Here is a 57671-nt window from a genome sequence, read left to right on the forward strand (position 1 = left end):
GTGCCGCGCTCCTTGCGGCGGTTGATCTGGACCAGCGCGAGGATGCCGAACACCATCCCCACCCCCCCCCCCCCCCCCCCCCCCCCCCCCACCCACCCCCCCCCCCCCCCCCCCCCCCCCCCCGGCCCCCCCCCCCCCCCCCCCCTCCCCCGTACCGGGTCAGGCCCGGACGGTCACGTTCCAGGCGGCCTCGGCGGCGGCCAGGGCGGGCGCCGGGTCGGCGTCCGTCGCGTCCGCGAGGGCCGACAGGCAGGCCCGGACGGTGTCCAGGGCGGCCGCCTGCCCGTAGTGGTTGACCCGCAGCATCGAGCCGGCCAGCGCGCCGCCGCCCGGCTGGACGGGCAGGGCCGGGTCGAGGCGGGCGGCGATGGCCGTCGCGTCGACGCCGTCCTGGGTGCGCAGGGTGGTGGCGACCGGGGCCGCGTGGGCGTCCTCGACGACGTACGGGGCCAGGGTGCCGAGCGCGCGGACGCCGGCCCGGGTGGCGGCGGAGGCGGCGCGGTGGCGGGCGATCACGGCGGGCAGGCCGTCGGCGGCGATCCGGTCCAGGCAGGCGCCGAGCGCGAGCATCTCCAGCTGGGCCGGGGCGTGCGGCAGGACGGCGCGGCCGGCGTCCGTCCAGCGCTCCTTCCAGTCGAGCAGTGACAGGTAGGAGCGGCGCGGGGCGGCCGGGTTGGCGGCGATCCGCTCCCAGGCGCGCTCGGAGACGGACACGGCGGAGACCCCGGCCGGGCCGCCCATCGCCTTCTGGCCGCCGATGACGCACAGGTCGACGCCCCACTCGTCGGTGAGCAGCGGCTCGGCGGCGACGGAGGCCACCGCGTCGAGCATCAGCAGCGCGCCGTGCTCGCGGACCACGGCGCCGATCCCGGCGACCGGGTTGGTGTTGCCGGTGGCGGCCTCGGCGTGCACCAGGGAGACGAAGTCGATCTCCGGGTGGGCCTCCAGGGCCGCGGCCACCTGCTCGGCGCTCACCGCGCTGTCGAAGGGCACGGCCAGGTCGACGACCTTCGCGCCGCAGGAGCGCAGCCAGTTGCCGAAGGTCTGCCCGTACGGGCCGGTGACGATGTTGAGGGCGGTCGAGCCGGGGTGCGCGGCGCCGCGGATCGCGGCCTCCAGGGGGAGGAGCGCCTCGCCCTGGGTGACGATCACGTCGGCCTCGGTGTGCAGCAGCGCGGCCACCTGGTCCTCGATCGCCGCGAACTCGGCGGCGCTGAGCGGGGGCAGGTCGAGGAAGGGGCTCACGTCTTTTTCGCCTTTCGCGGGGGTGGGGTGCGGAAACGAGTCTGCCGCATCATGACTGCTTACACGGAACCCGCCCGTCGGTAGAGTGCGGCCATGAGCGAGCGGAGCGAGGCGGGCGCATGAGTGATGGTGCGGTGCTGCACGTGCGGGGTCGGGTGCTGGTCGGTCCCGAGGACGTCCGGGACGAACTCTGGGTGGTGGACGGCCGGGTGAGCTTCACCCGCCCGCCGACCGCCGAGGACGTGCGGACGGTGACCGGCTGGGCGCTGCCCGGCCTGGTGGACGCGCACTGCCACGTCGGACTGGACGCGCACGGCGCGGTGGACGCCGAGACCAGCGAGAAGCAGGCGCTCACCGACCGGGACGCCGGCACCCTGCTGATCCGCGACGCCGGCTCGGCCGCCGACACCCGGTGGATCGACGAGCGCGAGGACCTGCCCCGGATCATCCGGGCCGGCCGGCACATCGCCCGCACCCGCCGCTACATCCGCAACTACGCGCACGAGATCGAGCCCGGCGACCTGGCCGCCTACGTCCGGGCCGAGGCCCGGCGCGGGGACGGCTGGGTGAAGCTGGTCGGCGACTGGATCGACCGCGAACGCGGCGACCTCGCCGCCTGCTGGCCCGGCGACGCGCTGGCCGAGGCGATCGCGGCGGCGCACCAGGAGGGTGCCCGGGTCACCGCGCACTGCTTCTCCGCCGAGTCGCTGCCGGACCTGCTGGCGGCCGGGATCGACTGCGTCGAGCACGCCACCGGGCTGACCGAGGAGCTGATCCCGGTCTTCGCCGAGCGCGGGGTGGCGATCGTGCCGACCCTGGTCAACATCGCCACCTTCCCGGACCTCGCGGCCGGCGGCGAGGCCAAGTTCCCGGCCTGGGCGGCGCACATGCGGCGGCTGCACGAGCGCCGGTACGACACCGTCGGCGCCGCGCACGACGCGGGCATCCCGGTGTTCGTCGGGACGGACGCGGGCGGCTCGCTGGCGCACGGGCTGGTCGCGGACGAGGTGGCGGAGCTGGTGAAGGCGGGACTGAGCCCGGCCGAGGCGCTGTCGGCGGCGAGCTGGGGCGCGCGCGAGTGGCTGGGGCGGCCCGGGCTGGAGGAGGGCGCGCCGGCGGACTTCGTGGTGTACGCGCAGGACCCGCGGGCGGACGTCCGGGTGCTCGCGGACCCGCGGCTGGTGGTGCTGCGGGGGCGGCCGGTCGGGTAGTCGCGCGGGGCCGCCGCGAGGGCCCGGCGGGACGGTCGTGCGGGCCGGTCCGTGCCGTCGTGCGGGCCCGCTCGTACCGTCGCGCGGGCCGGTCCGGGCCGTCGCTCCGGCCTTCCTCGGCGGCCCTTCGATCGCATGATCATCCGCTGAATGCCCTGTCGGTGTAGGCCGATAGGGTGGCGACCATGGCACCGCGTCCACTGAACGAGATCGTCGAGCCCGGCTGGGCCACCGCCCTGGAACCCGTCGCCGGACGGGTCGCCGAGATGGGCGACTTCCTGCGCGCCGAACTGGCCGCAGGCCGCACCTACCTGCCCTCCGGCCCGAACGTGCTGCGGGCCTTCCAGCAGCCCTTCGCCGACGTGCGGGTGCTGATCGTCGGGCAGGACCCGTACCCGACCCCCGGCCACGCCGTCGGGCTGAGCTTCTCGGTGGCGCCGGAGGTGCGGCCGATCCCGGCGAGCCTGATCAACATCTACCGGGAGTACGGCACCGACCTGGGGCTGCCGCAGCCCACCAACGGGGACCTCACCCCGTGGACGCGGCAGGGCGTGCTGCTGCTCAACCGGGTGCTCACCGTCCAGCCGCGCAAGAGCGGCCAGCACCGCGGCAAGGGCTGGGAGGCCGTCACCGAGCAGGCGATCCGGGCGCTGGTGGCGCGCGGCGGCCCGCTGGTGGCGATCCTCTGGGGGAGCGACGCCCGCAACCTGCGCCCGCTGCTGGGCAACGTCCCGTCGGTGGAGTCGGTCCACCCCAGCCCGATGTCGGCCGACCGCGGCTTCTTCGGCTCGCGGCCGTTCAGCCGGGCCAACGAGCTGCTGGTGCGGCAGGGGGCTCAGCCGGTGGACTGGCGGCTGCCGTAGCGGACCAGCCGTAGCGGACCGTCCGTACGGACCGGGCCGTAGCGGGCCGTCCGTAGCAGAGTCGAGTCAGTGCAGAACGCCAATCTCACTCCAACGAGTGAAATGACTTTCTGTGTTACTCATGTGACGGATTGTTCGAGAAGACTGGCGTCTCATCGTTTCATCTGTGTGGGGGTATCGCCATGTCTTCTCGCCGAATCGTTTCCGCCGCCGCGGCCACCGCCGTGGTGGCGAGCACGCTGCTCACCGCCGGGCCCGTCCAGGCGGCCGAGCCCGCCCCGTCGCCCGGCAAGGCGCGCGCCGTCACCGCCGAACTCGACCTGGACGTCAGCCTGTTGAACAAGGCCGTGGACATCCCGGTGAACGTCGCGCTGAACAAGGTGGAGTCGCCGGCCCAGCGCGACGGGTCGGTCCTGACGGCCACCGTGGCCGGGGTCGACCAGACCGGCCCGGTCGAGCTGGTCAAGGCCGACATCGGCAAGTCGGTGACCAGGGTCGACGCCAAGGGCGCCACCGCCTCCGTCAAGTTGGTCAACGCCGACGTGCACGCCCCCGGCCTGCCCGCCACCGCGCTGCTCGGCCTGGAGGCGATGAGCGCCGAGGCGACCTGTCCGGTGGACGGGCAGCCCACCGCCGACGTGGTCGCGCCGGTCAAGCTCAGCGTGCTCGGCAAGCCGGTCACCGTCGGCCTCTACGGGCCGACCAAGGTGGAAGTGCCGCTGGTCGGCAGCGTCTCGGTGGAGTTCTCCAAGAAGACCGTGACGACGACCACCGCCGCCGCCTCCGCGCTGGAGGTGCAGGTGGAGGTGAACCCGCTCAACCTGAACGTCGCCAAGGTCACCGGGAAGGTCACCGTCGCCTCGGTGAGCTGCGAGAAGCCCTCCTCGCCGGGGGCCGGCCAGGCCACTCCGTCCGGCCAGGCCACTCCGGCCGTCCCCTCCGGTCAGGCCACCGGCGGCGGCGCGTCCACCGGTGCGCCCGCCGCCCAGCCGGTCGCCGACACCACCGCCTCCCGCACCGCCGCCCCGCAGGCCGCGGTCGAGAAGACGGAGAAGCCGGAGAAGGCGGAGAGGCTGGCCGCCACCGGCGGCAGCAGCGCCACCGGCCCGCTCGCCGCGGGGGCCGCCGCCCTGGTCGCGGGCGGGGCGGCCGCACTGTGGGCCACCCGGCGCCGCCGCGCCGCGCACGCCCGCCGTCACTGACCACGGCGGTCGCCCGCGACCGCATCCGTCGTCACTGACCACGCAGGTGCCGTCACCGACGGCACCCGGAACGGCGGGAGTGCCGCCCGCGGCACTCCCGCACCGTGACGGTGTCAATGCGGACGGTTGGTTCACATGCGCGTTACACGAGAGGAACAACCGGGAAACGGCGGCTTGCGACGCTACGCGGGCACCCACCACCCAGCAATGCGAGGGACACGACGTGGCAATCAAGGCCGAGTACATCTGGATCGACGGCACCAAGCCGACCGCGAAGCTCCGTTCCAAGACTCGCGTCCTGCCCAACGCCGACAAGATCCCCACCTGGGGCTTCGACGGTTCCTCGACCAGCCAGGCCGAGGGCCACGCCTCGGACCGCGTGCTGGACCCGGTGCGCGTGGTGCCGGACCCGATCCGTGGCGGCGACCACATCCTGGTCCTCTGCGAGGTCCTGGAGACGGACGGCACCCCGCACGTCTCCAACACCCGCGCCCTGCTGCGCGAGGTCGCCGAGAAGTACGCCGCGCAGGAGTCGATCTTCGGCATCGAGCAGGAGTACACCTTCTTCAAGGGCTCCCGCCCGCTCGGCTTCCCGGAGGGCGGCTTCCCGGCCCCGCAGGGCGGTTACTACTGCGGCGTCGGCGCCGAGGAGGTCTTCGGCCGCGAGATCGTCGAGCTGCACCTGGACCGCTGCATCGACGCCGGCCTGGCCATCTGCGGCATCAACGCCGAGGTCATGCCCGGCCAGTGGGAGTTCCAGATCGGCCCGGTCGACGCGCTGACCGTCTCGGACGACATGTGGATCGCCCGCTACCTGCTCTACCGCACCGCCGAGGAGTTCGGCATCGACGCCACCCTGGACGCCAAGCCGGCCCGCGGTGACTGGAACGGCGCGGGTGCCCACACCAACTTCTCCACCAAGGCGATGCGCGAGGGCTACGACGCCATCATCACCGCCTGCGAGTCGCTCGGCGCCTCCCAGGAGAAGGTGCTGGAGCACGTCAACCAGTACGGTGACGACATCCAGTCCCGCCTCACCGGCAAGCACGAGACCGCCCCGTGGAACGTCTACAGCTACGGCGTCTCCGACCGCGGCGCCTCGGTGCGCATCCCGTGGCAGGTCGAGGTGGACAAGAAGGGCTACATCGAGGACCGCCGCCCGAACGCCAACGTCGACCCCTACGTCGTCACCCGCCTCCTGATCAACACCTGCTGCGAGGCTCTGGAGAAGGCCGGCCAGGTCTGATCCACCCGCCCCACCCGGGCACCCGCACCACACCCCGCAGGCCCCCTCCCGGTGCAGGAGGGGGCCTGCGGGCGTTCCGTCGCGTGTGTGGCCCTCGGGGCGGGTGGTGGTGTCCGGGGCGGACGGTGGGTCTTGATCGGGTGGTGGTGTCCGGGGTGGACGGTGGGCCTTGATCGCGTGGTGGTGCCGGGGGCGGACGGGGGGCCTTGATCGGGTGGGGGAGTTCACGGAGAATCGGGCCGTGACTGCTTCGGACCGGCCCCTCCTCGTGCGCAGGCTGCACGTGGACCTGGGGCGGGTGTGGGCGGACGGGTGTCGTGGTCGGTGGGTTCCGTCAACCGACCTCAGGCAGTACCGGCCCCAGGAGTGTGTCCGTCCATGGCTCTCACCTTCCACTGGTTCCTCCCCACCAACGGCGACAGTCGGCTGATCGTCGGCGGCGGGCACGGCTCCACGCCCGGCGCGGCCGGGTCGGACCGGCCGCCGAGCATCGGCTACCTCGGCCAGATCGCCCGCAGCGCCGAGCAGTTGGGCTTCGAGGGGGTGCTGACGCCGACCGGGGCCTGGTGCGAGGACGCCTGGCTGACCACCGCGATGCTGAGCCAGGTGACCGAGCGGCTGAAGTACCTGGTGGCCTTCCGGCCCGGGCAGATCAGCCCGACGCTGGCCGCGCAGATGGCCGCGACCTACCAACGGCACACCGGCGGGCGACTGTTGCTCAACGTGGTGACCGGCGGGGAGTCCGCCGAGCAGCGCGCCTACGGGGACTTCCTGGACAAGGACGCCCGGTACGCCAGGACCGGGGAGTTCCTGGACGTCACCCGGCGGCTCTGGGCGGGGGAGACGGTCGACCACCACGGCCCCCACCTGCGGGTCGAGGGGGCGCGGCTGAACCGGCTGCCGGACCCGGTGCCGGCGGTGTACTTCGGCGGCTCCTCGCCGGCCGCCGGTGAGGTCGCGGCCCGGTCCGCGGACGTCTACCTGACCTGGGGCGAACCGCCCGTCCAGGTCCGCGAGAAGATCCGCTGGATCCGCGAACTGGCCGCCGCCCGCGGCCGGACCGTCCGGTTCGGCATCCGGCTGCACGTGATCACCCGGGACACCGCCGCGCAGGCCTGGGCGGAGACCGAGAGGCTGCTCGCCGCGATGGACCCGCGCCGGGTGCGGGAGACCCAACGGGCGCTCGCCGAGAGCGAGTCGGAGGGGCAGCGGCGGATGCTCGCGCTGCACGGCGGCTCGGCGCAGCGGCTGGAGGTGCACCCCGGCCTGTGGGCCGGCATCGGGCTGCTGCGCGGCGGCGCGGGTACGGCGCTGGTGGGCAGCCACCGCGAGGTCGCGGACCTGATCTGCGAGTACCACGGCCTGGGCATCGACGAGTTCGTGCTGAGCGGGATGCCGCACCTGGAGGAGGCGTACTGGTTCGGTGAGGGCGTGCTCCCGCTGCTCGCCGCCCGCAACCTCTGGAGCCGCCCGTGAGCCCTGGGTCCGCCCGTGGCCTCCGGAGCCGCCCGTGGCCTCTGGAGCCGCCCGTGGCCTCCGGAGCCGCCCGTGACTCCTGGGTCCGCCCGTGACTCCTGGCGTGGGAACCCGATCGTGACTGGCAAATCGCTGGTCAAGCGCCCCTGCCGGATCGAGAATTCATGGCATGACCCAGCAGCCCCTGCTCCTCCTCGACGTGGACGGACCGCTCAACCCCTACGCCGCGCCGAAGCGGAGGCCCGAGGGCTACGCCACCCACCGCCTGCGCCCCTCCTGGTGGGTGGCGAAGCAGGAGCACCTGGCGGCGGTCCAGGCCCGGCAGGCGACGCGCGCCAAGCACGCCAAGCCTCCGGCCGTCCGGGTCAAGCCGCTGCGGGTCTGGCTCAACCCCTCGCACGGCGAGGAGCTGCTGGCGCTGCCGTACGAACTGGTGTGGGCCACCGGGTGGATGGGCGAGGCGAACACCCACATAGGCCCGCACATCGGCCTGCCCGAACTCCCGTACATCCGCTGGTCCGACCTGTTCGGTACGGACCCGGGCGGGCTGCACTGGAAGACCAGGGACGTGGTCGCCTGGGCCGCCGGGCGCCCGTTCGTCTGGGTGGACGACGAGCTCGGCCCGCGGGACGAGGAGTGGATCGCAGCCCACCACCCGGGTCCGGCGCTCGCCCTGCACGTCAACCCCCGGATCGGCCTGCTGGCCGACGACTTCGCCAGGCTACGGGAGTGGGCGGAGGGTCGCGCTGTTCCGGGGGCGTGAACCATGGAGGGTGGGGCGCGCGCGGTGTGAGTGATCCGGTGTAGTGCGCCGTGCGCCCCGTTGTGCACGTCGCGCCGCGCTTTCTAACGTCCCATCATGACCATTCCCACGGAGCCCATCGGCAGCATCCCGCGGCCGCGCACCCTGCTGAACGCCCTGGCCGAGCACGCCGAAGGGCGCCTGTCCGACGCCGACCTGAAGAAGCTGCAGGACGAGGCCACCGCCGACACCCTGGCCAGGCTCGCGGAACTCGGCTGCCCCGTCCTGGTGGACGGCGAGCAGGCGAAACCGAGCTTCGTCACGTACCCCCTCACCGGGCTGACCGCCCTTGACGGGAACGGCGCCGTCATCCCCTTCGCCGACGGGCACACCCGGCAGCTGCCGCGGCTGACCGCCGGGCCCTTCCGGTACCGGGTCCGCGCCGAGACCTACCTGCGCGAGGCCCTCCGCCACACCTCGCAGCCCGTCAAGCAGGCCGTCATCGCGCCCTCGGCGCTCAGCCTGCTCTACCCGGCCGACGGCATCGACGGCTACTCGCGCGAGGACTTCCTGAAGGACCTGGTCGACGAGGCCGAGGCCGACATCAGGGGCTGCCTGGACGCGGGCGCCCACGTCGTCCAACTCGACTTCACCGAGGGGCGGTTGTCGCTCAAGCTGGACCCGTCGGGCGGTCTGCTGGACGACTTCGTGGCCCTCAACAACCGGGTGCTCGACCGGTTCACCGAGGAGGAGCGGGCCCGCCTCGGCGTGCACACCTGCCCGGGCGGGGACCAGGACTCCACCCACAGCCTGGACGTCGACTACGCCGAGCTGCTGCCGAAGCTCTTCCGGCTGAAGGTCGGCAACTTCTACGTGCAGCTGGCGAGCGAGGCCGATCCCGACCGCGTTCTCGCCGTCATCGCGGATCAACTCCACCCCGGGATCCGGGTGTTCGTCGGGGTGACCGACCCGATCGACCCCAGGGTGGAGACCCCGGAGGAGGTGCGCGACCGGGTGCTGGCCGCGGCCCGGTACATCCCGGTCGACCAGCTCGGCACCACCGACGACTGCGGGTTCTCGCCGTTCGCCGACGACACCTCCACCGCGCGTGAGACCGCCTTCGCCAAGATCGCGGCGCGGGTGCGGGGCACCGCCCTGGCGGCGGAGGCGCTCGGGCTCCGGTAGGGGTTCCTGTTCGGCCGTTCGCCGGGCGGCTGGACGGCCGAGCCTCTCTGGTGGTCAGGCCGAACCGAGTACGGCCTCAAGGGCGTTGAGGAAACGGTCGGTGGTCGCCTCGTCCCGGACGGCGATCCGCAGCCACTCCTCGCCCAGCCCCGGGAAGGTGTCCCCGCGCCGGACGGCGAAACCGTGCTCGCGCAGCCGCTGCCGGACGGCGGCCGCCTCCGGCAGTCGCACCAGGACGAAGGAGGCGGCCGGTTCGCCGTACAGCCGCACCGAGCGGAAGGCGGCCAGGCCCTTCACCAAGTGGTCACGCCGGAGCGCCAGTTCGGCCGCCGCCCGGTCCGCCTCGGCGAGCGCCGCCGGGCCGCTGCACACCTCGGCGGCGGCCAGCGCCGGGGTGGACACCGGCCAGAGCGGCTGGGCGGCGGCGAGGTCGGCGATCAGTGGCGCGGGCCCGAGCACGTAGCCGATCCGCAGTCCGGCCAGGCCCCAGGTCTTGGTGAGGCTGCGCAGCACGACGACCCGGCCGGGCAGGTCCCGGACGGAGGCGAGGGACTCCCGCTCGCCCGGGACGGTGTCCATGAACGCCTCGTCCACCACCAGGGTGCGCCCCGGCCGGGCCAGCGCGGCGACGGCCTCGGCGGGGTGCAGCACGGAGGTCGGGTTGGTCGGGTTGCCGAGGACGACCAGGTCCGCCTCCTCGGGGACGGTGCCCAGCCGGAAGCCGTCCTCGGGGGAGAGCAGCACCCGGTGCACCCGGTGTCCGGCGTCCCGCAGCGCCGCCTCCGGCTCGGTGAACTGCGGGTGGATCACAGCGATATGACGTGGCGTCAGAGTTCTGGCCAGCAGGACGAAGGCCTCCGCGGCCCCCGCGGTGAGCAGCACCTCCTCGACCGGGCGGGCGTGCCGGGCGGCCACCGCGGCGCGCGCGCTGCTCTGGTCGGGGTAGGCGGCGAGGTCGCCGAGGGTGGCCGCGAGGTGCTCGCGCAGCCAGGCCGGGGGAGTGCCGGTGCGGACGTTGACGGCGAGGTCGACCAGGCCGAGCCCGTCGGCGCGTACCTCGGCGTCGCCGTGGTGGCGCAGGTCGGGTTCGGGGGTGGTCACGTGGGGTCTCCTTGCGGGGTGGTGCGGGTGGTGCTCAGCGTGCGGGGTGGTGCGGCGTGGGGCTGGTGCGGGCCGGGAGGTGCGGCGGGCGTGACGGGCGGTGCGACCTGCGCGACCGGCGCGGCGGGCCCGTCCGGTGCCGCGGCCCGGGCGATCGCGACCGTGGCCCGCGCCGACTTCCGCTTGGTGACCAGGAGCCGGCCGCCCGGAGCGCTCGCCAGCGCCGCCGCCTCGGCCACGCTCGCGGTCCCGACGGCCGTACCGACCGTGGCGGAGGGGTTCGGCACCGGCACGCCCGCCAGGGCCTCGGGCGGGTGCTCGTCCACCGGCACCCCGCCGAGGCGGTCGGCCGTCCAGCGCACGGCCGGGTGGTCCGCCCTGCCCGTCACGGTCGCCAGCCGGGCCACCGCGGAGCGGTCCAGCCCGGCCTCCCGGAGGGTGTCCGTCAACAGCCGCAGCACCTCGGTCCGATCGGCGCCGCTGCTCGCGCCGATCCCGACCACCAGGGTGCGCGGGACGACGGCGACCAGTCCGCTCACCTACCGCACCCCTTCGTCCCGAACTCCGGTGATCCCACCACGCCCGGCCGGAACGGGTCAATCGTGGCGGGTGTGACATCGGACGCCAGGCCCGGCGCTGTGCCCGATGCCAGGCCCGACGCTGTGCCCGACGCTGTGCCAGGCACCGTGCCCGACGCCGCCGGTCCGCCCCGGGGCCGCCGCGCGCGGCAGGTGTTCGTCTGTTCTTCACCTGTGTTGTGGGGTACACGACACTGCGGCGCTCGTACTGTTCTCGGCGCTCCCGCCCGGGAAGCCCCCGACCTCCGGAGGACCTCATGGCCTTCGCACGACTGCGCACCCCCGGAACCCTCGTCCCCGTCCCCGTCCCCGGCGACCCCGACGACCCCGGCGCCCTCCCGCGCCCCCTCCGCCGCCGCCCGCTCACCGCGCTGGCGGCCGGCCTCGGCCTGGTCGCCGGCTCGCTCGGCCTGTGGGCCGCCGGCGGCAGCGCGGCCGCCGACGCCGCCGCCGGGCTGCCCGCGCCGGACCACGTGGTCGTCGTCGTGCTGGAGAACCACGCCTACAAGCAGGTGATCGGCAGCTCCAAGGCCCCGTACATCAACAACACCCTGGTGGCCGGCGGCGCGACGCTGACCAACTCCTACGCGCTCACCCACCCCAGCCAGCCCAACTACTACATGCTGTTCTCCGGCAGCTCCCAGGGCATCGTGGACGACGGCTGCGTGGACGTCGGCGCCCTTCAGGAGCCCAACCTCGCCTCCGAGCTGATCGGTGCCGGCCAGACCTGGGCCAGCTACAACGAGGGCCTGCCCGCCCCCGGCGCCACCGACTGCAGCAGCGGCGACTACGCCCAGAAGCACAACCCGTGGTTCGGCTTCGGCAACGTGCCCACCTCCAGCGCGTACGGCATGGACGCCTTCCCGAGCGACTACAGCACCCTGCCGAAGGTCTCCTTCGTCGTCCCGGACCTCTGCGACGACATGCACGACTGCTCCGTCGGCACCGGCGACTCCTGGCTCCAGACCAACCTCGACGGGTACGCGCAGTGGGCGAAGAGCCACAACAGCCTGCTGCTGCTCACCTTCGACGAGGACGACAAGCTGTCCGGCAACCGCATCCCGACCCTGGTCTACGGCGCCCACGTCGCACCCGGCAGCAGCACCGCCGCCACCTACAACCACTACGACGTGCTGCACACCCTGGAGGACCTGGCCGGGGTCGACGCCCACGCGGGCAACTCCGCCGGCGCCGCCGACATCACCGGAATCTGGAACTGACGCCCGTGTACGTCGCGGACTCCCGCAGCTCGAAGGCCCCCGGCGGGCCGGCCACGCAGGCCGCGCCGGCCGGCTCCGCCTCCCCGGCCGCCGGCCCGGTGCGGCGGGGCATCGGCCCGCGCACCGTGCCCGGGGCGGTCATCGCCCTCGGCACGGTCAGCCTGGTCACCGACATCTCCTCCGAGATGGTCACCGCCGTCCTCCCCCTCTACCTGCTCACCGGCCTCGGCCTCTCCCCGCTCGGTTTCGGCCTGCTCGACGGCATCCAGAACGGCTTCAGCACCCTCGTCCGGCTGGTCGGCGGCCACCTCTCCGACCGCCGCGGCCGCGACGGCGCCGCCCGCCACAAGGCCGTCGCCGCCGTCGGGTACGGGCTGTCCGCGCTGTGCCGGCCCCTGCTGCTGTTCGTCCACACCGTGCCGCTGATCGGCGCCGTGATCGCCGTCGACCGCACCGGCAAGGGTCTGCGCACCGCGCCGCGGGACGCGATGATCTCGCTCGCCACCGAACCGGCGCACCGTGGCCGGGCGTTCGGCGTGCACCGGGCGATGGACACGGCCGGCGCCCTGCTCGGCCCGCTCACCGCCTTCCTGGTGCTGCGGCTGGCCGGCGGGCCGCTGCTCGCCGACGGCGGGGAGCGGCACGGCTACGACGCGGTGTTCACCGTCAGCTCGTGCGTCGCGGCGCTCGGCGTGCTGATCCTGCTGCTGTTCGTGCCGAACCGGCAGCGGGGTGACGACTTGTCGACTTCCGCACCCTCGCTGCGCGCCGGCCTCGCCCTGCTGCGGCTGCCGGGGCTGCGCAGGCTGACGTTCTGCGCCGTCCTGCTCGGCCTCACCACCGTCAGCGACTCCTTCCTCTACCTGCTCGTCCAGCGCCGCCTCGACCTGTCCGTCTCCCTGTTCCCGCTGCTGCCGCTGGGCACCGCCGCCGCCTTCCTGCTGCTCGCCGTCCCGCTCGGCGCGCTCGCCGACCGGATCGGCCGCCACCGGCTCTTCCTGGCCGGGCACGGGGTACTGCTGCTCGCGTACGGGCTGCTGCTCTCGCCGCTGCGCGGGCTGCCGGCGGTGCTCTGCGTACTGGTGCTGCACGGCACCTTCTACGCGGCCACCGACGGCGTGCTCGCCGCCGCGGCCGCCGACGCGGTACCCGCCGAGCAGCGCGGCGCCGGGCTCGCCCTGGTCGGCACCGGGCAGGCGCTGGCCCGGTTCGCCTGCTCGCTGCTGTTCGGCGCGCTGTGGGGCGCCGTCGGCGGCCCGGCCGCGCTGGGCTGGTCGGCGGGGGCGCTGGCGCTGTGCGTGCTCGGCGCGGCGGCGGTGCTGCGCCCGTCCGGCGCCGTGGCCCCGGGCCCGTCCGGACCGGGGGCCCCGGGCTCGTACGAACCGGGCGGCGGCGTGCCCGAATCCGTCGGCGGGCAGCCCGAGCCCGCCGTCGCCGCGAAGCCGTCGGAGACGACCCAGGAGGAGACCCCATGAACCTGCGGAACCGGACCAGGGTGATCATCCTGCTGGTCGCCGTCGTCCTGCTCGGCGCGGTCGGCACCGGGGCCGTCCTGAACGCCGCCGGCCGCACCGCCCGCCGGGACCAGGCCCAGCCCGGCGGGCCGTCCGTCGAGTCGGGGCCGGTGTCACTACAGGTGCAGAGCGGCGGACGACAGCTGTTGTTCCGCAACATGGCCTGGGGCCCGCACCGGGACGAGATCACCACCGTCGCCGCCGACCACCCGGACGGACCGCGCACCGCCTCCGGCGTCCAGTGCCTGCGCTTCCACGCCGCCGCCGGCACCGGCATCTGCCTCCAGGCACAGCGCGGCGCGCTGGAGGACAGCTACCGCGCCGTCGTCCTGGACGACCACCTGCGAGAGCTCCGCTCGTTCCCGGCGGCCGGCATCCCCACCCGCTCCCGGGTCTCGCCGTCCGGGCACCTCGCCGCGTGGACGGTCTTCGTCAGCGGCGACTCGTACGCGGGCAGCGACTTCTCCACCCGCACCTCGATCGTGGACGTCCGGGACTGGAACCTGCGGGAGAACCTGGAGGACTTCGCCGTCGTGCTGGACGGCCACCCGTACCAGGCGCACGACGTCAACATCTGGGGCGTCACCTTCGCCGACGACAACACCTTCTACGCCACCCTCGCCAGCGCCGGGCGGACCCACCTCGTCCGCGGCGACCTCGCCGCCCGCACCCTCACCGCCCTGCACGACAACGTCGAGTGCCCCTCGCTCTCCCCGGACGGCACCCGCGTCGCGTACAAGAAGCGCGTACCCGGCCTGCCCGCCGACTCCCCGTGGCGGCTGTACGTGCTCGACCTCGCCACGATGACCGAGACCGCCACCGCCGAGCAGCGCAACATCGACGACCAGGCGCTCTGGTCCGGCGACGGCACTCTGGTCTACGCGCTGCCCGGCGACTACGGTGCCGATCTGTGGACCGTCCCGGCGGACGGTTCGGGCAGCGCGCAGCCGGTCACCAAGGCCGCGGTCGCCCCCGCCTACCTGGGCTGAGGAACTCTCGGCTACGGTCCCACGTCGAGCAGAGTGTGACGTCCCTGATCGGGCATATTGAACGAATGCCCTGATCAGACGTCCTGATCGAGCGTTCTGATCGAACGGGGGAGCGAGACAACCGTGGACGGCATCCCACCCGAGCGCATGGTGACCGACTCCTGGCCCGCCCTGCACGGCCGCCCGGTCCTACGGCGCACCGTCGCCGTCGGGCTGGTGCTCTGCGTGTCCGTCGCCGCCGCCCTCGTGGTGCGCGGCGTCAACGCGCTCACCGCCGGTACCGCCGGCCGCGAGACCGACCGCGACCGCGCCGAACGCCTGGCCGGCCTCCACCCGTCCCAGCACCCCGGGGTCGGCCGCTTCTACGTCCCGGTCGGCGCCGTCTACACCCACACCTCCGACGGCGCCCCGGTCGCCTACCTGCACTACCGCCTCGGCGGCGGCAGGGCCCCGGGCCTCGGCGACTTCCTCAGCGCCTACGACCTCCCCTCACCCGGCCCGGCCTCGCGGCTCCCGGCCGACCTGGTCGCCGCCCTCGGCGGCGACGAACCGGCCGAGGCCCCGGAACTCCCCGCCTCCCCGCTGCCGCCCGCCGCCACGCCGTCCGCGTCCACCTTCGCCTCCACTCCCACCGAGGGCCCGTCGCCGGAGGCCGACCCAGACAGCCCGGGCGGCACCGCCGGCACCGCGGGAAACCGGGCGGACCCTCTCACCGCCCCCGCGGACCCCGCCGCCCCGACCCCGGCCGTCGCCCCCGCCGCCGACCCGGCCCCCGACGAGCCCACCGCCGACGACCCGGCCCCGATCCCGACCCCCACCCCGACCTGGACCCCCACCCCCAGCCCCACCGCCGTCCCCACCCGCACCACCACCGCCCGCCGCATCTACGTCGCCACCATCCCCGGCGGCCTGCCCGGCGCCGCCGACATCTACATCCGCGCCACCGGCTGACCCACCGCCAGGGCCCGGGTGTCGCCGTCCGAGCAGCCCGTTCATCCCCACAGCCGACCGACGCGCACACGCACACGCACACGCCTGCGCCCCACCGGGACGGACTCGGCGGGGCGCAGGCGTGTGGCGGCGTGGTCAGCGGGTGGTGGCCGGTGTGGGGTGGGGTGTGGGGGCAAGAGGTGCCGCGGGGGGCGTGGGGGCGGGCGTCGAGGCCGGCGTGCGGCGGGCGGGGGCCTGGCCGACGAGCATGGCGGCGAGGGCGAGGAGGAGGCCGAGGAGCTGCCAGGGGGTGAGGGTCTGGCCGAGGACGAGGAGGCCGCCGAGGGTGGCGACGACCGGGTTGATCAGGCCGAGGAAGGAGGCCGGGCCGGCGCCGAGGTGCTCGATGCCGCGGAACCAGAGGAAGTAGCCGAGCGCGGTGCCGAACAGGCCGAGGTAGGCGAAGCCGGCCAGGTTGGCGGCGCTCAGCGCGGGCGGCGCGCCCTCGACCAGGGCGGCGAGCGGGACGAGGAAGACCGAGCCGGCCAGGAGCTGCCAGGCGGTGAGGTCGAGCAGGGTGGCGCCCTCGGGGCGGCCCCAGCGGCGGGTCAGGACGGTGCCCATGGCCATCAGCGAGATCCCGGCGACCATCGCGGCGATACCGACGCCGTCCAGCCGGGCGCCGCTCTTGAGCACCAGCAGGGCCACTCCGCCGACCCCGACCAGTCCGGCGACCACCGCCCGTCGTCCGGGCCGCACCCGCAGCACGCCGATCGAGAACCCGGCGACGAGCAGCGGCTGGATCGCCCCGATGGTGGCGGCGACGCCGCCGGGCAGGCGGTAGGCCCCGACGAACATCAGCGGGAAGAACAGCCCGATGTTGAGCATCCCGAGTACGGCCGCGCGCCCCCACCAGCGCCCCTTGGGAAGTCGGCGGCCGATCAGCAGCAGGAGCAGCCCGGCCGGGAGCGCGCGGAGCGCGGCGAGCAGCAGCGGGCGGCCCTCGGGCAGCAGCTGGGTGGTGACGAGGTAGGTGGTGCCCCACGCGGCCGGGGCGAGTGCGGCGGTGACGGCGATCCCCGCGCGCTTGCGGTCCATGACGGCCATGGCTTCCCCCTGAACGTTGATTATCTGAACGTTGAGATACTTTCTACGCCCGGGATCGGCGAACGTCAAGTATGTGAATGTTAAGATATCTAGGTTGGACAGGCGGGTCCGGACGGCCTCGGGCGGTCGCGGACAGACGGCTCCGGGAGGGCGGCGGACATGCAGCAGCGCGACACCGTGGACGACATCGTCGAGCAGTGGGCCCGGGCCCGCCCCGACCTGGACGCCGGCCCGATGGCCCTGATCGGCCGGCTGCGGCGGCTCAACGTCCGGGTCGACAACGCCCTGCGCGAGTACTTCAGCGCCTGCGGCCTGGACTCCTCCGAGTTCGACGTGCTGGCCACCCTGCGCCGCTCCGGCGAGCCGTACGAGCTCAACGCCCGCGCGCTGCTCAAGTCCGCGATGGTCACCTCCGGCGCCATCACCAACCGCGTCGACCGGCTGTCCGCCAAGGGCCTGGTCGAACGCAACCCCTGCCCGAGCGACCGCCGCGCCGTCCTGGTCCGCCTCACCCCGGCGGGCAAGGAGCTGATCGACGGCGCCCTGGCCGGCCACGTCGCCAACGAGGAGCGCATCCTCTCCGCCCTCGACGCGGAGGAGCGCACCCGGCTCGACACCCTGCTGCGCAAGCTCCTCGTCGCCCACGGGGACACCGAGCCGCTCCTCTGAATCGGGCCGCCGGCCGGATCGGGCGTCCGGTTCGGGCCGCCGTCCGGATCGGGCCGTCCGAGTCGGCCCGGCCTGGGCCGCCAGGGGCTGCGCTAGCGGGCCGCACCGACGGGGCCGCGCGCCGGGCGGCGTGTCCAGGCGCGTCCCGACCGCGTTATCCCCTGCGGAAGCCCACCGGAGGAGAGGCCCCGATGAAGAAGACCCCCAGGGACATCGCCGTCGACGACCAGCTGCGTGCCGCCGGGGCCGAGGGCGCCCAGTGGCTCACCGCCTCCGGATGGGGGCCGCCGGTCAGGGTGCCGGTGCAGAAGGCCGCGAAGTGGCAGCAGGAGACCCGGGCCCGGATGCTGGCGTCGCAGCAGGACGAGTCCTGCACGTGGTGCGACCACCTGCTGTACGGCGGCCCGCAGCCCGTCGTCGTGCACGCGGAACACCCGACCCACCTGGTCTGCCGCGCCTGCTCGATCGCCGCCCGGCCGCGCCGCGTCTGCCTGGACTGCGGGGAGCCGGCCTCCTCCGCGTCCCCGGCCGACGGGCGCGAGGACGTCTTCATGGGCGCGGTGGCGATCTACACCCGGCTGCGCTGCGCCGCCTGCCACCGGTCCGACCCGCTCAACGGCACCTTCGGCAGGCGGGCCTGACGCGGCCGCCCCGCAGGCCGCTCAACGTCGCGCGACCAGCGCGTACCGCTCGTCGTCCACCGGGCCGCCCCACAGCTCGGCCTCCCCGGCGAGCGGCTCGACCCGTAGCTGGGACACCAACGGCCGGACGGCCGCGGCCAGTTCCTCCGCCCCGACCCCGCCGCCCCACGGCAGCCGCCCCGCACCGGCCGGGTACGGCGGCGGGACGTCGGCGGCCCGCCCGGCCTCGCGCCAGCGACCCTCGACCAGGACCAGCCGGCCGCCGGGCCGCAGCAGTCGCACCCAGGCGCGCAGCGCCCGCTCGGGCTCGGGGAGCGTCCAGAGCAGGTGGCGCGACAGCAGGACGTCGAAGCTTCCGTCGCGGAGCGGCGGCGCGCCCGCGTCGCCCACCAGGAAACGCGCCGTCAGCCCCGCCGCGACCAGCTTCGCCCTGGCCCGCCCGACCATCCGCGGCGCCAGGTCCACCCCGGTGACCCGGTGCCCGTCCGCCGCGAGCAGCAGCGCCAGCGACCCGGTGCCGCACCCGACGTCCAGCACGTCCGCCGGCCCACCCGGCACCCACCCCCGCACTCGCCGCACCCACGCCGTCCGTACCGGCCCCGCCCGCAACCCGTGGTCGGGCTCCTGGTCGAAGGCCGCGGCGGCCGCGTCCCAGTACTCGGCAATGGCCCGTCGGCCGGAGTCACCCATGGCACGCATCATCGCAACACCCACCGACATGCGTGGCCTGGTGACCCCATCGCGATGGACTGCGGAACGTGTTCCGAACTGCCGTCGAGCCATGTCGACTCCCACCGTGGCGTTCTCGGAGTCGTCGAAGAACTTCGAACGTGTGGCGGACACCGTGGAGCGGGCCCAGCGCGTGCACGTCACGCGGCGGGACGGCGAGAGCCCTCGCGGATCCGGAACCGACGGCCGAGCTCACCGGGCCCCTGCCCGGTGACGATCAGGGCGAGGTGGCCGAGCCGTGAGCTGCCGCCGTGGGAGTACGAGGTGACCACCGGCGGCCGGGTGCGGTAGGTCGTGGACGAGGCGGCCCGCGCCGTCCACCTCGCCTACGACCCGCCGCCCCGGCACGCGAGGGACACCGACGCACAGCCTCTGACCCGGCCTCGACGCCGACACCCCGTGGTGTGCGTGCTCTTCGGCCCCGGGACTGCGTGCCCCCTCACCCCGTCTCGCCCAGGGCCGGTGGCTGCCAGCCGTACGTCGGGGCCGAGCGGCTCAGCAGGGCGCGGGCGGGGAGGAGGCCGGCGAGGGTGAGGGCGGCGGTGCGCAGGCCGGTGGCGGCGGGGGAGCGGAGGGCGACGAGGTCGCCGATCCGGCGGGAGCCGGCCACCACGGCGGTGGTGCGGGGGAGCCGGGCGGCGGTGTAGGAGGGCAGGGCGGCGGCCGGGTCGGTACCGGGGGTGAGCAGGGAGGCGAGGACGACGGCGTCCTCGATGGCCTGGCAGGCGCCCTGGCCCTGGAAGGGGCACATCGCGTGGGCGGCGTCGCCGAGGAGGGCGACCCGGCCGTGGTGGTGGGCGGGCAGCGGGTCGGCGAGGTCCCAGACGTCGTGGCGCAGGACGTGCTCGGGCTCGGCCAGCGCGAACAGCTGCGGTACCGGGGCGCACCAGTCGCCGTACCGGCGCAGGAGTTCGGCCCGCTCGTCCCCGTCGGCGGCCCGCTCGCCGGCCGGGGCGAGGGCGGCGCCGTAGACGTAGACCCGCCCGTCGGCGAGCGGGACGATCCCGGCGAGGCATCCGCGGCCCCACACCTCGCCGGCGGCGGCCGGGCGGCGGTCGGGGGTGACGACGGCGCGCCAGGTGGTGAAGCCGCTGTAGCGGGGGCCGGGGTGTCGGGGGAAGAGCCGGCTGCGGGTCGCGGAGCGGATGCCGTCGGCAGCGACGACCAGGTCGGCCGTCTCCTCCCCGTCGGTGGTGCGGACGACGGCGGGCTCGGTGGGGCCGCCGGGGGTGACGAGGGCGGCGGGCGAGCCGGTGCGGACGGTGCCCTCCGGGAGCGCGTCGACCAGGGTGTCGATGACGTCGGCGCGGGCGACGGCGGCGATGGTGTCGCCGAAGTAGGCCTCGAACACCGTGGTGCTGGTGCGGGCCAGCCAGCGGCCGGAGGGGTGGCGCAGTCCGATGGCGGGGTGTGGGGTGGCGAGGGCGCGCAGGCGCTCGCCGACACCGAGCCGGTCGAGGGAGCGCAGGGCGTTGGGGGCCAGGGCGAGCCCGGCGCCGACGGGTTCGAGGGAGTCGGCGCGCTCGTGGACGCGGACCGGGACGCCCCGGCGGTGGAGGGCGAGGGCGGCGGCGAGACCGCCGATGCCGCCGCCGATGACGATCGCCTGCCGACTGCTCTGTGGGCTGCCCACGGGAGGGCTCCTCTCCTTGCACTACGTCCGTAGTGTGCGTCTGCCCAGCACCGTACTACAGATGTAGTCCACTGGAAACTACTGCTGTAGTGGTTTGGGATCGTCCGAGGAGAGAGGCCATGATCGGACCCATGACGCCCCCGCGCCCCACCCTGATCGCCGACGCCGCCATCACCCTGATCGCCGAACGCGGCCTGCGCGGGCTGACCCACCGCGCCGTGGACGAGGAGGCCGGACTGCCCTCAGGCTCGACCTCCAACCTCGCCCGGACCAGGGCCGCCCTGCTGGAACTCGCGCTCACCCGGATCGTCGAGCGGGAGACCGAGGACCACCCGGTCCTCGCCGTGGAGCCCTCCGCCGCGGCGTCGCCCACCCCCGCCTGCGCGCGGGACCTCCTCGTCCGGGTCGGCGCCGACCTGCTGCACCAGGCACTCACCACCGGCCGCCGGCTCACCCTGGCCCGCATGGAACTCGCCCTGGAGGCCACCCGGCGGCCCGAACTGCGCGCCGTCTACGACCGGCTGGGCGGGCGCTTCGCCGACATCGCCGCCGCGCTGCTCGCCCGGAGCGGCTCGGCCGCCCCGACGGCGGACGCCCGGCGCCTGATCCGCTGGTGCGACGGCGTCCTGTTCAACGCGACGGCGGGCAGTGGGCACTGGCACGTCCCGTCGCCGGAGGAACTGCGCGACGAGGTGGCGTCCTACCTCGCCGCGCTGCTCGACCGGGAGTAGCCCGCGGCCCTACGCGGGGGTGCCGGCCCGCCCGTCCGCCGACCCGTCCGACGAGTCGGCGGCCGCCACCCGTGCCGCCACGGCCCGGGCACAGTCCGCCGCGGCCGCCCGCGAGCTGTCCACCACCAGGTCGTACGCGACCCCCCGGTGCACCGCCTCCGCCTGCGCGGCGGCCATCCCGGCCACCCGGTCGCCGCGTGCGGCCTCCCGCCGCGCGGCCACCGCAGGATCGCAGCGCACCCCGACCCAGAGCACGTCCAGGCCCTCCAGCGCCGCCCGCCAGCGGGCCTGTGAAGCCGCGCCGCCGAGGAACACCTCGTCCACCACGATCCGGGCCCCGGCCCGGGCCATCGCCGCCACCCCGAGCGTCCAGGCGGCGTCCAGCGCGGCGAACGCCGGTCCGACCTCGACCGTCCCGTCCCCGCCCTCCAGCCCGCCGATCCCCTCGCCGCCGCTGCGCAGCGAGGGTGGCAGTGCCTCGACCATGGTGTCCGTTCCGAGGTGCAGCCAGGGATCCGGCAGCAGCTCCTGCAGGCATCGCGCGATGCTCGACTTGCCGGAGCTGGACCCGCCGTTGAGGACGATCACATGCATGCGCGCAGCCTAGGCCCGGACACCGCACGGTGTCGCGGCGTTATTCGCCGGGGGCGCACCCGCCGCGGCGCTATCCGCCGAAGGTCGCACCCGCCGTAGCGTTATCCGCCGAAGGTCGCACCCGCCGTAGCGGCCCCCGCCGCGAAGGCCGCCGCCGCGGCCGTGAAGGAGGACGCCAGCGCCGGTGCGCCCGCCCAGTGCAGGTGCAGGTAGGAGGCGTGCACGTTGCCGCCGGCGAAGCCCTCGGTGCGGGGGCCGGTCGGCAGGCGCCAGCCCCAGGCGGGGAGTTCGCCCGCGCCGGGCTCGCAGACGGTGCGGTGGAACTCGTGGCCGCGCACTCGGGTGCCGGCCGGGGCGAGGGGGGAGTCGTGCAGGGCGACCGCCTCCCGGTAGCCGAGGGTGAGCCGTTCGGTCATCCGGGCGTCGGCGGCCAGTACGCCGCACATCGGCAGACCGTCCAACTCCCGCCCCAGGTAGAGCAGCCCGGCGCACTCGGCGGCGATCGGCCCGCCCGCGGCGGCGAACGCGGCGATGGCGTCGCGCAGCGGGGCGTTGCCGCTCAGCTCGCGGACGTACAGTTCCGGGAAGCCGCCGCCGACCACCAGGCCGGCCGTCCCCTCGGGTAGGGCCGAGGCGTGCAGCGGGTCGAACGGGACCACCTCCGCGCCCGCCGCGCCGAGCAGTTCGGCGTTCTCGGCGTACGAGAAGGAGAAGGCCGCGCCGCCCGCCACCGCGATCCGCGGCCGGCCGGCCACCGGGGCGACCTCGGCCGACGGGTCCCACGGTTCGGCGTCCAAGTCCGGTGCCGTCCGGGCGAGTTCGAGCAGGGCGTCCAAGTCGACCGAGGAGGCCACCAGTTCACCCATGTCGGCGACCGCCTTGAGGGCCTCGGCCGAGCGTTCCACCGCGGGGATCAGTCCGAGGTGGCGGGACGGCGTGGCGATCGCCGCCGAGCGGCGCAGCGCGCCCAGCACCGGTACGCCGGAGCCCTCCTCCAGTGCCTCGCGCAGGAGTTGCTCGTGCCGGTCGGAGGCGACCCGGTTGAGGATCACCCCGGCGAGCCGCACCTGCGGGTCCCAGGAGGCGAAGCCGTGCACCAGCGCGGCCACCGAGCGGGACTGCGAGGAGCCGTCGACCACCAGCACCACCGGCGCCCGCAGCAGCTTGGCGACGTGCGCCGTCGACGCCAGCTCGCCGCGCCCGGAGGCCCCGTCGAACAGGCCCATGACCCCCTCGACCACCGCGACGTCCGCCCCCGCCGCGCCGTGCAGGAACAGCGGCGCGATCCGCTCCGGCCCGCACAGGAAGGCGTCCAGGTTGCGGCCCGGGCGTCCGGCGGCGAGCGCGTGGTAGCCCGGGTCGATGTAGTCGGGGCCGACCTTGTGCGGCGACACCGCCAGCCCGCGCGCGGCGAGTGCCGCGATCAGGCCGGTGGCGACGGTGGTCTTGCCGGCGCCCGAGGAGGGCGCGGCGACCACGAGGCGGGGAACGGTGCGGGGGGCGAGGCGGGGGGCGGTGCCGGGGGCGGTGTTCAACGGTCTACCACTCGATGCCGCGCTGGCCCTTGCGGCCGGCGTCCATGGGGTGCTTGACCTTGGTCATCTCGGTGACCAGGTCGGCGAATCCGGTGAGCGCCTCGGGCGCGTACCGGCCGGTGATGACGACGTGCTGGCTGCCCGGGCGGTTCTCGAGCACGGACACCACCTCCTCCGGGTCGATCCACCCCCAGTGCATCGGGTAGGTGAACTCGTCCAGCACGTAGAAGCGGTAGGTCTCGGCCGCGAGGTCCCGCTTGACCTGCTCCCAGCCCTCCTTGGCCGCCTCCTCGCTGGACATCTCCTGCTCGGCGGAGCGCTGGATCCAGGACCAGCCGGAGCCCATCTTGTGCCAGTCGACGGTGCCGCCCTCGCCGGAGGCGCCGAGCACGCGCAGCGCGTTCTCCTCGCCGACCTTCCACTTGGCGGACTTCACGAACTGGAACACCCCGACCGACCAGCCCTGGTTCCAGGCCCGCAGTGCCATGCCGAACGCGGCCGTGGACTTGCCCTTGCCCGGGCCGGTGTGCACGGCGGTGATCGGCTGCGTGCGGCGCTGACGCGTCGTCAGGCCGTCGTCGGGGACGCTCTCGGGGACACCCTTGGGCATGTCGGCTCAGGCCGCCTTTCGCATCGTGGTGGTCGCGCGGTTCGCGGATCGGTTCGCGGAGTGGTTCGCGGAGTGGTTCGTGGAACGGTTCTCGGACCGGTTCGTGGGTCGGCTCGTGGAGCGGTTCTCGCGGACGAGCGAGGCGACGCCCTCGGGGCGCAGTTCGTCCAGGCTGACGGCGGTGCCGCCGAGCAGCCCGGCCAGGGTACGGGCCAGACCCAGGCGGACCGGGCCGGACTCGCAGTCCAGCACCACGCTCGCCGTGCCCTGCGCCGCGAACAGCGCGGCCGCGCGCTGGGACTGCGCCAGCGCGTCCCGCCCACCGGTGGCCCGGCCGTCGGTCACCACGACCAGCAGCGGGCGCCGGTCCGGATCGCGCAGCCGCTCCACCCGCAGCACCTCGTGCGCCCGCAGCAGGCCGGCGGCCAGCGGGGTCCGTCCGCCGGTGGGCAGCGACTCCAGCCGGGCCGCGCCGACCTCCACCGAGGAGGTGGGCGGCAGCGCCAACTCGGCGCCCGCGCCCCGGAAGGTGATCATGCCGATCTTGTCGCGGCGCTGATAGGCGTCCATCAGCAGCGACAGCACCGCGCCCTTGACGGCGGTCATCCGCTGCCGGGCGGCCATCGAGCCGGAGGCGTCCACCACGAACAGCACCAGGTTGGACTCCCGCCCCTGGCGCACCTGTTCGCGGAAGTCGTCCTTGCGCAGCAGCAGGGCCCGCCCGCTGCGCCCGCGCGCCGCCTGATGCGGCGCGGCGGCCTGGAGGGTGGCGGTCAGGTGCAGCCGGCCGAGCGCGCCCTGCGGGCGGCGGGCGCGGATGGTGTGCCCGCCGGTGGTCTCGGCGGGGGAGCGGCGGCCCTGGGCGCCGCGCCCGGTGCCCTTGACGGTGAACAGCCTGGTCCGGTACGGGTCCCCGGCGGCGACCGGCGCCGACTCCCGTGCGGGGGCCGGGTGCTGGGCCGGTACGGGCGGCTGCGCGGGGGCTTCGGCGCCCTCGGTGGCGGGCGCCTCGGGAGCGGGCGCCTCGGGCGAGTGGGCCTCGGGGCCGCCGTCGGACGGCTCGGGTGCGCCGCCGCCGTCAGGGCCGCCGCCCTCGGGTCCGCCGTCGGGGCCGCCGTCCTCCGGCCCCCCGCCCGGCCCGCCGTCGCCGTCGCCGTCCGGGCCGGGCCCGTCGCCCTCGGGCTCCGGGTCGTCCTGCCCGGCGTGCTCCTCCAGGGTGCGGTCCAGCTGCTCCTCGTCCAGCCCCGGCGCGTCGAAGGGGTTGCGGCGGCGCCGGTGCGGCAGCGCCAGCCGGGCGGCCCGTCGGACGTCCTCCTCCAGCACCTCGGTGCGCCCGTCCCAGGCGGCCAGCGCGACGGCGGTGCGGGCCATCACGATGTCCGCGCGCAGTCCGTCCACCTCGAACGCCGCGCACACGGCAGTGATCTGACGCAGCGCCACATCGGTGAGCTCGACCGCCGGCAACAACTCCCGGGCCGTGGTGATGCGTTCGGCGAGCGCCCGCTCCTCCCCGGCGAACCGCGCAGCGAAGCCCGCCGGGTCCGCGTCGTAGGCGAGCCGGCGGCGGACCACCTCGGCGCGCTCGACCGGGTCCCGGGTGGCGGCGATCTCGACGGTCAGACCGAACCGGTCGAGCAGCTGCGGCCGCAGCTCGCCCTCCTCCGGGTTCATGGTGCCGACCAGTAGGAACCGGGCCGCGTGCCGCACCGACACGCCCTCGCGCTCGACGTACGAGCGCCCCATCGCGGCGGCGTCCAGCAGCAGGTCCACCACGTGGTCCTGGAGCAGGTTCACCTCGTCGATGTACAGCACGCCGCGGTGCGCCCTGGCGAGCAGCCCTGGCTCGTACGCCTTGACGCCCTCGGCCAGTGCCCGCTCCAGGTCCAGCGAGCCGACGATCCGGTCCTCGGTCACGCCGACCGGCAACTCGACCAGCTGGGACGGACGTTCGGACGCGGACGGGGCGACGTGCGGCCCGTCCGGGCACTGCGGGTCGGGTGCGGCCGGGTCGCAGGCGAAGCGGCAGTCGTCCACGGTGGCGATGGACGGCAGCAGGCCGGCCAGCGCGCGCACCATGGTCGACTTCGCGGTGCCCTTCTCGCCGCGCACCAGCACGCCGCCCACGGCCGGGGAGACCGCGTTCAGCAGCAGCCCGAGCCGCAGGTCGGCCATGCCGACGATCGCGGTGAACGGATAGCGGACGTCGGTCATGCGTCACTCCCAGGGGCCCCGGGCGGGAGGAACGGCAGCGATCCGGCCGCCGGCACCCCGCCCTCGATCAGCTTCCACAGCGCGTCGGTGTCCGCGTGCTCCTCGATCAGGTCGCCCAGCCGGTCCAGCCGGGCCTCGCGCGCCGCGGCGAAGGAGGTGTCCGGCGCCGGGACGAACGCCCGCCCGGACAACTCGGCGACCTCGCGCAGGAGTTCGCGACGGAATCCGTCGTTCTCCAGCGCGCCGTGCCAGGTCGTGCCCCAGACCGCGCCCACCCGGCAGCCGTCCAGGAAGGCGTCCCCGCCCTCGACCGTCACCACTCCGTGGTGGATCTCGTAGCCCTCGACCCGCTGCCCGTACGCCTCGCCGACCGGGCGGGCCAACACCTTCTCTGCGCCGAACCGCACGTGCGTCGGCAGCAGCCCGAGGCCCTCGACGGCGCCCGCCTTCGACTCGACCTCGTCCACGATCGAGTGCGCCAGCATCTGGTAGCCGCCGCAGACCCCGAGGACCGGCAGGCCGGCCGCCGCCCGCGCCCGCAGGGCCGGCTCCAGGCCGCGCTCGCGCAGCCAGGCGAGGTCCGCGACGGTGGCCCGGGTGCCGGGCAGCACCACCAGGTCGGCGTCGGCCAGCTCCTCCGGCCTGGTCGCCCAGCGCACCAGCACGCCCGGCTCCTGCACGAGCGCGTCCACGTCGGTGAAGTTGGACAGCCGGGGGAAGCGCACCACGGCCACCCGCAGCACGTCCGCGCCGAGCGGCCCGGGCCCGTCCGCCCGGTCCACCACCGTGGACAGGTCCAGCGAGTCCTCGGCGTCCAGCCAGAGCCCGGGCAGCATCGGCAGCGTGCCCAGCACCGGACGGCCGGTCAGCTCGCGCAGCATGTCCAGTCCGGGTGCCAGCAGGCGCGCGTCGCCGCGGAACTTGTTGACGAACCAGCCCGCCACGTGCCGCTGGTCCTCCGCCGACAGCAGCGCCAGCGTCCCGTACATCGCCGCGAAGACCCCGCCCCGGTCGATGTCCCCGACCACCACCACCGGCAGGGCGGCGGCCGTGGCCAGGCCCATGTTGGCGATGTCGCGGTCGCGCAGGTTGATCTCGGCGGGCGAGCCCGCGCCCTCGCAGACCACCACGTCGTAGCGGCGGCGCAGGTCGGCCAGGCACTCCAGGGAGCGCTCCAGCAGGACGGGCTTGCGCTCGCGGTAGTCCAGCGCGCCCACCTCGGCCACCGGCCTGCCGAGCAGCACCACCTGGCTGCGGCCGTCCGCGCCCGGCTTGAGCAGCACCGGGTTCATCGCCGCCTCCGGCTCCACCCGGGCGGCCTGTGCCTGCATCGCCTGGGCGCGGCCGATCTCGGCGCCGTCGGAGGTGACGAAGGAGTTCAGCGACATGTTCTGCGCCTTGAACGGCGCGACCCGCACGCCCTGGCGGGCGAGCCAACGGCAGATCCCGGCCGTCACCACGCTCTTGCCCGCGTCCGAGGTCGTCCCCGCGACCAGCAGTGCGTTGCTCATCCCCGTCCCCTCATCCTCGGCAGCAGTCGCTTCGCCGGCACCCGTTCCGTCAGCACCCGTTGCGTCAGCGCACGTTTCGCCAGCACCCGTTTCGCCAGCATCCGCAGCAGGACGTGCCCCGCGACCGTCGTACCCAGCGCCAGCGCGCCCACCCGCCGGGAGAGCGCGCAGGCCCGCTCGATGTCGTCCACCGTCACCGGCCGCAGCTCCGCGCCCAGGACCGGCCGGTTCTCCACGCGCTCGCCGTACCGCAGCGTCCCGCCCAACCGGACGCCCACCGCGCCGGCGAACGCCGACTCGGCCTGGCCCGCGTTCGGGCTCGGGTGCGCGGAGCCGTCGCGCCGCCAGACCCGCCAGGCCGTCCGCGGTTCGGGCGCGGCGGCCACCGTCAGCAGGGCCGTCAGCCGGGCGCCCGGCCAGCCCGCCAGGTCGTCCAGCCGGGCCGAGGCCCAGCCGAACCGGGCGTAGCGCGGCGAGCGGTGGCCCACCATGGCGTCCAGGGTGTTCACGGCGCGGAAGGCGAGCAGGCCGGGCGTGCCGGCCAGGGCGCCCCAGGTCAGCGCGTTGACCACGGCGTCGGCGGTGTTCTCCGCCACCGACTCGACCACCGCCCGGGCGATCTGCTGCCCGTCCAGCGCGCTCGGATCCCGCCCGCACAGGTGCGGCAGCCGTTCCCGCGCGGCCGTGAGGTCGCCCGCCGCCAGCGAGCGGCCGATGGTGCGCGCCTCCCGGGTCAGCGAGGTGCCGCCGAGCACCGTCCAGGTCGCGGCCGCCGCCAGCGCCGCCCGGCCCAGCGGGCGCCGGCCCACCGTACGGTCCAGGGCGAGCGCGCCCGCCGCGACCGCGCCCACGCACAGCGCCGTGTACCCGGCCCCGGCGGCGCGGCCGTCGCGCCACAGCCGCCGCTCCAGCCGGGTCGCGGCGCTGCCGAAGACGGCCACCGGGTGGCCCCGGCGGGGGTCGGCGAAGCGGGCGTCGGCGGCGTAGCCCGCGGCGGCGCCGAGCGCGAACGCGGCGGCGCGGGTCAGCGGGCGGCGCACGGAAGGGGAAGGCGCGGGCGGGATCATCGGTCGCACGGCGGAAGGCAGCTCGGGGTCGGGCAGGGCGGGGCAGCCTGCATCGCGTGCGTGTCCTCACTCAGGGTCCGCGCCCTGGATCGACGTGACGGCGGCGAGAGTCTCCTGGCTTCCGGGTCGAACGCACCCTCGGAGCCTTCCAGCGGCCGTCGACGGCCCGCCGTGGCGATGTTCCGAGCGTGCTCCCCGGTGACAGTGGCGGGACCGCGCCGGACTTCCACCGGCTTCCTCTCCATGCCTCCGTTTGGCCCCAGGATCCCATCACGGGCCCGAACCGGGAGTCAACCGAGGTCACGGAGGGGTTGGTCACACCCGGACGCCGCTGACGCCCCGTGGGACCGGCCGGCGCGGCGGGCCGAGGACGGGGCCTGCCGCTGCCCTCGTCCTCGTCCTCGGCCTTCGTCTTTCCGCCGGCCCGCCGTCCTCGCCACCCGTCTGTGGCGCCACCTCGGCAGAGCCAGGGCCGCCGGCTCCTCGGCAGGGCCGGTCCGCCGCCCGGGTGACCCGGACGGCCCAGCCCGGTGGCCGGGCGGGCGGGGCGCCGGTGAACTGGTGTCCGAACACCGTCCGGTCCGTGAGGCACGAGAGCGGGGAACGAAATGCGTTGGGGAACCGCAGCCGTCGTGGCGGCCGCCGCGGTCGGGGCCGCCGTGCTGGTGATCGGCCGTCGGGCATCCGAGCGGATGGTCCGTCCGGTGACCACTGTTCAGGAGTCCGCTCCGGTCGTGGTCCTCGGCCTCGCCCCCGGGCGGGTCACCTTCACCCGCGGCCCCGGGAGCCTGCGCCCCGGCCGCTGGGCGGTCGAGTGGGCGGACGGCGGTCACGCGGTCGTCGAGGAGGTCCTGCACAGTGACGAGCAGGAGGTCACCCGCCGGCTGGTCCGCGCCGACCGGGGCACCCTCACCCCCGGCACCGAGGTCCGCTTCACCCCGCGGGTCCACCTCGGCGACCCCACCGAGGCGCTCGGCCTCGCCTTCGCCGACACCGCCGTCGACGGCGAGCTCGGCGCCCTTCCCGCCTGGCAGCTCGACGGCAAACGCGGCACCTGGGTGATCCTGGTGCACGGCCCCGAGGCCGACCGTCGGCAGACCCTCCCCGTGCTCCCCGTCCTCGACCGGCTCGGCCTGCCCGCCCTCGCCGTCACCTACCGCGGCGACCGGGGCGCCCCCGCCTCCCCGGACGGGCTCAGCCACTTCGGCGAGACCGAGTGGCGCGACGTCGAGGCGGCGATACGGCTGGCGCTGCACAGCGGCGCCGGCAACGTGATCCTCTACGGCTGGTCCCTCGGTGCGACCATGGTCCTCCACACGGCGGCCCGCTCCGCCTGGTCGCACGCCGTCCGGGGCCTGGTCCTCGACTCACCCGTGCTCGACCTCCCGGCCTCAGCCCGCCGGGACGCCGCCCGCTCCGGCTTCCCGGGCGTCGCGGCGGAGCTCGGCGCCCTCGCCGCCGAGGGCCGGACCGGCGTCGACCTCGCCGACTTCGGCCGCATCGCCGAGGGTGCCGACCTGCGGGTGCCCACCCTCCTCCTGCACAGCCCCGAGGACCGGATCGCCCCCTTCGGCGCCGTCCAGAAGCTGGCCGCCGCCCGCCGCGACGTGGTCAGCCTCCAGGCCTTCCCCGGCGCCGACCACGCGACCCTCTGGAACAGCGCCCCCGAGCGCTATGCCGAGCTCCTCCGCCGGTGGCTCACTCCGCTGCTCTAGCCGCCCTCCGCGCGAGCCCTTCCGCTCGAGCCGTTCCGCGCGAGCCGTTCCGTGCGAGCCTTTCCGCGCGAGCCGTTCCGTGCGAGCCTTTCCGCGCGAGTCCTGCCGTACGAGCCGTTCCGCGTGAGCCCCCCTCTCCGCGCGGGGCGCTTTCGGCCGGGTCCCGTCGGTTTTTCCGCTCGGCTTCCCCCCGTCTACGAATGAACGTTTCTCCCATTACGTCGAGCGCGCACGAGAAGTCGGCCCGTCCGACTTCTCGTGCAGCACGATCCCCCCGCCCCCGCCCGCCATCCGTCCGGATTCGGGCTGGACAGCCCGGCCGGAAGTCGGGGGAGGGGATTGCCCGTGCGAAATCCGGCGCGTCGTCAGGGGCAATAGTTGGCCCGATCCCTTACCCCCCACCCGTACGCACGGTGACCGGTCGAGTATTCCCGGCAACCGATGCGCCCGGGATGGCATGGGCAGGCCATACGTTTCCGGCCAGGCGGTTTGCCGCTGTTGCCCGATCTTGCGGAGGTGCCGCCGCCGCTCGCCCGGTCGTACGGACAACCGGATGTGACAGAAGGCCGGTACAAGGGGAAGACTGCTCGACGTGACGTCTCGGAACCCGCGCGACCGTGATGCCCCGCTCCCGCCGACGATCGGTACCGGTGCGACGGTGACCCGTCTCCCCGGAACGGCCCAACGGCCCGCCGGTGGCAGGCCGGGCGGGGCGGGTGTCCCCCGTAACGGAGTACCCCGGCGACGGGGGCCGGCTCCGGCTCCCGGGCGGGGTCGGGTTCCCGTGCCGGAGGGCTTCCCGGCACCCGCCGAGCTGGCGCCGCTGGCCCGCCGGATGCTGGTGGACGCCGTCCGGGTCGCCCGCTGGGCCGGCGAGCTGGCCGAGGTCGACAAGCGCGGCGAGCTGCTTCCCGAGGACGCCCGTGCGGCGGGCCGGGCGCTGGCCATGACGGTCGGCGCCGCCGCCAAGGCATGGGGGCAGGCGCTGCTGGTGGGTCTGGTCGAGGCCCGGGACGGCGGAGCCGGCCCCGGCTGGCGCCTGCACGCCTGGGAGCACGACGACGAGGCCGTGGTGCGCGGCTGGTCGGCGCTGTTCGACGCCTGGACCCTGCTCGCCCCGGTGCCGCCCGCCGCGCTGCGCGGCGTGTTCGCCGTACTCGCCGGGCAGGCCGTGGACCAGGCTCCGCAGCTGCTCTCCTTCCTGCACCTGGTGGACGGCCCGGTCGCCGAGAGCGAGCTGCTGGAGCTGCTGCGCCGCGGGCTGGACGAGCGCCGGGTCGGCGCGGGCCTCGGCGGCCCGGGCCTGTCGCCGGTGCCGCACGCGGCCTCGGCCGTCTCCGCCGTCCGCGGCACCTGCCGCGCACCGCAGATCGACACCCCGGCCGCGCCCTCGGACGTGGCCGCCGTCCTGGACTGGATGCTGGACGGCCTGGCGGCGGTCGGCGCCCTGGTGCGCAGGAACGATGCCGCGGAGCTGTCGCCGCTCGGCCACTGGGCGGTGCGGGCCAAGCTGGAGGAGATCTGCACGGTCGCCCAGACCGCGGCCGGGCACATCGAGCAGAGCGCCTTCGAACTGCTGAACGCCTGCGCCGACTACTCGCCGGGCCCGGCCCGCGCCGAGTTCCGCGCCTGGGTCGCGGCCCGTCCGGCGGACCGCGCGGTGGGCGAGCTGCTGGAGGCCGCCCGGGGCGACGACGCGCTGGTGCGCGGCCTGGCCTTCGAGGCGCTGCGGGTGGCCGGAGGGCCGGCCGAGCAGGCGGTGCGCGCCGCCGTGGACGCGCCGGTGCTGCGCCCCTACGCGCTGCTGTGGCTGGCGGAGCGCGCGGACGAGGGCGTCTCCCCGGCGGACGTGCTGGGCGCGGAGGACGCGGCCTGGCTCTGGGTGGACACCGCGGCCGCGGTGCTCGACCACGGGGAGACCGAGTTGCTGGTGGGCCACGTCGAGGGCGCCTCGGCGGGCGACCCGGTGCGGCTGTTCGCCCGGGCCCGGCAGTCCGGGCACCCGCGGGCGGCCTCGGTGCTGACGGCGGTCTCCGGCGTGCACCCGGACCCGGGCGTGGCCCGGGCGGCCCGTCGTTCGGCGTTCAGCGTGCACACCGGTGGCGCCTGATTTTTATGACATTTGAGATGGAGTTCGTCGTCCACGGCGACGGTGGCTCCGTCGTGAACCGACCGCGCCTCCGTCGTTCACGTCGTCGTCAGGCACCGACCGCGTCTTGGGCGCCCGCACCCGAGGCGGTCGAGCGTCGTGAAAAGTCATAAGAGTCAGGGCCCGGAACCAAGAGGTTCCGGGCCCTGACTCTTATGACTTTTGCGGGGAATCAGCCGATCCGAGACTCAGCCCGCCGAGCGCGGACGTCGCCGACCTTCTGCCCCACCTTGCGGCGGATGACCAGCAGCGGTGCCATCGCGGCGAGCGTGATCTGGGCGAACGCCCCGACGTGCATCAGGTTGTCGCCACCGGGCAGCCCGGTGGCCCAGGCGGCCAGGCAGCCGATGGAGACCACGATCCAGCAGAGCGTGGCGGTGGCCAGCAGCCCCTGCGGCTTCGGGTACTCGATCCGGCTGACCATCAGGTACGCGGCGCCGAAGATGGCGAGCAGGCCGGGCAGGAACGGCGGATCGAGCAGCACGATGGCGATCACCGTCATCGCGCCCATCGGGCAGGGCATGCCCTGGAACACCCCTGGCCGCATCTTGACGGCCGAGAAGCGGGCCAGCCGCAGGACCACCGCGAGCAGCACCGTGATCGCGATGAGCGCCGACAGCTTGGTGTTGGACCCCTGGGAGACCATGCCCCAGACCGCGACGAAGTAGGCCGGCGCGATGCCGAAGCTGATCAGGTCCGCCAGGTTGTCCAATTCCGCTCCGAGGGCGGAGGAGCGCAGCTTGCGCGCCACCAGGCCGTCGAAGAGGTCGCACATCGAGCCGATCAGCAGCAGCGTCACCGCGGTGGCGGCGCTGTGCCGGTCCGGAGCGGCGTCCGGGTTGGTGATGTGGGGGACCAGGACCCCGGTGGTGATCGAGTAGATCGCCAGGAAGCCGCAGACGGCGTTCCCCAGGGTCAGGAAGTCGGCGGTGGACAGGTGCTGAGGAGAGCGCGGGGCGCGCAGCTCGCGGTCGCGCGCCCAGCGGCGGCGCCGCAGGGCCGTCTCCTCGTCGTCCAGGCCGACGATTGTTTCAGGATCAGTCACGGTCAAGGCGCGTCACCCCGGCTGTGGTCTTCTGGCCGACCTCGACGCCGACCTCGACGCCGGCCGGCAGGTAGGTGTCGACCCGGGACCCGAACCGGATCAGGCCGATCCGGTCGCCCTGCTCGACCTTGGTTCCGGCGTCCACGTACGGCACGATGCGGCGGGCCACGGCCCCCGCGATCTGGACCATCTCGATGTCGCCGAGCTCGGTGTCGAAGTGCCAGACGACCCGCTCGTTCTGGTCGCTGTCCTTGTTGAACGCGGGGACGAAGCCGCCCGCGACGTGCTCGACCGACGTCACCGTGCCCGGCAGGGGCGCGCGGTTGACGTGGACGTTCAGCGGGCTCATGAAGATCGCGACCCGGGTGCGACCGTCCGGCCAGGCGTCGATGCTCTGCACCACGCCGTCGGCGGGGGAGATCACTCTGCCCGTGCCGATCTCACGCTCGGGGTCGCGGAAGAACCACAGCATGCCCGCGCTGAGCGCGCAGGCGGGTACCGCCGCCAGGGCCCACTTGCCGCTGCGCCGGGTGAGGGCGGTGGTCACGGCGGCCGTGGCGAGGGTGGGGACGAACCAGGGGGTGGCTCCGCGCGCGATGGTCACGCGGGGTCGCCGACCGGCCGTCGGGGCTGCGAGGGCATCGCGGTCCGTGACGGAGGTGTGAGGGGACGGGCTGATGGGCATCGAAGACCTTTGTCGCGGGGGATCATGGCCGCTGGACGGGGGCCACCGCGGGATCGGTAATAGAGGGACGGCTTGCTGTCCCGGTGGATGCTATCGGGAGCACACGGTGGGTGGGCAACCCGCCTGCTCGTTCATGTGTCCGGTGGCGGCGCGTATGCGCGTCCACCCCTACGACCGTAGCTCGACCCGGTCCGGTTCCCAAGGGACCGGACGGGGCTGGTGACACTTGTCTCAGCGGGTACGCCGACGGAACCCGTCGGGCGAAACGGCCGTAGCGGCCGGAAGTGGGTGTGCGGAAGCGGCCGCAGGGCGTGTCGTTGCAGCTGTACGCCCTGCGGCCGCTTTTGGAGGGCCGTGCCGGACCCAGGCGGACCAGGCCGGGCCCGTGACGGGGCACGGCGCTCCGCCGGGACGGGCCCGCACGCCCGTCGACCGGCGGTTCGAGGGGCCGCCCCGCGACGTGGTCCGTCGGCGGGCGGCCCGGGGATCAGTCGGCGATCCGGTACTCCTCGAGGAGCCGGCGTCCGACGATCATCTTCTGGATCTCCGCAGTACCTTCACCGATGAGCAGCATCGGGGCCTCGCGGTAGAGGCGCTCGATCTCGTACTCCTTGGAGAAGCCGTAGCCGCCGTGGATGCGGAAGGCGTCCTCGACGACCTCCTTGCAGTACTCGGAGGCGAGGTACTTGGCCATGCCGGCCTCGAGGTCGTTGCGCTCGCCGCTGTCCTTCTTCCGGGCGGCCATGACCATCATCTGGTGGGCGGCCTCGACCTTGGTGGCCATCTCGGCGAGCTTGAACTGGATCGCCTGGTGCTCGGCGATCTTCTTGCCGAAGGTGGAACGCTGCTGGGCGTAGGAGATGCCGAGCTCGAAGGCGCGGCGGGCGACGCCGCAGCCGCGGGCGGCGACGTTGACGCGGCCGACCTCGACGCCGTCCATCATCTGGTAGAAGCCGCGGCCCGGGACGCCGCCGAGGATGCGGTCGGCCGGGATGCGGACGTCCTGGAGGACCAGCTCGGTGGTGTCGACGCCCTTGTAGCCCATCTTCTCGATCTTGCCGGGCACGGTCAGGCCGGGAACCTTGGGGTTCGGCCCGAAACCGGCCTCCTTCTCGATCAGGAAGGTGGTCATGTTCTTGTACGGGGTGTTGCCGCCCTCGTCGGTCTTGCAGAGGACCGCGACGAGGGTGGAGGTGCCGCCGTTGGTGAGCCACATCTTCTGGCCGTTGAGGACGTAGAAGTCCCCGTCCTTGACGCCCTTGGTGGAGATGGCCGAAACGTCGGAGCCGAGGCCCGGCTCGGACATCGAGAAGGCGCCGCGGATCTCGCCGGCCGCCATCTTCGGCAGGAAGTAGTCCTTCTGCTCCTGGGTGCCGTGGGCGTTGATCATGTGCGCCACGATGAAGTGGGTGTTCACGATGCCGGAGACGGACATCCAGCCGCGGGCGATCTCCTCGACCACCAGGGCGTAGGTGAGCAGCGACTCGCCGAGGCCGCCGTACTCCTCGGGGATGGTGAGGCCGAACAGGCCGAGCTGCTTCATCCCCTCGACGATGGCGGTCGGGTACTCGTCCTTGTGCTCCAGCTCGGTCGCGACCGGAATGATCTCCTTGTCGACGAAATCCCGCACGGTGGCGAGGATGTCCCGCTGGATCTCGGTGAGGCCGTCGGTCTGTGCGAGGCGTCCCATCGTGCGGCTCCGAAAGGTCTGAGGGTCTGCGGAAAGTCGGGGAATCCCCGGGGGGGGGATTGCGGGGGCCCTGCCGGCGTGGCTGCGGCAGCAGGGCCCCCGGTACCGGGTGGGGCGCGGCCGATGACGGCGGCCTGCCCGTCCGGGGTCTCTCGAGGGGGCCCGCCCCGGAAGGAGGGCTCCCTATAAAGGGGAGAGGTGGACCAAAGGGGAGAGGTGGACCTGGGAAGGGGGAGCGGCTCAGGCGAGCGGGGTCGGACGGCCGGGCTGCTCGCCGCCGCGCTCCTTGGTGTACGTCTCGGTCGGCACCATCACCTTGCGGCGGAAGATGCAGACGACCGTGCCGTCCTGCTTGTACCCCTTGGTCTCGACGTACACGATGCCGCGGTCGTCCTTGGACTTGGACGGCCACTTGTCGAGCACGGTGGTCTCGCCGTAGATGGTGTCGCCGTGGAAGGTCGGCGCGACGTGGCGCAGCGACTCGATCTCCAGGTTGGCGATCGCCTTGCCGGAGACGTCCGGGACGGACATGCCGAGCAGCAGCGAGTAGATGTAGTTGCCCACCACGACGTTCTTGCCGAAGTCCGTCGTCTTCTCCGCATAGTTGGTGTCCATGTGGAGCGGGTGGTGGTTCATGGTGAGCAGGCAGAAGAGGTGGTCGTCGTACTCGGTGACCGTCTTGCCGGGCCAGTGCTTGTAGACCGCGCCGACCTCGAACTCCTCGTAGGTGCGTCCGAACTGCATGGCGTGGGCCCTCAGCTTTCCGGGATCTCGAACTTGGTGGTGCGCTGCATGCCCGCGGCGCGGCCCTTGCCGGCGATGACGAGCGCCATCTTGCGGCTGGCCTCGTCGATCATCTCGTCGCCGAGCATCGCGGAGCCCTTGGCGCCGCCCGCCTCGGAGGTGCAGTAGTCGTACGCGTCGAGGATCAGCTCGGCGTGGTCGTAGTCCTCCTGGGCGGGCGAGTAGATCTCGTTCGCGGCGGAGACCTGGTCCGGGTGGAGCACCCACTTGCCGTCGAAGCCGAGGGCGGCCGAGCGGCGGGCGACCTCGCGGTAGCCCTCCTGGTTGCGGATCTGGAGGTACGGGCCGTCGATCGCCTGGAGGTCGTTGGCGCGGGCGGCCATCAGGATGCGCATCAGGATGTAGTGGTAGGCGTCGGCACCGTAGCCGGGCGGCTGCTCGCCGACGACCAGCGACTTCATGTTGATGGAGGCCATGAAGTCGGCGGGGCCGAAGATGATGGTCTCCAGCCGGGGCGAGGCCTCGGCGATGGCGTCGACGTTGATCAGGCCCTTGGCGTTCTCGATCTGCGCCTCGATGCCGATGCGGCCGACCTCGAAGCCCATGGTCTTCTCGATCTGGGTGAGCAGCAGGTCGAGCGCCTTGACCTGCTCGGCGTCCTGCACCTTGGGCAGCATGATGCAGTCGAGGTTGGTGCCGGCACCCTCGACGACGGTGATCACGTCGCGGTAGGTCCAGTGCGTGGTCCAGTCGTTCACCCGCACGACGCGGGTCTTGCCGCCCCAGTCGCCGTTGTTGAGTGCGTCGACGATGTTGTGGCGCGCGCTCTCCTTGACCAGCGGGGCGCAGGCGTCCTCCAGGTCGAGGAAGACCTGGTCGGCCGGCAGGCCCTGGGCCTTCTCCAGGAAGCGCGGGTTGCTGCCGGGCACCGCGAGGCAGGAGCGGCGCGGGCGCAGACGGTTGACTGCAGTCATAAGAATCGAGGGTTCCTTCCCAGTGGTCAGCTGGTCAGCTGGTCAGTTCGTGGCCGCGGTCGGTGCGGGCGTCCACGGCTGGAGCTTGTTGGCCAGCCGGATCTCGTCCACGATCCGGCCGATGATGGTCGTGATGCCGAAGTCCTTCGGGGTGAACACGGCGGCGACGCCGGCGGCCTTGAGGGCCTCGCCGTCCGCTGCCGGGATGATGCCACCCACGATCACCGGGACATCCTCCACCCCGGCGCGGCGCAGCCGCGTCAGCACGTCGGGCACCAGCTCGCTGTGCGCGCCGGAGAGGATGGACAGGCCCACGCAGTGCACGTCCTCCGCGACGGCGGCGGAGACGATCTGCTCCGGGGTCAGCCGGATGCCCTGGTAGACCACCTCGAACCCGGCGTCGCGGGCCCGGACGGCGATCTGCTCGGCGCCGTTGGAGTGCCCGTCCAGGCCGGGCTTGCCGACCAGCAGGCGCAGCTTGCCGGCGCCCAGCTCCTCGGCGGTCGCGGCGACCGCGGCGCGGACCTGCTCCAGCTCGCCGCCCGGCTCGGCGGCCACCGCGACGGGGGCGCCGCCGACGCCGGTGGGCGCGCGGTACTCGCCGAACACCTCGCGCAGGGCGAAGGCCCACTCGCCGGTGGTGACGCCGGCCCGGGCGCAGGCGAGCGTGGCCGGCATCAGGTTGGCCTCGGTGGCGGCGACGGTCTTGAGCTCGGCCAGCGACTCCTGGACGGCGGCCTCGTCGCGCTCGGCGCGCCAGGCCTCCAGGGCGGCGAGCACGGACTGCTCGGAGGCCGGGTCGACCACCATGATCGCGCTGTCGAGGTCGGCGGTGAGCGGGCTCGGCTCGGTGGTGTCGAAGCAGTTCACCCCGACGATCTTGTCCTCGCCGGACTCGATCCGGGCCCGGCGGGCGGCGTGCGAGGCGACCAGGTTGGACTTCAGGTAGCCGGACTCGACGGCGGGAATCACCCCGCCCATCTCCAGCACCTTGGCGATCTCGGCCTCGGCGCCGGCCAGCAGCTCCTCGGTCTTGGCCTCGACCACCTCGGAGCCGTTGAAGATGTCGCCGTACTCCAGGAGGTCCGACTCGTACGCCAGCACCTGCTGGATGCGCAGCGACCACTGCTGGTCCCAGGGCCTGGGCAGGCCGAGCGCCTCGTTCCAGGCGGGCAGCTGGACGGCCCGGGCGCGGGCGTCCTTGGAGAGGGTGACGGCCAGCATCTCCAGGACGATCCGCTGGACGTTGTTCTCCGGCTGGGCCTCGGTCAGGCCGAGCGAGTTGACCTGGACGCCGTAGCGGAAGCGGCGCTGCTTGGGGTCGGTGACGCCGTAGCGCTCCAGGGTGACCTTCTCCCACAGCCGGGCGAAGGCGCGCATCTTGCACATCTCCTCGACGAAGCGCACCCCGGCGTTCACGAAGAAGGAGATCCGGGCGACCACCTCGCCCATCCGCTCGGCCGGCACCTGGCCGGAGTCGCGCACCGCGTCGAGCACCGAGATGGCGGTGCACATCGCGTAGGCGATCTCCTGGACGGGCGTGGCGCCGGCCTCCTGCAGGTGGTAGCTGCAGATGTTGATCGGGTTCCACTTGGGGATGTTGCCGACCGTGTAGGCGATCATGTCGGTGATCAGCCGTACCGACGGGCCGGGCGGGAAGACGTGCGTCCCGCGCGACAGGTACTCCTTGACGATGTCGTTCTGGGTGGTGCCGGTGAGCGTGGCGATGTCCGCGCCCTGCTCCTCGGCGACCACCTGGTAGAGCGCCAGCAGCCACATCGCGGTGGCGTTGATCGTCATGGACGTGTTGGTCCGTTCGAGCGGGATGCCGTCGAACAATGTGCGCATGTCGCCGACGTGGCCCACCGGGACGCCGACCCGGCCGACCTCGCCGCGGGCGAGGACGTGGTCGGAGTCGTAGCCGGTCTGGGTCGGCAGGTCGAAGGCGACGGACAGGCCGGTCTGGCCCTTCGCCAGGTTCCGCCGGTAGAGGGCGTTGGAGTCGCTCGCGGTGGAGTGGCCGGCGTAGGTGCGCATCAGCCAGGGGCGGTCGCGCTTCTGGGGCTCGGTCATCAGACGTTCCTGAAGCGGTTGATGGCGGGCAGGTGCTTCTCCCGCAGCTCGTGGTCGGTCACGCCCAGGCCCTCCTCGGGGGACAGGCAGAGCACGCCGACCTTGCCCTGGTGCTTGTTGTGGTGCACGTCCAGGGCGGCCTGGCCGGTCTCCTCCAGGGAGTAGACCTTGGAGAGGGTCGGGTGGATCTTGCCCTTGGCGATCAGGCGGTTGGCTTCGAAGGCCTCGCGGTAGTTGGCGAAGTGCGAGCCGACGATCCGCTTGAGCGACATCCACAGGTACCGGTTGTCGTACTGGTGCATGTAGCCGGAGGTGGAGGCGCAGGTGACGATGGTGCCACCCTTGCGGGTGACGTACACCGAGGCGCCGAAGGTCTCCCGGCCCGGGTGCTCGAAGACGATGTCCACGTCCTCGCCGCCGGTGAACTCGCGGATCTTCGAGCCCAGGCGCTTCCACTCGCGCGGGTCCTGGGTGTTCTCGTCCTTCCAGAACCGGTAGCCCTCGGCGGAGCGGTCGATGATCGCCTCGGCGCCCATGGCGCGGCAGATCTCGGCCTTCTGGTCGCTGGAGACCACGCAGATCGGGGTGGCGCCGCCGGCGAGCGCGTACTGGGTCGCGTACGAGCCGAGGCCGCCGCTGGCGCCCCAGATCAGCACGTTGTCGCCCTGCTTCATGCCGGCGCCGTTGCGCGAGACCAGCTGGCGGTAGGCGGTGGAGTTGACCAGGCCCGGGGAGGCGGCCTCCTCCCAGGTGAGGTGCTTGGGCTTGGGCAGCAGCTGGTTGGTCTTCACCAGGGCCAGCTGGGCCAGGCCGCCGAAGTTGGTCTCGAAGCCCCAGATGCGCTGTTCCGGGTCCATCATCGTGTCGTTGTGGCCGTCCGCGGACTCCAGCTCGACCGAGAGGCAGTGCGCGACGACCTCGTCGCCCGGCTTCCAGGCGTTGACGCCGGCGCCGGTGCGCAGCACCACGCCGGCGAGGTCGGAGCCGACGACGTGGTACGGCAGGTCGTGGCGCTTCGTCAGCGGCGACAGCCGGCCGTAGCGCTCCAGGAAACCGAAGGTGGAGACCGGTTCGAAGATCGAGCTCCAGACGGTGTTGTAGTTCACCGCGCTGGCCATGACGGCGACCAGCGCCTCGCCGGGGCCCAGCTCGGGCAGGGCCACCTCGTCGAGGTGAAGGGACTTGCGGGGGTCCTTGTCGCGGCTGTCGAGGCCGGCGAACATCTGCTCCTCGTCCTTGTGGAGCGTCACCGCTCGGTAGGACTCGGGGAGCTTGATCGCCGCGAAGTCCGCCGACGTGCTGTCGGTGCTGAGGATCGCGTCGAGGATTTCCTGCATGGCTGCCTCCGAAGGCGTACCTGTGTGAGGGGCACAGGGCGTCTGGGGGAGCCGGGAGCGGACACCGGCTTCGCTGAGGTGGGTGGTGGGCGGGTCAGGCTGGGCGCCCGGGTGGACCGGGCCGTGCTGGCTCTGCTCCCGGGGTGTGGGAACGCCGGACGACGGCGCGCCGAGGTGGGGAGCCGCGGCGCCGCGACCGGTGAGTAACAAGGTAGTGGCACCCTGTGCCACTCGTAAAGACACCGGGTGTCACGAATTCGGGCGGCCTTCGGGGCTGCGTGACACGCGTTGAGCGGGCATGCGAAGGGCCCGCGCCGATCGGTCGGCGCGGGCCCGATGTAGAGCTCTGACCTGCGTGAATACCGCGTCTACGACTCCTGGGCGCCACTCAGCGCGGCCCGGATGCTGTCCACCACGACGTCCAGCGGAGCGTCCGTCCGGGCGACTGTGATGAGCACCTCACCCCCGGGGCTGGCACTCAGTGCGCTCTGTGCCCCGGTGTCCCCTGGGGTCCCATTGGCACCCGGTGCCACCAGTGAGCCCCGGCGTCTGGCACCCGGTGCGCTGGAGGCCCAGAAGGTCCGCCGGATCACCTCGAAGGAGTGGTCCAGCTGCGCCTCCACGTCGCCCCGGCCGCCGGCTCGCAGCCAGCGCCGCAGCACGTGGTTGTGCGCCGCGACCACTGCCGCCGCCGAGACCTCGGCCAGCATCGAGTCGTCCTCGCCGCCCCGCTGCCAGCCGGACGGGATGGACTCACCGGTGTCGAAGCGCCCCAGCAGGTAGCGGGTGAACAGCCGCTCGTAGCGGGCCACCACGGCGATCTCCCGCTCGCGCAGCGCCGGGACCTGACGGATCAGCTGGTACCGCGCCACCGACACCCCCGGGGTGGAGGCGTACATCCGCAGCACCTCCTTGATGCCGCGGCAGACCACGTCCAGCGGGTGCTCCTCCGGCTCCGCGCTGGCCAGCAGGTCGGCGACCCGGACCAGGGTGTCGTCGTGGTCCGGGAAGATCGCCTCCTCCTTGGACCGGAAGTACCGGAAGAAGGTGCGCCGGGCCACCCCGGCGGCGGCCGCGATCTGGTCGACCGTGGTCTCCTCGTAGCCCTGCGAGGCGAACAGCTCCATCGCCGCCGTGGCCAGGTCCTGGCGCATCTGCTGGCGCTGCGCCGCGGCCCGGCGGCTGCCCGGCCCGCCCTCCGGTCCGGTGCCCCCGGTCGAGGGGGCGGTCCGGTCGGTGCCGCCGTGCGGCCCGGTGGGGTGCTGCGGGGAGGTTGACTGAACCCGATCCATGTCCGGAACGCTACACGGCCCGGACGGCGCGGCCGCGGCCCTTCCCCGTCGCACCGGTGCGACCGGGCCGGTCACGGCCGGGCGGGGCCAGCGCGAGGACACCGTCCCGGGGCTCCAACCGGAGCGCGCGGACGCCGCGGAGGGCGTGGCGGCCGCGGATCCGTGCGGCTGCGCCCCGTACGGCTGCGAGGCGAGCGGGCCGCCCCCGGCCTGCGGCGTGGTCACCGGCGCGCGTGGTCGCGGAAGCCGCGGCCGGTCTTGCGGCCCAGGCAGCCCGCCGCGACCAGGTGCTCCAGCAGTGGCGCGGCGGCCAGGCCGGGTTCGCGGAACTCCTGGTGCAGCACCCGCTCGATGGTCAGCGAGACGTCCAGGCCCACCACGTCCAGCAGCTCGAACGGGCCCATCGGATAGCCGCAGCCGAGCTTCATCGCGGTGTCGATGTCGTCCACCGTCGCGTAGTGCTCCTGGAGCATCCGCACCGCGTCGTTCAGGTAGGGGAAGAGCAGCGCGTTGACGATGAAGCCGGCCCGGTCGCCGCACTCCACCGGGTGCTTGCGGACCCCGGCGGTCAGCTCCAGCACGGTCGCGGTGACGTCCGGCGCGGTCAGCACGGTGGAGACCACCTCGACCAGCTTCATCGCCGGGGCCGGGTTGAAGAAGTGCATGCCGATCACGTCCTGCGGCCGCGAGGTGGCGGTCGCGCAGCTGATCACCGGCAGCGAGGAGGTGGTGGTGGCGAGCACCGCGCCCGGCCTGACGATCTTGTCCAGGGTGGCGAACAGCTCCCGCTTGACCGCCAGGTCCTCGGCGACCGCCTCGACCACCAGGTCCACCTCGGCCAGCTCCGCGTACTGCCCGACCGGGGTGACCAGCGCCAGCGCGGCGTCCCGCGCCTCGGCGGACAGCCGGCCCTTGGTCACCGAACGCTCCAGCGACTTCGCCAGCTGCGCCTTGGCCGCCTCGGCCTTCTCCTGGCTGCGCGCCGCCAGCAGCACCGGGTGCCCGGCCTTGGCGAACACCTCGGCGATCCCGGTGGCCATCGTCCCCGAGCCGCAGACGCCGACGGTGCGCACCTGCCGCCCCGGCACCCCGGGCCTGGCCGGCCCGGTCGCCGCGTCCACCGCCCGGGAGGAGCCCGGCGCCTCGTAGGTGTAGAAGCCGCGCCCGGTCTTGCGACCCAGCAGCCCGGCCGCGACCAGCTGGCCGAGGATCGGGGCGGGCGCGTGCAGACGGTCCCTGGACTGCTCGTACATCGCCTCCAGCACGGTGCGCGCGGTGTCGATGCCGATCAGGTCGAGCAGCGCCAGCGGGCCCATCGGCAGGCCGCAGCCGAGCCGCATCGCGGCGTCGATGTCCTCCCGCGAGGCGTACTTGGACTCGAACATCGCGGCGGCCTGGTTCAGGTAGGCGAACAGCAGGCCGTTCACCACGAAGCCGGCCCGGTCGCCGGCCGCCACCGGTTCCTTGCCGAGGTCGCGGGCGAACTCGGCGGCGTCCTCGGCGGTCCGCGGGGAGGTCAGCACCGTACGGACCACCTCGACCAGCTTCATCCCGTGCACCGGGTTGAAGAAGTGCAGGCCGAGCACCCGCTCCGGACGGGCGGTCGCCGCGGCGATCCTGGTCACCGACAGCGCGGTGGTGCCGGTGGCCAGCACCGTGTCCTTGGGGCAGATCCGGTCCAGCTCGGCGAAGACCTCCCGCTTCAGCTCCAGTTGCTCGGGCACCTCCTCGATCACCAGGTCCGCCCCGGCGGCGGCCGCCAGCTCGTGGCCGACCGAGATCCGGGCCAGCAGCCCGGCGCGCTCCTCGGCGGTCAGCCGCTCCCGGTCCACCGCGTGCGCGGTGGCCTCCTCGATCCGGGCCAGCGCCCGGGCGGCCGAGTCCTCGGTGGCCTCGATGCCGATCACCCGGCGGCCGCTCTTGGCGACCGCCACCGCGACGCCGGCACCCATCGTGCCGAGGCCGACGACGGCGACAGTGGGGAAGGGACGCTCCATCTGTCCTGACTCCTAGTCATGAAGGGCGCGCGCGTGCTCCGGCGGGCACGCCGCCGGGCCGGTACGCCGGGGCGGCCGCCGCCGGAGGAGGGTCCACGCGCGGGGCTGGGGAGATGACGGGGGCGGCGCATCGGGGCAGCGGCCGGTCCGCTCCGGCCGAACTGCGGATGTGCCGTGGTGCTCAGGCGCTCGAAGGTGAAGGAAGCGGCTCTGAATACGAGGAGAACCCGGCCTGCCGCGGTCCGCGGCACCGGCCGGTGAAAGCACACCGCGCGGGCGCCGGAGAAGCGGCGACCACAACCTGCCGCCGGTGCGGCTCCCGAAGCCCGGCGGTGGTGCGTGTCCGGCCACTGTAGCGAAGCTACTCGCGAGTAGGAAGGGGGCGTGGGCGGAAAACCCGTCGGAGTCGCCAAACCCGTCGGCGCCCTGGGGGAACCGGCCGCCAGGCTCGCCCCGAACGGGTGAACGGGCGAACGCGGCTGCCAACGGGACCACCCGATAGGGGAGTTACCGGACCCCGGTCGGCGGGGCAGCATGAGGACATGACCGCCCGAACCGCCGCCGCCGGCCCCACCGCGTCCGGTCCCGCCGAGCCGCCCGCCACGGCCGAACGGCTCGCTGCCGCCGCCGCGGCGGCCGTCGCGCTGCCACCGCGCGACAAGCGGGCGGAGCGCGCCGAGGCGGCCGCCGACCGGCTGCGCACCGACGCCGTCGAGGCGGTGGCCGTCACCTGGGTGGACAACGCCGGCATCACCCGGGTCAAGGCCGTGCCCCTCGGCGGCCTGGTGCACGCCGCGCAGTGGGGCGTCGGCACCGCGCCCTGCTTCGACGTGTTCCTCGCCGACGACACGATCACCACCAGTCCGATCATCGGCGGCCCCACCGGGGACCTCAGGCTCTACCCGGACCTCGACCGGATCGTCCCGCTGGCCGCCCAGCCCGGCTGGGCCTGGGCCCCGGGGGACAGGTACACCCAGGCCGGCACCCCGCACCCCGGCTGCCAGCGGCTGTTCGCCCGCCGGGCCAGGGCCGTGGCGGCCGCGCGCGGCCTGAGCCTCAAGGCGGGGATCGAGGTGGAGTGGACGGTCGCCCTGGCCGGCACCCCGCAGGAGGACCCGCAGTACCCGACGCACGGCCCGGCGTACGGGATGCACCGCCTCACCGACCTCTCCGACTACCTGCGCGACGTGCTGCGCGCCCTCGGCCGGCAGGGGCTGAGCGTCCTCCAGATCCACCCCGAGTACTCCCCGGGCCAGTTCGAGGTCTCGGTCGCCCCCGAGGACCCGGTCGCCGCCGCCGACACCTCCGTCCTGGTCCGGCACACCGTCCGCGCCGTCTCCGCCAGGCACGGGCTGCGGGCCTCCTTCGCCCCGGTGGTCGAGACCGGCGGCGTCGGCAACGGCGGGCACCTGCACCTCAGCCTCTGGCGCGACGGGCACAACCTCGGCCACGGCGGCCCCGGCCCGCACGGCCTGACCGCCGAGGCCGAGGGCTTCCTCGCCGGGGTGCTCGACGCGCTGCCCGAACTGCTGGTGCTGGGCTGCTCCAGCCCCGCCGGGTACCTGCGGCTGGTGCCCTCGCACTGGGCCGGCGCCTACCAGTGCTGGGGCCTGGAGAACCGGGAGGCCGCGCTGCGCCTGGTGACGGGCTCCGCCGGAGAGCGGTCCACTGCCGCGAACGCCGAGGTCAAGTGCTTCGACGCGAGCGCCAACCCGTACCTGGCGGTCGGCGGGGTGATCGCGGCCGGCCTCGCCGGGCTGGACCAGCGCCGCGCGCTGCCACCGGAGTTCACCGGGGACCCAGCGGCCGCCGAGCCCGGCATGGTGCCGAGGCTGCCGACGAGCCCGGCCGAGGCGATCGCCGCCTACGAGCACTCCGCGGTGCTGCGCGAGGCGCTCGGCGAGCCGCTCTACCAGGCGGTGCTGGCGGTGCGCCGGGCGGAGCGGGAGCAGTACGCGGCCGCCACGCCGGAGGAACTGGTCGCGGCCACCCGCTGGCGGTACTGAGCGGTGCCCCGGCCGGAGGGGCCCGCGCTGGTCGACCACCACTGCCACAGCGTGGTGGCGGCCGAGCTCACCGACGACGCCCTGGCCGGGCTGCTCACCGAGTCGGACCGCCCGCCAGCGCCCGGCTGTTCGCCCTTCGACAGCGCGCTGGGCCTCGTGGTGCGACGCTGGTGCCCGCCCGCCCTCGGCCTGCCGGCGCACGCCCCGGCCGCCGACTACCTGGCCAGGCGGCGGGAGTTGGGTGCGGCCGAGGCCACCGGGCGGCTGCTCGCGGCGGCCGGGCTGGACGCCTGCCTGGTGGACACCGGGCTGGCCACCGCGGCGGGCCACGCGCTGCTGCCGCTGCCCGAACTCGCCGCGGCCACCGGGGCGTCGGTGCGCGAGGTGGTCCGGCTGGAGTCGGTCGCCGAGACGGTGGCGGCCGGTGCCGAGGACTGGCCGCGGGCCGTCGCGGGGGCGCTCGCGTCGGCCGCCGCCGGGGCCGTCGCGGTCAAGTCGGTGCTCGCGTACCGGCACGGCCTGGCCGCCCCCGCCGAACGCCCCGCCCCCGCGGCCGTGGTGGCCGCGGCCGGAACCCACCTGCGCGGCGGGGGCGGCCGGCTGACGGACCGGGTGCTACTGCACCACCTGCTCTGGACGGCGGTGGACGTCTGTGCCGAGCTCGGCCTGCCGCTCCAACTCCACACCGGCTTCGGCGATCCCGACCTCACCCTGCACCGGGCCGACCCGTCCCTGCTGACGGACTTCGTGCGGGCCGCCGAGCCCAGTGGTGTCCCGCTGGTGCTGCTGCACGGGTACCCGTACCACCGGCAGGCCGCCTGGCTGGCCCAGGCCTTCCCGACGGTGTACACCGACCTCGGGTTGACGGCCTCGTACACCGGGCCGCGGGTGGCCGCGGTGCTGGGCGAGATGCTGGAACTGGCCCCGTTCGGAAAATTGCTGTTCTCCACCGACGCGTACGGGCTGCCCGAACTCTATTTGGTGGGCACCTGTCAGTTCCGGTACGGACTGGCCGCGGTGCTCGGGGAGTGGCGGGCCGACGGCGCCTGCTCCGCGGCCGACGCCGAGCGGCTGGCGCGGTCGGTCGCGTCCGACAACGCGCGTCGGTTGTACGCGTTGTAGGGGTGCGATCCGTGCTGGTGGCCGAGGTCGCGGAGGGTGTGGCGGCACGTCGGCGAACCATCACTTTTTAACACTCTTGACCTCTGTTGCTCGTGTTAAGCGCGGGGTGCCCTTAGCCCCGATCCCTGGTCAAGATGTGACGATTAGATGACTACCTCTTGCGCTTATAACCAAATATTCATTAGCGTCCCGGTCATTCCCAAGCGCACCTGCCCATCGCAGCTGCCGCCTGACGAGCCGGGAGGCCAACCCTCATGCGTGTTCCTCGGATCAGCCGTACCCGGTACGCGGCGGTGGGCGTCGTGCTCGCCACCGCCGGCGCCCTCGCGCTGCCGGCCGGCACCGCCGTCGCGGCCCCCACGGCCGACTCGACGACCGGTCCGCTGATGAGCTACGTCGTCAACACCAAGGCCAACCACGGCCAGGTGCAGAAGGTCGAGAAGGCCATCACCGGCCTCGGCGGCACCGTGGTCCAGTCGTACGAGCAGGTCGGCGTCGTCGTCGCCCGCTCGAACGACACCAAGTTCGCCGAGAAGCTGCGCCTGGCCAAGGGCGTCGACTCGGTCGGCGCCAGCCGCACCAAGGGCATCCAGGCCGCCGACCAGGGCAAGGCCGACGTCGCCGCCGAGCCGGCCGCCGCGGCCGCCCCGGGCCAGGAGCCCTACGACGCCTACCAGTGGGACATGCGTCAGATCGGTGCCGACAAGGCCCACAAGATCTCGCTGGGCAGCCGCAACGTCACCGTCGGCGTGCTGGACTCCGGCATCGACGCCACCCACGAGGACCTGGCCGCCAACGTGGACGCCTCGCAGTCGGTCTCCTGCATCGACGGCAAGACCAACACCGACTGGAAGGCCTGGCAGCCGACCACCAGCGACCACGGCACCCACGTGGCCGGCACCATCGCCGCCGCCAAGAACGGCAAGGGCGTCGTCGGCGTCGCGCCGAACGTGAAGCTGGCGGCCGTCAAGGTCGTCGACGACGGCGGGTTCATCTACCCGGAGAACGCGGTCTGCGGCTTCGTCTGGGCCGGCGAGCACGGCTTCAAGGTGACGAACAACAGCTACTTCGTCGACCCGTGGATGTTCAACTGCAAGACGGACAAGGACCAGGCCGCGATCTCCGAGGCCGTCCGCAAGGCCGTCGCCTTCTCGCAGCGCAAGGGCGTCCTCAATGTCGCCGCCGCGGGCAACGAGAACATCGACCTGGCGCACAAGACCGTCGACGTGGCCAGCCCGGACGACACCACCCCCGGCTCCCGCCCGGTCACCAACGACTGCCTGTCGCTGCCGACCGAGCTGCCCGGCGTCATCGCCGTCTCCGCGGTGGGCTCCGACGGCGTCAAGTCGTACTACTCCAGCTACGGCAAGGGCGTCGTCTCTGTCACCGCGCCGGGTGGCGACCGCCGCTTCCAGCTCCCGAACACCCCGGACAAGGACGGCCGCATCCTGTCCACCATCCCCGGTGGCAAGTACGGCTACATGCAGGGCACCTCGATGGCCACCCCGCACGTCGCCGGCGTGGTCGCGCTGCTCGCCAGCACCTTCCCGTGGGCCAGCCCGGACGAGCTGACCGAGCTGCTGACCACCCACGCCGAGTCCGTCCCGTGCCCGACCGGCGAGTTCAACCCGGGCGGCGCCGGCACCTGGAAGGCCACCTGCGAGGGCGGCGCGGACGACAACGGCTTCTACGGCGCGGGCCTGATCAACGCCGAGAAGGCGGTCCAGTGGTGGCGCTGACGCGCTGACACGCTGACACGCTGATCGCGGACATCTCCGAACAGTAGAGCCGGGGAGCGGGACCACACGGTCCCGCTCCCCGGTCGCGTTCCCGCGCCAACCGCGCCAACCGCGCCGCGCCGCCCGCGCCGCGCCGCGCCCGGCTACCCCTCGTCGAAGTGGTGCTCCCAGACCGTCTCCACCGACGGCTTGCCGTGCAGGTCCGGCACCTCCTGCAGCCAGGCCGGCCGCCCCGCCCTGGTCCGGGCCGCCCGCCGCCGCTCCGCCTCGAGCAGTTGCTCGGGCGTGGCGAAGCCCTCCGGCAGCCACTCCCCGGAGAGCACCACCCGGGCGGCCAGATGGGTGACGTAGGCGTGCCGGACGGCGTCCACCGAGTCGAAGCCGGGCTCGCCGGCCAGCCACTCGTCCGGGACCAGCGCCACGACCTCCTCCAGCAGCGGCACGGTGACCAGCGGCCCGAGCTCCTCGTCGGCCAGCCGGACGTCCGGGGCCGAGCCGCCCAGCGCGTGCGCGCTGAGGTCGTACCGCTTGCCGACCGCCGCCTCGGCCCCGGCCCAGCGGTGGTGGAAGATCAGCGCGGCGCCGTTGTCGATCAGCCAGAGCCGTCCGTGCCAGACCACCAGGTTGGGATTGTGGACGGTGCGGTCGACGTTGCCGGTCAGCGCGTCCAGCCAGACCACCCGGCCGGCCTCGGCGGAGTCCACCGCGATCATCCCCGGCCGGAAGTCCCGCGCGCCGGGCAGCAGGTCCATCCCGAGGTTGAGGCCGGCGCTGGCCTTGAGCATGTCCTGGATCTCGGTGTCCGGCTCGTCCGCGGCGACGGCCGGATCGAAGTCCACCAGCCGCAGTTCCGGCACCCGCAGGCCCAGCCGCCGCGCCAGCTCGCCGACGATCACCTCGGCGATCAGCGCCTTGCGGCCCTGTGCGGCCCCGGTGAACTTGACCACGTACGTTCCCAGGTCGTCGGTCTCCACCACGCCGGGGACGGAGCCACCGGCCCGTAGCGGGTCGACGTAGCGCACAGCAGTCACCAGATCGAGCACACCGGCCACCCTATCCCGCCGCGTCGCGGGCGTGAGCCTGTGATTGGCTTGCCGGACAGAGCGGTTCCCGCAACACGAGGAGAGCAAGGTCATGGGACAGGTGCAGGCCACCACCGAGCGGGTCTACGACGCGGCCCCCGAGCGGGTGTACGAGGCGTTGGCCGACTACCAGGTGACCCGCCCGAAGCTGCTGCCCGCGCAGTACAGCGAGTACGAGGTGCGGGTCGGCGGCACCGGTGCCGGCACCCAGGTGCACTGGAAGCTCCAGGCCACCGAGAAGCGGGTGCGAGACTGCCTGTTCACCGTCTCCGCGCCCTCGCCGGACCAGCTGGTGGAGAAGGACGCCAACTCCAGCATGGTGATCACCTGGACCGTCTCGGCCGTCGGCGAGGGCCGCTCCAAGGTCACCGTGACCGCCACCTGGCAGGGCGCGTCCGGCATCGGCGGCTTCTTCGAGCGCACCTTCGCGCCGAAGGGCCTGAACCGGATCCACGACCAGGTGCTCGCCAACCTCGCCGCCGAGGTCCGCTGAGGCATCCGCGGCCCACTGGGGACGCCGAGGTCCGCTGAACCCTCCACGGCCGCGGCGTCCCGCTGAATCATCCGCGGCCCGGCCGAGGCCGCGGAATCGCCAACCGCGCGATTCGCGCGCGTAGATCCATCGAACCGCTCGAATCGCCCGGGAATTCGAGCGGCTCGGTCTCCCGTACGAGCCGAAAGCCGTACGGGTGGCCGAACCACCACCTGCGGGTGACGAGGGCCGCCCGGCGCCGGGGAGCCACCCTAGGCTCGCCGCCGTGCATATGACGATCCTTCACATTTCGCAACCGGTGGACGGCGGGGTCGCCCGCGTCGTCGCCGATCTGGTCCGGGGTCAGCGGGAGGCCGGGCACCGGGTCATGGTCGCCTGCCCGCGCGGCGGCCGGCTGGCCGAGGAGGCCGGCGCGGTGGGCGCGCTGGTCCAGGACTGGCCCGCGCGGCGCTCGCCCGGCCCGGGCACCGCCGCTGAGGCCTGGCGGCTGCGCCGGATCGTCCGGGCGGCCGCGCCCGACGTGGTCCACCTGCACAGCGCCAAGGCCGGACTGGCCGGGCGGCTCGCGGTGCGCGGCACGGTGCCGACGGTCTTCCAGCCGCACGCCTGGTCCTTCGCCGCTGTCGACGGCGCGCTCGCCGCCACCACCCTGCGCTGGGAGCGCTTCGCGGCCCGCTGGTCGCACCGGCTGCTGTGCGTCAGCGTCCAGGAGCGGGCCGACGGCGTGGCGGCCGGGGTGCACGCCGACTGGGCGGTGGTGCCCAACGGTGTCGACGTGCGCCACTTCGTGCCCGCCGACCGCCGCGCCGCCCGGATCGCGCTCGGCCTGGACCTGGACGCCCCGCTGGCGGTGTGCGTGGGGCGGCTGTGCCGGCAGAAGGGCCAGGACGTGCTGCTGGCCGCCTGGCCGGAGGTGCTGCGCCGGGTGCCGCGGGCCCGGCTGGCACTGGTCGGCGGCGGGCCGGAGGAGCAGCGGGTCGCTGAGTTGGTCAGGCGGACCGCCGAGCCCGCCCGGGTCCGGCTGGTCGGGGACGTGCCGGACCCCCGCCCGTGGCTGGCGGCGGCCGACCTGGTGGTGCTGCCCTCGCGCTGGGAGGGGATGGCGCTGGCCCCGCTGGAGGCGATGGCGGCCGGCCGTCCGGTGCTGCTGACCGACGTGTCCGGGGCCAGGGAGTGCCTGCCGCCGTCCGAGCTCGCGCACGCGGTGGTCCCGTCCGAGGACGTGCGGGCCCTCGCCACCCGAATGGGGGACGCGCTGTCGGATCCGATCGAGTGCGAGCGGCGCGGTGCGCGGCTGCGCGACCACGTGGCCGGCCGGCACGACGTGCGCACCGTGGTCGAACAGGTGGACGTCCTCTACCGCCACCTGCTGGGTGCGGGTCCGGCGTCGGGGTGGCGTCGGGCCCGTGTCCCAGAGCGGATCTGATCGTTTCACATGCCGTGAATGCCCGCCGTTTCCGGCGTTGTCGTATTCGCACCCTCGACCGGATATGGAGGCGAGGAGTCAAATCCGAAATACCTATTACTGGGCGGCTGGAATGAAACGGCAAGTCAACTTCCGTCCGGTGCCGCATGGTTCTGTATTGTCGGATTTTGCCTGCTTCGTTCAGATTTCATGCCGGGAATTCACGGCAGAGCCCCGCGCGACCGATTCCCTCGTGATTGGTCCCTCGGTGATCGGCCCCGCCACCGGACGTCCGAAAGCCGTCAGCGGCAGCAGGCGCTGTCAGGACCGCGCCCACCGGGCCGGGACGGTCGCCCCGCGCCAGCCGGTGCCGGGGCACCGTCACCCCGGGCACACAGCAGGGGAGATCGTGCGCTGATGACCATTGACCACGACAGTGTGCCGCGATACGCCGGACCCCTGTCCGGCCCCCGCCGGCCCGGCACCGGGCTGCTCGACCGTCCGGCGGGAGCGGCACACCCCCGGGCGGTCCCCTCGCCGCGCCGGTCCCGTGGCACGGTCCGATCCCGGCCGGCCCTGTCGCTCGCCCTGGTCCAGGCCGACATCATCGCGCTCTGCTCCGCCGGCGGCATCGCCAGCCGCGTCATCGACCCGGCCGGCCCGCTCGACCCGCTGCTCGGCGTCCCCGCCGTCCTGCCCCTGCTGCTCCTGCTCAACCTCACCGGCGGCCTCTACCGCTCCCGCCTCACCCTCTCCGTCCTGGACGAACTGCCCGCACTGGCCGCCCGGGCCGTGGTCGCCGCCGCCCTCGCCGTCACCCTGTCCGGCTGCCTCGGCGGCCGCTGGCCCGACTGCGGCCCGGCCCGGCTCACCCTCCTGCTCGGCGCCCAACTGCTGATCGCCGCCGCCGGCCGCGCCGTCCTCTACCACCTGGCCCGGCGGATCCGCCGCAGCCGCCCCAGCCCCGTCCTGGTGCTCGGCGCCGGCCGGCTCGGCCACCGGGTCGCCGCCGTCCTGCGCGAGCACGGCGAGTACGGGATGCGCCCGGTCGGCTTCCTCGACGCCGACCCGCCGCTGCTGCCCGGCGACACCGACCTGCCCGTGCTCGGCGGCCGCGAGGCGCTGGAGCGCGAGGTGCGCCGGCACGGCGTCCAGCACGTGATCGCCACCGCCGGCGGCGCCGACGAGGCCGAGACCGCCGCCGCCCTGCGCGAGGCCACGCGGCTCGGCTGCCAGGCCTGGCTGGTGCCCGCCCTGCGCGAGTACGGCTCGCTGCCCGTCACCCCGGTCACCGGCGGCGACCACCTGTGGGGCTTCCCCTGCCTGCGGGTCGGCCGCCCCGCGCGCCGCCGCCCCGGCTGGATCGCCAAGCGCACCCTGGATCTCACCGCCGCCGCGGTCGGCCTGCTGCTACTCGCCCCCGTCCTGGCGCTCTGCGCCCTCGCCGTCCGCTTCGACACCGGCCCCGGCGTGCTCTTCCGCCAGCAGCGCACCGGCCTGGACGGCCGGGCCTTCACCCTCCTCAAGTTCCGCACCCTGCGCCCGAGCAACGAGCACGAGTCCGCCACCCGCTGGAACATCGCCCAGGACCACCGGATGGGCGCCGTCGGCCGGCTGCTGCGCAAGAGCTCGCTGGACGAGCTGCCCCAGCTGTGGAACGTCCTGCGCGGAGACATGAGCCTGGTCGGCCCGCGCCCCGAACGGCCGTACTTCGTCATGAGGTTCGGCCAGGCCTACCCCGAGTACGCCGACCGCCACCGGGTCCCGGTCGGCCTCACCGGCCTGGCCCAGGTCAACGGCCTGCGCGGGGACACCTCCATCGAGGACCGGGCCCGCTTCGACAACCGCTACATCGAGAGCTGGAGCCTCTGGCAGGACGTCAAGATCCTGTGCCGCACCGCGGCCCTGATGCTCCACCCGGACGGGAGCTGACCCCGCGTGGCCCTGACCCTCCCCGCCTTCCCCCACCCCGTCTTACGGAAGGCCCTGCCCGTACTCACGGAGCGCACCAGCCCGCTGGCCGCGGCCACCGTCCTGCTGGTCTGCGTGCCCACCGGGCAGAAGGACGTCGCCGCCGCCGTCCACATCACCGCCGCCGACCTCGCCTCGCTGGCCCTGGTCGCCCTCACAGCGCTCGACCTGCTGCGCGGACGGCTGCCCGCGATCAGCCGCACCACCTGCGCGCTGTTCGGAGGGATCGTCGTGGCGGCCGCCGTCGCCACCATCGGTTCGATCGACCCGGCCGCCGGCGTCACCGGCTTCGTCCGGCTCACCCAGGTGTTCGTCCTGGTCCCCGTCGCCGTCCTCTGCTCACTGCGCGACCGCACCGACCAGCGCCTGGTCCTCGGCTCCTTCGTGCTCGCCGCGCTGATCCAGGGCGCGGTCGGCGTTAAGCAGTACCTCACCCACACCGGCGCCTCCTACACCGGCCAGCCGATCCGGGCCGTCGGCACCTTCGGCGCACTCGACGTCATGGCGATGTCCAGCGTGGTCAGCTACGGCCTGCTCGCCGCCCTCGCACTGGCCCTCGCCGAGCGCGGACGAGGGGCCGGGCGGCGCACCCCCGCCCGCCGGGCGGTGGACGGCAGCCCGGCGCCGTGCCCCGACGGCAACCCCCGCCTGCGCCGCGCGATGTTCGCCGCCGCCGCCTTCCTCGTCTTCCCGCTGGCCGTCTCCTTCAGCCGCGGCAGCTGGATCGCCACCGGCCTCGCCGCCACCGTGCTGCTGCTGCGCGCCGACGCCCGGCTGCTGGTGCGCGGCGCCGTCGTCGGCCTGGCCGCCGTCGTCGTCCTGGTCGGCGGCCTCGGCCTCGGCGGCTCCGGCGTCACCCAGCGGCTCAGCTCGATCGGCTCCGTCTCGGCCGCCCCCGACCAGTCCGTCTCCGACCGGTACGACCTGTGGTCCACCGCCGGACTGATCTGGCAGGACCACCCCGTGCACGGCGCCGGGCCCAAGGCCTTCCAGCAACTGCGCGACAGCCACGCCCCGTTGCGGCTGTCCTCCGGCAGCGACGCCGCCGACGCCACCATCGGCTTCCAGCGCGAACCGCTGCTCTCCCCGCACAACATGTACTTCCTGGTGCTCAGCGAGCAGGGCCTGATCGGCATCACCGCCTACGCCGCGCTCTTCCTCGCCCTGCTGCTCGGCTGCCTGCGCCACCGCCACGGCTCCGGGCTCGCCGCACTCGCCCTGCTCACCTGGGTCCTGGTCGACTTCCTGTACGCCGACATCGGCGGCACCACCACCGTGCTGACCTCCGTCGTCCTCGGCCTCGCCGCCCACGCGGCCACCCACCGCCCCGGGCTCCCCGCCACCGACCACCCCGCCGCCGGAGCGGCCCGGTGACCACCGACCAACCGGCTGCCGCCGTCGCCCCAGCCGCCCTCCCGGCCCCCCGCGGCGCCACCGGCGAGGACCCCGCCGCCGAGCCCCACCCGGCCCCCCGGCGCGGCTTCCTCGCCAAGGCCTTCGGCATCACCGCCGTCCTCAGCGCCGCCGGCTCCGGCCTCGGCCTGCTGCGCGACCTCCTGCTGGCCCGCTACTTCGGCGCCAACCAGGGCACCGACGCCTTCCTGGTCGCCTGGACCGTCCCCGAGACCGCCGCACCGCTGCTGATCGAGGACGCCATGTCCTTCCTCATGGTGCCCGCCTTCGCCCTCGCCCTGGTGCTGCGCGAGGAGGACCCGGACGCCCCCGACCCGGTCCGCCAACTCGTCCGCGCCTCCCTGCCCTGGCTGCTGCTCGCGCTCGGCGGCCTCGCCCTGGCCGCCGCGTTCGGCGCCCCGGAACTGGTCGCACTGCTCGCCCCCGGCCTCACCGACCCCGGCCTGGCCGTCACCTGCACCCGGATCACCGCGATCACCGTGCTGCCCTTCGGGGTGGCCGGCTACCTGGCCGCCGCGCTGCGCGCCCACCACCGCTTCACCGCCCCGGCCGGCATCTACGTCGCCCACAACCTCGGCATCCTCGCCGTCCTGCTCTGCCTCCACTCCCACCTCGGGGTGCGCTCCGCCGCCCTCGGCGTCGCGGCCGGCAGCCTGCTGATGGCCGGCCTGCTGGTCGGCCCGTTCCTGAGCCGACTGCGCCAGGGCCCGCCCGGCACCGGCCGCGGCCGCCGCTCGCGCCGCACCCTGGTGCTGATGCCGCTCGCCCTGCTGCCGGTGGCCGCCTTCACCCTCACCCGCCAGTCCCAGGTCTTCGTCGAGCGCTACCTCGGCTCGGCCCTGCCGCCCGGCACCATCTCGCACCTCAACTACGCCGCCAAGGTCTCCCAGCTCGCCATGACGGCGGGCATCCTGATCTGCACCGTCACCTTCCCGCTGGTCGCCCGGGCCCTCGCCGCCGGGGACCTCACCGCCGCCCGCGACCGGGTGGAGAAGGACCTCGGCCAGGCGGCGGCCGTCGTCCTGCTCGGCACCGCCTTCCTGATGGCCTGCGCCCCCTCGGTGGTCTCACTGCTGTTCGAACGCGGCGCCTTCGGCCCGCACGACACGGCCGCCACCGCGGACGTCATCCGGGTCTACAGCTTCGGCCTGCCCGCCCAGGCACTGATCGGTGTGATGATCCGCCCGTACTTCTCGCTGTGCCCGGTGGTCCGCCGGGCCGACGACCCGGGCACCGAGGACGGGCGCAGCCGGCTCCTGGACTGGTACCCGGTCGCCGCCATGCTGCTCGGCCTCGGCGTCACCGTCACCACCGGCCTGCTCGCCACACCCCGCTTCGGCGCCCTGGGGCTGGCCGCCGGCAACGCGGCCGGCATCACCACCACCGCCGCGCTGCTGCTGCACGGCCTGGTGCTGCGCGGCATCCCGCTGCGGCTGCACCGGGTGCTCGGCGGACACGGCCGGCTGGTGGCCGCCGCCGCCGGGGCCACCGTGCTCGGCACCGCCGCCGCCGCCCTGGCCGCCGACCCGCTGCTCTCGACCCTCCTCGGAGGCCTCACCGTGGCGCTGGCCTTCGCCGCCCTCGGCACCGGGCTCGGCGCCCGCGAGGTGCGCGGCCCAGTCCTCGCCGCCGCCCGGGCCCTGGGGCCCGGGCGGACCCCGCCAACCGTCGCCGAAGAAGGGAAGCGTCCCCATGGACGATGAACGGGGAGCCGTCCGCTCGGCCCGGGCGGGCGTCAGCAGCGCCCCGCCGCACCGGGCACCACTGCCCAGGAGCCGCCCCCCGCTCGGTGAACCACCGGTCCCCGGCTCCGCCTCGCCGTGGATCCTGATGTACCACTCGGTGGCGGTCGAGAAGGAGGACCCCTACCGGCTCACCGTCAGCCCCGAGCGGTTCGCCGAACAGATCGCCTGGCTGCACCGACGCGGCCTGCGCGGCGTCAGTGTCCGCGAGCTGATGCGGGCCCGGGCCCTCGGCCGGGACGACGGACTGGTCGGCCTGACCTTCGACGACGGCTACGCCGACTTTGCCCGGTACGCGGTGCCGATCCTCCAGGCGTACGGCTTCACCGCCACCGCGTACGTGGTCGCCGACCTGCTCGGCCGGGACAACGACTGGGACACCGAGGGCCCGCGCAAGCAGCTGCTCACCGTCCAGGAGGTCACCGAACTCGCCGCCGCCGGCTGGGAGATCGGCTCG

General features: G+C 74.2%; 47 protein-coding genes and 1 riboswitch (1 of these 48 cut by a window edge). Of the genes, 25 read left to right on the forward strand and 22 right to left on the reverse strand.

The annotated features are described in order from the left end of the window. Positions 1–159: 159 nt before the first annotated feature. Positions 160–1245, reverse strand: a complete 1086-nt coding sequence (locus tag ACZ5OX_RS22130; RefSeq protein ID WP_465632221.1) for a pyridoxal-phosphate-dependent aminotransferase family protein — start codon at positions 1243–1245, stop codon at positions 160–162. A gap of 119 nt (positions 1246–1364) precedes the next feature. Between ACZ5OX_RS22130 and ACZ5OX_RS22135 the strand changes: the two genes are divergently transcribed. The 7 genes from ACZ5OX_RS22135 (at position 1365) to ACZ5OX_RS22165 (ending at position 9170) form a co-directional block, all read left to right on the forward strand. After that, complete coding sequence (locus tag ACZ5OX_RS22135; RefSeq protein ID WP_465632223.1) at positions 1365–2456, forward strand: amidohydrolase family protein; 1092 nt, start codon at positions 1365–1367, stop codon at positions 2454–2456. Positions 2457–2641: 185 nt separating this feature from the next. Next, positions 2642–3319, forward strand: a complete 678-nt coding sequence (locus tag ACZ5OX_RS22140) for a uracil-DNA glycosylase (protein WP_392878392.1) — start codon at positions 2642–2644, stop codon at positions 3317–3319. A gap of 182 nt (positions 3320–3501) precedes the next feature. Next, on the forward strand, positions 3502–4521 hold the full coding sequence (locus ACZ5OX_RS22145) for an SCO1860 family LAETG-anchored protein (RefSeq protein ID WP_465632225.1): 1020 nt from the start codon (positions 3502–3504) through the stop codon (positions 4519–4521). Positions 4522–4744: 223 nt separating this feature from the next. Next, the gene (gene glnII, locus ACZ5OX_RS22150) at positions 4745–5767 is read left to right on the forward strand and encodes a glutamine synthetase (protein ID WP_465632226.1); all 1023 of its coding nucleotides are present in this window, start codon (positions 4745–4747) and stop codon (positions 5765–5767) included. Positions 5768–6145: 378 nt separating this feature from the next. Beyond that, a complete protein-coding gene (locus ACZ5OX_RS22155) occupies positions 6146–7243 on the forward strand; it encodes an LLM class flavin-dependent oxidoreductase (RefSeq protein WP_465632228.1) in 1098 nt (365 codons plus the stop codon). Positions 7244–7412: 169 nt separating this feature from the next. Then, positions 7413–8006, forward strand: a complete 594-nt coding sequence (locus tag ACZ5OX_RS22160; protein ID WP_465632230.1) for a hypothetical protein — start codon at positions 7413–7415, stop codon at positions 8004–8006. 96 nt (positions 8007–8102) lie between these two features. Continuing rightward, entirely contained in the window at positions 8103–9170 is a 1068-nt protein-coding gene (locus ACZ5OX_RS22165; RefSeq protein ID WP_465632232.1) for a cobalamin-independent methionine synthase II family protein, read from the forward strand. A 54-nt stretch (positions 9171–9224) separates the two neighbouring features. On the opposite strand, the gene cobC is transcribed toward ACZ5OX_RS22165, so the two are convergent. After that, positions 9225–10271, reverse strand: a complete 1047-nt coding sequence (gene cobC, locus ACZ5OX_RS22170; protein ID WP_465632234.1) for an Rv2231c family pyridoxal phosphate-dependent protein CobC — start codon at positions 10269–10271, stop codon at positions 9225–9227. Beyond that, a complete protein-coding gene (locus tag ACZ5OX_RS22175) occupies positions 10268–10810 on the reverse strand; it encodes a cobalamin biosynthesis protein (RefSeq protein ID WP_465632236.1) in 543 nt (180 codons plus the stop codon). Before ACZ5OX_RS22175 ends, cobC begins: the two co-directional genes overlap by 4 nt. Positions 10811–11106: 296 nt before the next feature. On the opposite strand from ACZ5OX_RS22175, the gene ACZ5OX_RS22180 reads away from it, so the two are divergent. The 4 genes from ACZ5OX_RS22180 (at position 11107) to ACZ5OX_RS22195 (ending at position 15523) form a co-directional block, all read left to right on the forward strand. Continuing rightward, on the forward strand, positions 11107–12069 hold the full coding sequence (locus ACZ5OX_RS22180; protein WP_465632238.1) for an alkaline phosphatase family protein: 963 nt from the start codon (positions 11107–11109) through the stop codon (positions 12067–12069). A gap of 5 nt (positions 12070–12074) precedes the next feature. Next, a complete protein-coding gene (locus ACZ5OX_RS22185; protein WP_465632240.1) occupies positions 12075–13544 on the forward strand; it encodes an MFS transporter in 1470 nt (489 codons plus the stop codon). Next, positions 13541–14572 (forward strand): TolB family protein, encoded by a 1032-nt coding sequence (locus ACZ5OX_RS22190; RefSeq protein WP_392878372.1) that lies wholly within the window; start codon positions 13541–13543, stop codon positions 14570–14572. The genes ACZ5OX_RS22185 and ACZ5OX_RS22190 overlap by 4 nt, the downstream gene beginning before the upstream one ends. 123 nt (positions 14573–14695) lie before the next feature. After that, entirely contained in the window at positions 14696–15523 is an 828-nt protein-coding gene (locus ACZ5OX_RS22195; RefSeq protein WP_465632242.1) for a hypothetical protein, read from the forward strand. Between the two features lie 135 nt (positions 15524–15658). Here ACZ5OX_RS22195 and ACZ5OX_RS22200 read toward each other — a convergent pair whose 3' ends face one another. Then, entirely contained in the window at positions 15659–16609 is a 951-nt protein-coding gene (locus ACZ5OX_RS22200; protein ID WP_465632244.1) for an EamA family transporter, read from the reverse strand. Between the two features lie 159 nt (positions 16610–16768). On the opposite strand from ACZ5OX_RS22200, the gene ACZ5OX_RS22205 reads away from it, so the two are divergent. Both ACZ5OX_RS22205 and ACZ5OX_RS22210 read left to right on the forward strand, forming a co-directional pair. Next, positions 16769–17278 (forward strand): MarR family winged helix-turn-helix transcriptional regulator, encoded by a 510-nt coding sequence (locus ACZ5OX_RS22205; RefSeq protein ID WP_465632246.1) that lies wholly within the window; start codon positions 16769–16771, stop codon positions 17276–17278. Positions 17279–17469: 191 nt separating this feature from the next. After that, complete coding sequence (locus tag ACZ5OX_RS22210) at positions 17470–17919, forward strand: hypothetical protein (protein WP_465632248.1); 450 nt, start codon at positions 17470–17472, stop codon at positions 17917–17919. A gap of 21 nt (positions 17920–17940) precedes the next feature. Here the strand turns inward: ACZ5OX_RS22210 and ACZ5OX_RS22215 are convergent, their stop codons facing one another. Then, positions 17941–18609 (reverse strand): class I SAM-dependent methyltransferase, encoded by a 669-nt coding sequence (locus ACZ5OX_RS22215; protein WP_465632250.1) that lies wholly within the window; start codon positions 18607–18609, stop codon positions 17941–17943. A gap of 478 nt (positions 18610–19087) precedes the next feature. Further along, entirely contained in the window at positions 19088–20281 is a 1194-nt protein-coding gene (locus ACZ5OX_RS22220) for an FAD-dependent monooxygenase (protein ID WP_465632252.1), read from the reverse strand. A gap of 119 nt (positions 20282–20400) precedes the next feature. On the opposite strand from ACZ5OX_RS22220, the gene ACZ5OX_RS22225 reads away from it, so the two are divergent. Then, on the forward strand, positions 20401–21012 hold the full coding sequence (locus tag ACZ5OX_RS22225) for a TetR/AcrR family transcriptional regulator (protein WP_465632254.1): 612 nt from the start codon (positions 20401–20403) through the stop codon (positions 21010–21012). A gap of 9 nt (positions 21013–21021) precedes the next feature. On the opposite strand, the gene cpt is transcribed toward ACZ5OX_RS22225, so the two are convergent. From cpt to ACZ5OX_RS22255, 6 genes are all read right to left on the reverse strand, one after another. Then, entirely contained in the window at positions 21022–21600 is a 579-nt protein-coding gene (gene cpt / locus ACZ5OX_RS22230; protein ID WP_465632358.1) for a chloramphenicol phosphotransferase CPT, read from the reverse strand. Between the two features lie 107 nt (positions 21601–21707). Beyond that, entirely contained in the window at positions 21708–23141 is a 1434-nt protein-coding gene (locus ACZ5OX_RS22235; RefSeq protein WP_465632256.1) for a cobyrinate a,c-diamide synthase, read from the reverse strand. Positions 23142–23145: 4 nt separating this feature from the next. Next, positions 23146–23751 carry a cob(I)yrinic acid a,c-diamide adenosyltransferase gene (gene cobO, locus ACZ5OX_RS22240; RefSeq protein WP_392878351.1) on the reverse strand — a complete coding sequence of 202 codons (606 nt, stop codon included), beginning with the start codon at positions 23749–23751 and terminating at the stop codon, positions 23146–23148. 6 nt (positions 23752–23757) lie between these two features. Beyond that, complete coding sequence (locus tag ACZ5OX_RS22245; RefSeq protein ID WP_465632258.1) at positions 23758–25962, reverse strand: putative cobaltochelatase; 2205 nt, start codon at positions 25960–25962, stop codon at positions 23758–23760. Beyond that, positions 25959–27473, reverse strand: coding sequence for a cobyric acid synthase (locus ACZ5OX_RS22250; protein ID WP_465632260.1), 1515 nt, complete (start codon positions 27471–27473; stop codon positions 25959–25961). The genes ACZ5OX_RS22245 and ACZ5OX_RS22250 overlap by 4 nt, the downstream gene beginning before the upstream one ends. Beyond that, positions 27470–28540: a cobalamin biosynthesis protein gene (locus ACZ5OX_RS22255; protein WP_465632360.1), complete on the reverse strand. Its 1071-nt coding sequence runs from the start codon at positions 28538–28540 to the stop codon at positions 27470–27472. The genes ACZ5OX_RS22250 and ACZ5OX_RS22255 overlap by 4 nt, the downstream gene beginning before the upstream one ends. 107 nt (positions 28541–28647) lie before the next feature. Next, a riboswitch (cobalamin riboswitch) is annotated at positions 28648–28780 on the reverse strand. A 464-nt stretch (positions 28781–29244) separates the two neighbouring features. Between ACZ5OX_RS22255 and ACZ5OX_RS22260 the strand changes: the two genes are divergently transcribed. Further along, positions 29245–30255, forward strand: coding sequence for an alpha/beta hydrolase (locus ACZ5OX_RS22260; RefSeq protein WP_465632262.1), 1011 nt, complete (start codon positions 29245–29247; stop codon positions 30253–30255). A gap of 784 nt (positions 30256–31039) precedes the next feature. Continuing rightward, the gene (locus tag ACZ5OX_RS22265; RefSeq protein WP_392878342.1) at positions 31040–32365 is read left to right on the forward strand and encodes a hypothetical protein; all 1326 of its coding nucleotides are present in this window, start codon (positions 31040–31042) and stop codon (positions 32363–32365) included. A gap of 211 nt (positions 32366–32576) precedes the next feature. On the opposite strand, the gene ACZ5OX_RS22270 is transcribed toward ACZ5OX_RS22265, so the two are convergent. From ACZ5OX_RS22270 to ACZ5OX_RS22310, 9 genes are all read right to left on the reverse strand, one after another. Next, positions 32577–33455, reverse strand: a complete 879-nt coding sequence (locus tag ACZ5OX_RS22270; protein ID WP_392913973.1) for a CDP-alcohol phosphatidyltransferase family protein — start codon at positions 33453–33455, stop codon at positions 32577–32579. After that, on the reverse strand, positions 33442–34134 hold the full coding sequence (locus ACZ5OX_RS22275) for a phosphatidylserine decarboxylase (RefSeq protein WP_224280704.1): 693 nt from the start codon (positions 34132–34134) through the stop codon (positions 33442–33444). The genes ACZ5OX_RS22270 and ACZ5OX_RS22275 overlap by 14 nt, the downstream gene beginning before the upstream one ends. A gap of 487 nt (positions 34135–34621) precedes the next feature. Continuing rightward, a complete protein-coding gene (locus tag ACZ5OX_RS22280; protein ID WP_392913972.1) occupies positions 34622–35824 on the reverse strand; it encodes an acyl-CoA dehydrogenase family protein in 1203 nt (400 codons plus the stop codon). Positions 35825–36064: 240 nt separating this feature from the next. Then, positions 36065–36568: a MaoC family dehydratase gene (locus tag ACZ5OX_RS22285; RefSeq protein ID WP_392878334.1), complete on the reverse strand. Its 504-nt coding sequence runs from the start codon at positions 36566–36568 to the stop codon at positions 36065–36067. A gap of 11 nt (positions 36569–36579) precedes the next feature. After that, entirely contained in the window at positions 36580–37542 is a 963-nt protein-coding gene (locus ACZ5OX_RS22290; protein WP_392878332.1) for an HpcH/HpaI aldolase/citrate lyase family protein, read from the reverse strand. A gap of 42 nt (positions 37543–37584) precedes the next feature. Beyond that, a complete protein-coding gene (locus ACZ5OX_RS22295) occupies positions 37585–39615 on the reverse strand; it encodes a protein meaA (RefSeq protein WP_465632266.1) in 2031 nt (676 codons plus the stop codon). Then, positions 39615–40952 carry a crotonyl-CoA carboxylase/reductase gene (gene ccrA, locus ACZ5OX_RS22300; protein ID WP_465632268.1) on the reverse strand — a complete coding sequence of 446 codons (1338 nt, stop codon included), beginning with the start codon at positions 40950–40952 and terminating at the stop codon, positions 39615–39617. Before ccrA ends, ACZ5OX_RS22295 begins: the two co-directional genes overlap by 1 nt. A gap of 368 nt (positions 40953–41320) precedes the next feature. After that, positions 41321–42244 (reverse strand): TetR family transcriptional regulator, encoded by a 924-nt coding sequence (locus tag ACZ5OX_RS22305; protein ID WP_465632270.1) that lies wholly within the window; start codon positions 42242–42244, stop codon positions 41321–41323. A 221-nt stretch (positions 42245–42465) separates the two neighbouring features. After that, the gene (locus ACZ5OX_RS22310) at positions 42466–44241 is read right to left on the reverse strand and encodes a 3-hydroxyacyl-CoA dehydrogenase family protein (protein ID WP_465632272.1); all 1776 of its coding nucleotides are present in this window, start codon (positions 44239–44241) and stop codon (positions 42466–42468) included. 542 nt (positions 44242–44783) lie between these two features. On the opposite strand from ACZ5OX_RS22310, the gene ACZ5OX_RS22315 reads away from it, so the two are divergent. From ACZ5OX_RS22315 to ACZ5OX_RS22325, 3 genes are all read left to right on the forward strand, one after another. Continuing rightward, positions 44784–46247 carry a type I glutamate--ammonia ligase gene (locus ACZ5OX_RS22315; protein WP_465632274.1) on the forward strand — a complete coding sequence of 488 codons (1464 nt, stop codon included), beginning with the start codon at positions 44784–44786 and terminating at the stop codon, positions 46245–46247. Positions 46248–46250: 3 nt separating this feature from the next. Further along, positions 46251–47369: an amidohydrolase family protein gene (locus ACZ5OX_RS22320; RefSeq protein WP_465632276.1), complete on the forward strand. Its 1119-nt coding sequence runs from the start codon at positions 46251–46253 to the stop codon at positions 47367–47369. A gap of 254 nt (positions 47370–47623) precedes the next feature. Beyond that, positions 47624–49108: a S8 family peptidase gene (locus ACZ5OX_RS22325; protein ID WP_465632278.1), complete on the forward strand. Its 1485-nt coding sequence runs from the start codon at positions 47624–47626 to the stop codon at positions 49106–49108. Positions 49109–49251: 143 nt separating this feature from the next. On the opposite strand, the gene ACZ5OX_RS22330 is transcribed toward ACZ5OX_RS22325, so the two are convergent. Continuing rightward, positions 49252–50151, reverse strand: a complete 900-nt coding sequence (locus ACZ5OX_RS22330; RefSeq protein ID WP_449791875.1) for a HipA family kinase — start codon at positions 50149–50151, stop codon at positions 49252–49254. Positions 50152–50242: 91 nt separating this feature from the next. On the opposite strand from ACZ5OX_RS22330, the gene ACZ5OX_RS22335 reads away from it, so the two are divergent. From ACZ5OX_RS22335 to ACZ5OX_RS22360, 6 genes are all read left to right on the forward strand, one after another. Further along, entirely contained in the window at positions 50243–50683 is a 441-nt protein-coding gene (locus ACZ5OX_RS22335; protein WP_465632280.1) for an SRPBCC family protein, read from the forward strand. A 271-nt stretch (positions 50684–50954) separates the two neighbouring features. Next, positions 50955–52109 (forward strand): glycosyltransferase, encoded by a 1155-nt coding sequence (locus ACZ5OX_RS22340; RefSeq protein WP_465632282.1) that lies wholly within the window; start codon positions 50955–50957, stop codon positions 52107–52109. Between the two features lie 396 nt (positions 52110–52505). Beyond that, positions 52506–54020, forward strand: coding sequence for an exopolysaccharide biosynthesis polyprenyl glycosylphosphotransferase (locus tag ACZ5OX_RS22345; RefSeq protein ID WP_465632284.1), 1515 nt, complete (start codon positions 52506–52508; stop codon positions 54018–54020). A 6-nt stretch (positions 54021–54026) separates the two neighbouring features. After that, the gene (locus ACZ5OX_RS22350; protein WP_465632286.1) at positions 54027–55433 is read left to right on the forward strand and encodes an O-antigen ligase family protein; all 1407 of its coding nucleotides are present in this window, start codon (positions 54027–54029) and stop codon (positions 55431–55433) included. After that, positions 55430–57175, forward strand: coding sequence for a murein biosynthesis integral membrane protein MurJ (gene murJ / locus ACZ5OX_RS22355; RefSeq protein ID WP_465632288.1), 1746 nt, complete (start codon positions 55430–55432; stop codon positions 57173–57175). Before ACZ5OX_RS22350 ends, murJ begins: the two co-directional genes overlap by 4 nt. Then, a protein-coding gene (locus ACZ5OX_RS22360) for a polysaccharide deacetylase family protein (RefSeq protein WP_465632290.1) crosses the window boundary here: on the forward strand, positions 57165–57671 show its 5' portion. The gene runs 345 nt beyond the window's last position; the window shows 507 of its 852 coding nt (coding positions 1–507); it begins with the start codon at positions 57165–57167; its stop codon lies beyond the right edge, outside the window. Before murJ ends, ACZ5OX_RS22360 begins: the two co-directional genes overlap by 11 nt.

The sequence above is a fragment of the Kitasatospora sp. NPDC032121 genome, assembly GCF_055580145.1.

Coding starts and splice junctions, on each gene's coding strand:
- ACZ5OX_RS22135 (WP_465632223.1), top strand. CDS start 1,365: ATGAGTGATGGTGCGGTGCTGCACGTGCGGGGTCGGGTGCTGGTCGGT.
- ACZ5OX_RS22140 (WP_392878392.1), top strand. CDS start 2,642: ATGGCACCGCGTCCACTGAACGAGATCGTCGAGCCCGGCTGGGCCACC.
- ACZ5OX_RS22145 (WP_465632225.1), top strand. CDS start 3,502: ATGTCTTCTCGCCGAATCGTTTCCGCCGCCGCGGCCACCGCCGTGGTG.
- ACZ5OX_RS22155 (WP_465632228.1), top strand. CDS start 6,146: ATGGCTCTCACCTTCCACTGGTTCCTCCCCACCAACGGCGACAGTCGG.
- ACZ5OX_RS22160 (WP_465632230.1), top strand. CDS start 7,413: ATGACCCAGCAGCCCCTGCTCCTCCTCGACGTGGACGGACCGCTCAAC.
- ACZ5OX_RS22165 (WP_465632232.1), top strand. CDS start 8,103: ATGACCATTCCCACGGAGCCCATCGGCAGCATCCCGCGGCCGCGCACC.
- ACZ5OX_RS22180 (WP_465632238.1), top strand. CDS start 11,107: ATGGCCTTCGCACGACTGCGCACCCCCGGAACCCTCGTCCCCGTCCCC.
- ACZ5OX_RS22190 (WP_392878372.1), top strand. CDS start 13,541: ATGAACCTGCGGAACCGGACCAGGGTGATCATCCTGCTGGTCGCCGTC.
- ACZ5OX_RS22200 (WP_465632244.1), bottom strand. CDS start 16,609: ATGGCCGTCATGGACCGCAAGCGCGCGGGGATCGCCGTCACCGCCGCA.
- ACZ5OX_RS22205 (WP_465632246.1), top strand. CDS start 16,769: ATGCAGCAGCGCGACACCGTGGACGACATCGTCGAGCAGTGGGCCCGG.
- ACZ5OX_RS22210 (WP_465632248.1), top strand. CDS start 17,470: ATGAAGAAGACCCCCAGGGACATCGCCGTCGACGACCAGCTGCGTGCC.
- ACZ5OX_RS22215 (WP_465632250.1), bottom strand. CDS start 18,609: ATGGGTGACTCCGGCCGACGGGCCATTGCCGAGTACTGGGACGCGGCC.
- ACZ5OX_RS22225 (WP_465632254.1), top strand. CDS start 20,401: ATGATCGGACCCATGACGCCCCCGCGCCCCACCCTGATCGCCGACGCC.
- cobO (WP_392878351.1), bottom strand. CDS start 23,751: ATGCCCAAGGGTGTCCCCGAGAGCGTCCCCGACGACGGCCTGACGACG.
- ACZ5OX_RS22245 (WP_465632258.1), bottom strand. CDS start 25,962: ATGACCGACGTCCGCTATCCGTTCACCGCGATCGTCGGCATGGCCGAC.
- ACZ5OX_RS22250 (WP_465632260.1), bottom strand. CDS start 27,473: ATGAGCAACGCACTGCTGGTCGCGGGGACGACCTCGGACGCGGGCAAG.
- ACZ5OX_RS22255 (WP_465632360.1), bottom strand. CDS start 28,540: ATGATCCCGCCCGCGCCTTCCCCTTCCGTGCGCCGCCCGCTGACCCGC.
- ACZ5OX_RS22275 (WP_224280704.1), bottom strand. CDS start 34,134: ATGCCCATCAGCCCGTCCCCTCACACCTCCGTCACGGACCGCGATGCC.
- ACZ5OX_RS22280 (WP_392913972.1), bottom strand. CDS start 35,824: ATGGGACGCCTCGCACAGACCGACGGCCTCACCGAGATCCAGCGGGAC.
- ACZ5OX_RS22285 (WP_392878334.1), bottom strand. CDS start 36,568: ATGCAGTTCGGACGCACCTACGAGGAGTTCGAGGTCGGCGCGGTCTAC.
- ACZ5OX_RS22290 (WP_392878332.1), bottom strand. CDS start 37,542: ATGACTGCAGTCAACCGTCTGCGCCCGCGCCGCTCCTGCCTCGCGGTG.
- ACZ5OX_RS22295 (WP_465632266.1), bottom strand. CDS start 39,615: ATGACCGAGCCCCAGAAGCGCGACCGCCCCTGGCTGATGCGCACCTAC.
- ccrA (WP_465632268.1), bottom strand. CDS start 40,952: ATGCAGGAAATCCTCGACGCGATCCTCAGCACCGACAGCACGTCGGCG.
- ACZ5OX_RS22305 (WP_465632270.1), bottom strand. CDS start 42,244: ATGGATCGGGTTCAGTCAACCTCCCCGCAGCACCCCACCGGGCCGCAC.
- ACZ5OX_RS22310 (WP_465632272.1), bottom strand. CDS start 44,241: ATGGAGCGTCCCTTCCCCACTGTCGCCGTCGTCGGCCTCGGCACGATG.
- ACZ5OX_RS22315 (WP_465632274.1), top strand. CDS start 44,784: ATGACCGCCCGAACCGCCGCCGCCGGCCCCACCGCGTCCGGTCCCGCC.
- ACZ5OX_RS22325 (WP_465632278.1), top strand. CDS start 47,624: ATGCGTGTTCCTCGGATCAGCCGTACCCGGTACGCGGCGGTGGGCGTC.
- ACZ5OX_RS22335 (WP_465632280.1), top strand. CDS start 50,243: ATGGGACAGGTGCAGGCCACCACCGAGCGGGTCTACGACGCGGCCCCC.
- ACZ5OX_RS22340 (WP_465632282.1), top strand. CDS start 50,955: ATGACGATCCTTCACATTTCGCAACCGGTGGACGGCGGGGTCGCCCGC.
- ACZ5OX_RS22345 (WP_465632284.1), top strand. CDS start 52,506: ATGACCATTGACCACGACAGTGTGCCGCGATACGCCGGACCCCTGTCC.